The 56,674-nt window shown below is 69.0% G+C and carries 51 protein-coding genes and 1 other RNA gene (1 of these 52 cut by a window edge); 27 read left to right on the top strand and 25 right to left on the bottom strand.

What is annotated here, in order from left to right:
* The 5 genes from pxpB to ASF34_RS17085 form a co-directional block, all read right to left on the bottom strand.
* Positions 1–46: the 5' end (the start) of a 5-oxoprolinase subunit PxpB gene (pxpB, locus tag ASF34_RS17105; protein WP_056162766.1), read on the bottom strand. 683 nt of this gene lie to the left of the window's left edge; the window shows 46 of its 729 coding nt (coding positions 1–46); it begins with the start codon at positions 44–46; the stop codon falls past the left edge of the window.
* Positions 47–369: 323 nt separating this feature from the next.
* The gene (locus ASF34_RS17100; RefSeq protein WP_056162763.1) at positions 370–1,080 is read right to left on the bottom strand and encodes a hypothetical protein; all 711 of its coding nucleotides are present in this window, start codon (positions 1,078–1,080) and stop codon (positions 370–372) included.
* A gap of 80 nt (positions 1,081–1,160) precedes the next feature.
* On the bottom strand, positions 1,161–1,550 hold the full coding sequence (locus ASF34_RS17095; RefSeq protein ID WP_056149916.1) for a DUF3618 domain-containing protein: 390 nt from the start codon (positions 1,548–1,550) through the stop codon (positions 1,161–1,163).
* On the bottom strand, positions 1,547–1,942 hold the full coding sequence (locus tag ASF34_RS17090; protein ID WP_018042238.1) for a phage holin family protein: 396 nt from the start codon (positions 1,940–1,942) through the stop codon (positions 1,547–1,549). Before ASF34_RS17090 ends, ASF34_RS17095 begins: the two co-directional genes overlap by 4 nt.
* Positions 1,943–1,952: 10 nt before the next feature.
* Positions 1,953–2,462 carry a hypothetical protein gene (locus ASF34_RS17085; RefSeq protein ID WP_056162762.1) on the bottom strand — a complete coding sequence of 170 codons (510 nt, stop codon included), beginning with the start codon at positions 2,460–2,462 and terminating at the stop codon, positions 1,953–1,955.
* 407 nt (positions 2,463–2,869) lie between these two features.
* Here ASF34_RS17085 and ASF34_RS17080 point away from each other — a divergent pair, with 407 nt between their 5' ends.
* Together ASF34_RS17080 and glgX are read left to right on the top strand one after the other, a co-directional pair.
* Entirely contained in the window at positions 2,870–4,291 is a 1,422-nt protein-coding gene (locus tag ASF34_RS17080; protein WP_026175661.1) for an alpha,alpha-trehalose-phosphate synthase (UDP-forming), read from the top strand.
* A 160-nt stretch (positions 4,292–4,451) separates the two neighbouring features.
* Positions 4,452–6,551 carry a glycogen debranching protein GlgX gene (gene glgX / locus ASF34_RS17075; protein WP_056162759.1) on the top strand — a complete coding sequence of 700 codons (2,100 nt, stop codon included), beginning with the start codon at positions 4,452–4,454 and terminating at the stop codon, positions 6,549–6,551.
* Between the two features lie 40 nt (positions 6,552–6,591).
* Here glgX and ASF34_RS17070 read toward each other — a convergent pair whose 3' ends face one another.
* Complete coding sequence (locus tag ASF34_RS17070; RefSeq protein WP_018042242.1) at positions 6,592–6,873, bottom strand: hypothetical protein; 282 nt, start codon at positions 6,871–6,873, stop codon at positions 6,592–6,594.
* 372 nt (positions 6,874–7,245) lie between these two features.
* Between ASF34_RS17070 and ASF34_RS17065 the strand changes: the two genes are divergently transcribed.
* Both ASF34_RS17065 and ASF34_RS17060 read left to right on the top strand, forming a co-directional pair.
* Entirely contained in the window at positions 7,246–9,159 is a 1,914-nt protein-coding gene (locus ASF34_RS17065) for a sensor histidine kinase (protein ID WP_056162755.1), read from the top strand.
* A 161-nt stretch (positions 9,160–9,320) separates the two neighbouring features.
* Positions 9,321–10,055 (top strand): peptidoglycan-binding domain-containing protein, encoded by a 735-nt coding sequence (locus tag ASF34_RS17060; RefSeq protein ID WP_056162751.1) that lies wholly within the window; start codon positions 9,321–9,323, stop codon positions 10,053–10,055.
* A 267-nt stretch (positions 10,056–10,322) separates the two neighbouring features.
* Here ASF34_RS17060 and ASF34_RS17055 read toward each other — a convergent pair whose 3' ends face one another.
* Entirely contained in the window at positions 10,323–12,269 is a 1,947-nt protein-coding gene (locus ASF34_RS17055; RefSeq protein WP_443136547.1) for a YgiQ family radical SAM protein, read from the bottom strand.
* Between the two features lie 271 nt (positions 12,270–12,540).
* Between ASF34_RS17055 and ASF34_RS17050 the strand changes: the two genes are divergently transcribed.
* A complete protein-coding gene (locus ASF34_RS17050; protein ID WP_018042246.1) occupies positions 12,541–12,882 on the top strand; it encodes a DUF1491 family protein in 342 nt (113 codons plus the stop codon).
* A 24-nt stretch (positions 12,883–12,906) separates the two neighbouring features.
* Here ASF34_RS17050 and ASF34_RS17045 read toward each other — a convergent pair whose 3' ends face one another.
* From ASF34_RS17045 to ASF34_RS17030, 4 genes are all read right to left on the bottom strand, one after another.
* Complete coding sequence (locus ASF34_RS17045) at positions 12,907–14,040, bottom strand: DUF2336 domain-containing protein (protein ID WP_018042247.1); 1,134 nt, start codon at positions 14,038–14,040, stop codon at positions 12,907–12,909.
* Between the two features lie 107 nt (positions 14,041–14,147).
* Positions 14,148–15,728: a heme biosynthesis protein HemY gene (locus ASF34_RS17040; protein ID WP_056162745.1), complete on the bottom strand. Its 1,581-nt coding sequence runs from the start codon at positions 15,726–15,728 to the stop codon at positions 14,148–14,150.
* Between the two features lie 138 nt (positions 15,729–15,866).
* Positions 15,867–18,083, bottom strand: coding sequence for a hypothetical protein (locus tag ASF34_RS23665; RefSeq protein ID WP_056162743.1), 2,217 nt, complete (start codon positions 18,081–18,083; stop codon positions 15,867–15,869).
* A gap of 102 nt (positions 18,084–18,185) precedes the next feature.
* Positions 18,186–18,929, bottom strand: a complete 744-nt coding sequence (locus ASF34_RS17030) for a uroporphyrinogen-III synthase (RefSeq protein WP_056162996.1) — start codon at positions 18,927–18,929, stop codon at positions 18,186–18,188.
* 149 nt (positions 18,930–19,078) lie between these two features.
* Here ASF34_RS17030 and tsaD point away from each other — a divergent pair, with 149 nt between their 5' ends.
* The 5 genes from tsaD to ASF34_RS17005 are packed head-to-tail and all read left to right on the top strand — an operon-like array spanning position 19,079 to position 22,961.
* Positions 19,079–20,122, top strand: coding sequence for a tRNA (adenosine(37)-N6)-threonylcarbamoyltransferase complex transferase subunit TsaD (gene tsaD / locus ASF34_RS17025; RefSeq protein WP_056162740.1), 1,044 nt, complete (start codon positions 19,079–19,081; stop codon positions 20,120–20,122).
* 7 nt (positions 20,123–20,129) lie between these two features.
* Complete coding sequence (locus tag ASF34_RS17020) at positions 20,130–21,047, top strand: GNAT family N-acetyltransferase (protein ID WP_244479031.1); 918 nt, start codon at positions 20,130–20,132, stop codon at positions 21,045–21,047.
* The gene (locus ASF34_RS17015) at positions 21,044–22,033 is read left to right on the top strand and encodes an NAD(P)H-dependent glycerol-3-phosphate dehydrogenase (RefSeq protein WP_056162735.1); all 990 of its coding nucleotides are present in this window, start codon (positions 21,044–21,046) and stop codon (positions 22,031–22,033) included. Before ASF34_RS17020 ends, ASF34_RS17015 begins: the two co-directional genes overlap by 4 nt.
* Entirely contained in the window at positions 22,030–22,494 is a 465-nt protein-coding gene (locus ASF34_RS17010) for an Opioid growth factor receptor (OGFr) conserved region (protein WP_056162732.1), read from the top strand. The genes ASF34_RS17015 and ASF34_RS17010 overlap by 4 nt, the downstream gene beginning before the upstream one ends.
* Before the next feature lie 50 nt (positions 22,495–22,544).
* Positions 22,545–22,961: an EVE domain-containing protein gene (locus ASF34_RS17005; protein WP_056162729.1), complete on the top strand. Its 417-nt coding sequence runs from the start codon at positions 22,545–22,547 to the stop codon at positions 22,959–22,961.
* 37 nt (positions 22,962–22,998) lie between these two features.
* On the opposite strand, the gene ASF34_RS17000 is transcribed toward ASF34_RS17005, so the two are convergent.
* Together ASF34_RS17000 and ASF34_RS16995 are read right to left on the bottom strand one after the other, a co-directional pair.
* Complete coding sequence (locus ASF34_RS17000; RefSeq protein ID WP_018042257.1) at positions 22,999–23,661, bottom strand: response regulator; 663 nt, start codon at positions 23,659–23,661, stop codon at positions 22,999–23,001.
* Positions 23,658–25,133 (bottom strand): ATP-binding protein, encoded by a 1,476-nt coding sequence (locus ASF34_RS16995; RefSeq protein ID WP_082494213.1) that lies wholly within the window; start codon positions 25,131–25,133, stop codon positions 23,658–23,660. The genes ASF34_RS17000 and ASF34_RS16995 overlap by 4 nt, the downstream gene beginning before the upstream one ends.
* A 334-nt stretch (positions 25,134–25,467) precedes the next feature.
* On the opposite strand from ASF34_RS16995, the gene ASF34_RS16990 reads away from it, so the two are divergent.
* Positions 25,468–26,535, top strand: a complete 1,068-nt coding sequence (locus ASF34_RS16990) for a hypothetical protein (RefSeq protein ID WP_056162723.1) — start codon at positions 25,468–25,470, stop codon at positions 26,533–26,535.
* Positions 26,536–26,557: 22 nt separating this feature from the next.
* A complete protein-coding gene (locus ASF34_RS16985; RefSeq protein WP_056162721.1) occupies positions 26,558–27,241 on the top strand; it encodes a hypothetical protein in 684 nt (227 codons plus the stop codon).
* Positions 27,242–27,502: 261 nt separating this feature from the next.
* Here ASF34_RS16985 and ASF34_RS16980 read toward each other — a convergent pair whose 3' ends face one another.
* Positions 27,503–29,218 (bottom strand): DEAD/DEAH box helicase, encoded by a 1,716-nt coding sequence (locus ASF34_RS16980; protein WP_056149859.1) that lies wholly within the window; start codon positions 29,216–29,218, stop codon positions 27,503–27,505.
* Positions 29,219–29,515: 297 nt separating this feature from the next.
* Between ASF34_RS16980 and ASF34_RS16975 the strand changes: the two genes are divergently transcribed.
* Positions 29,516–30,610, top strand: a complete 1,095-nt coding sequence (locus ASF34_RS16975; RefSeq protein ID WP_056162718.1) for an NAD(P)/FAD-dependent oxidoreductase — start codon at positions 29,516–29,518, stop codon at positions 30,608–30,610.
* A 326-nt stretch (positions 30,611–30,936) separates the two neighbouring features.
* Here ASF34_RS16975 and ASF34_RS16970 read toward each other — a convergent pair whose 3' ends face one another.
* The 5 genes from ASF34_RS16970 to ASF34_RS16950 form a co-directional block, all read right to left on the bottom strand.
* Positions 30,937–31,659, bottom strand: a complete 723-nt coding sequence (locus tag ASF34_RS16970) for an FAD-binding oxidoreductase (protein ID WP_056162715.1) — start codon at positions 31,657–31,659, stop codon at positions 30,937–30,939.
* The gene (locus tag ASF34_RS16965) at positions 31,652–32,257 is read right to left on the bottom strand and encodes a sulfite oxidase-like oxidoreductase (RefSeq protein ID WP_056149852.1); all 606 of its coding nucleotides are present in this window, start codon (positions 32,255–32,257) and stop codon (positions 31,652–31,654) included. The genes ASF34_RS16970 and ASF34_RS16965 overlap by 8 nt, the downstream gene beginning before the upstream one ends.
* A 132-nt stretch (positions 32,258–32,389) precedes the next feature.
* Positions 32,390–33,859 (bottom strand): HWE histidine kinase domain-containing protein, encoded by a 1,470-nt coding sequence (locus tag ASF34_RS16960; RefSeq protein WP_056162994.1) that lies wholly within the window; start codon positions 33,857–33,859, stop codon positions 32,390–32,392.
* A gap of 337 nt (positions 33,860–34,196) precedes the next feature.
* On the bottom strand, positions 34,197–34,496 hold the full coding sequence (locus ASF34_RS16955; RefSeq protein ID WP_018042267.1) for a hypothetical protein: 300 nt from the start codon (positions 34,494–34,496) through the stop codon (positions 34,197–34,199).
* Positions 34,497–34,708: 212 nt separating this feature from the next.
* Positions 34,709–35,620: a LysR substrate-binding domain-containing protein gene (locus ASF34_RS16950; protein ID WP_056162711.1), complete on the bottom strand. Its 912-nt coding sequence runs from the start codon at positions 35,618–35,620 to the stop codon at positions 34,709–34,711.
* 114 nt (positions 35,621–35,734) lie between these two features.
* Here ASF34_RS16950 and ASF34_RS16945 point away from each other — a divergent pair, with 114 nt between their 5' ends.
* The 4 genes from ASF34_RS16945 (at position 35,735) to ASF34_RS16930 (ending at position 39,625) form a co-directional block, all read left to right on the top strand.
* On the top strand, positions 35,735–36,121 hold the full coding sequence (locus ASF34_RS16945) for a tautomerase family protein (RefSeq protein ID WP_056162991.1): 387 nt from the start codon (positions 35,735–35,737) through the stop codon (positions 36,119–36,121).
* A 210-nt stretch (positions 36,122–36,331) separates the two neighbouring features.
* Positions 36,332–37,441: a glycosyltransferase family 4 protein gene (locus ASF34_RS16940; RefSeq protein ID WP_018042271.1), complete on the top strand. Its 1,110-nt coding sequence runs from the start codon at positions 36,332–36,334 to the stop codon at positions 37,439–37,441.
* Positions 37,434–38,549, top strand: coding sequence for a glycosyltransferase (locus ASF34_RS16935; RefSeq protein ID WP_056162708.1), 1,116 nt, complete (start codon positions 37,434–37,436; stop codon positions 38,547–38,549). The genes ASF34_RS16940 and ASF34_RS16935 overlap by 8 nt, the downstream gene beginning before the upstream one ends.
* Complete coding sequence (locus ASF34_RS16930) at positions 38,546–39,625, top strand: glycosyl transferase (protein ID WP_056162704.1); 1,080 nt, start codon at positions 38,546–38,548, stop codon at positions 39,623–39,625. The genes ASF34_RS16935 and ASF34_RS16930 overlap by 4 nt, the downstream gene beginning before the upstream one ends.
* Before the next feature lie 391 nt (positions 39,626–40,016).
* On the opposite strand, the gene ASF34_RS16925 is transcribed toward ASF34_RS16930, so the two are convergent.
* The 3 genes from ASF34_RS16925 to ASF34_RS16915 form a co-directional block, all read right to left on the bottom strand.
* Entirely contained in the window at positions 40,017–40,865 is an 849-nt protein-coding gene (locus tag ASF34_RS16925; protein WP_056162702.1) for a glycosyltransferase family 2 protein, read from the bottom strand.
* Positions 40,862–41,608, bottom strand: coding sequence for a PIG-L deacetylase family protein (locus tag ASF34_RS16920; RefSeq protein WP_056162699.1), 747 nt, complete (start codon positions 41,606–41,608; stop codon positions 40,862–40,864). The genes ASF34_RS16925 and ASF34_RS16920 overlap by 4 nt, the downstream gene beginning before the upstream one ends.
* Before the next feature lie 243 nt (positions 41,609–41,851).
* Positions 41,852–42,754, bottom strand: a complete 903-nt coding sequence (locus tag ASF34_RS16915) for a LysR family transcriptional regulator (protein WP_056162696.1) — start codon at positions 42,752–42,754, stop codon at positions 41,852–41,854.
* Between the two features lie 253 nt (positions 42,755–43,007).
* Between ASF34_RS16915 and ASF34_RS16910 the strand changes: the two genes are divergently transcribed.
* Genes ASF34_RS16910 through ASF34_RS16895 form a run of 4 tightly spaced genes read left to right on the top strand, consistent with a single transcriptional unit; the run spans position 43,008 to position 46,414 of the window.
* Positions 43,008–43,955, top strand: a complete 948-nt coding sequence (locus ASF34_RS16910) for an ABC transporter substrate-binding protein (protein WP_056162988.1) — start codon at positions 43,008–43,010, stop codon at positions 43,953–43,955.
* Positions 43,952–44,797 carry an ABC transporter permease gene (locus ASF34_RS16905; protein ID WP_056162695.1) on the top strand — a complete coding sequence of 282 codons (846 nt, stop codon included), beginning with the start codon at positions 43,952–43,954 and terminating at the stop codon, positions 44,795–44,797. The genes ASF34_RS16910 and ASF34_RS16905 overlap by 4 nt, the downstream gene beginning before the upstream one ends.
* A complete protein-coding gene (locus ASF34_RS16900; protein WP_056162692.1) occupies positions 44,790–45,569 on the top strand; it encodes an ABC transporter ATP-binding protein in 780 nt (259 codons plus the stop codon). The genes ASF34_RS16905 and ASF34_RS16900 overlap by 8 nt, the downstream gene beginning before the upstream one ends.
* Positions 45,566–46,414 carry an alpha/beta hydrolase gene (locus ASF34_RS16895; RefSeq protein ID WP_056162689.1) on the top strand — a complete coding sequence of 283 codons (849 nt, stop codon included), beginning with the start codon at positions 45,566–45,568 and terminating at the stop codon, positions 46,412–46,414. Before ASF34_RS16900 ends, ASF34_RS16895 begins: the two co-directional genes overlap by 4 nt.
* Here the strand turns inward: ASF34_RS16895 and ASF34_RS16890 are convergent.
* Entirely contained in the window at positions 46,411–47,307 is an 897-nt protein-coding gene (locus tag ASF34_RS16890) for a DUF6925 family protein (protein WP_056162686.1), read from the bottom strand. The two genes, ASF34_RS16895 and ASF34_RS16890, sit on opposite strands and share 4 nt — an antisense overlap.
* A gap of 170 nt (positions 47,308–47,477) precedes the next feature.
* Here ASF34_RS16890 and ASF34_RS16885 point away from each other — a divergent pair, with 170 nt between their 5' ends.
* Positions 47,478–48,305 carry an FAD binding domain-containing protein gene (locus tag ASF34_RS16885; RefSeq protein ID WP_056162684.1) on the top strand — a complete coding sequence of 276 codons (828 nt, stop codon included), beginning with the start codon at positions 47,478–47,480 and terminating at the stop codon, positions 48,303–48,305.
* A complete protein-coding gene (locus ASF34_RS16880; protein WP_056162680.1) occupies positions 48,302–51,061 on the top strand; it encodes a molybdopterin-dependent oxidoreductase in 2,760 nt (919 codons plus the stop codon). The genes ASF34_RS16885 and ASF34_RS16880 overlap by 4 nt, the downstream gene beginning before the upstream one ends.
* A gap of 33 nt (positions 51,062–51,094) precedes the next feature.
* Here ASF34_RS16880 and ASF34_RS16875 read toward each other — a convergent pair whose 3' ends face one another.
* Positions 51,095–51,664: a ClpP family protease gene (locus ASF34_RS16875; RefSeq protein ID WP_056162986.1), complete on the bottom strand. Its 570-nt coding sequence runs from the start codon at positions 51,662–51,664 to the stop codon at positions 51,095–51,097.
* Between the two features lie 145 nt (positions 51,665–51,809).
* Here ASF34_RS16875 and ssrA point away from each other — a divergent pair.
* From ssrA to paoC, 4 genes are all read left to right on the top strand, one after another.
* Positions 51,810–52,137: a transfer-messenger RNA gene (gene ssrA / locus ASF34_RS22405) on the top strand.
* A gap of 366 nt (positions 52,138–52,503) precedes the next feature.
* Positions 52,504–53,139 carry an aldehyde dehydrogenase iron-sulfur subunit PaoA gene (gene paoA, locus ASF34_RS16870; RefSeq protein ID WP_056162677.1) on the top strand — a complete coding sequence of 212 codons (636 nt, stop codon included), beginning with the start codon at positions 52,504–52,506 and terminating at the stop codon, positions 53,137–53,139.
* Entirely contained in the window at positions 53,136–54,086 is a 951-nt protein-coding gene (locus ASF34_RS16865; protein ID WP_056162676.1) for an FAD binding domain-containing protein, read from the top strand. Before paoA ends, ASF34_RS16865 begins: the two co-directional genes overlap by 4 nt.
* 3 nt (positions 54,087–54,089) lie before the next feature.
* Positions 54,090–56,297, top strand: coding sequence for an aldehyde oxidoreductase molybdenum-binding subunit PaoC (gene paoC, locus ASF34_RS16860; RefSeq protein WP_056162672.1), 2,208 nt, complete (start codon positions 54,090–54,092; stop codon positions 56,295–56,297).
* Positions 56,298–56,401: 104 nt separating this feature from the next.
* On the opposite strand, the gene ASF34_RS23250 is transcribed toward paoC, so the two are convergent.
* On the bottom strand, positions 56,402–56,674 hold a 273-nt coding region (locus tag ASF34_RS23250), incomplete at its 5' end, for a hypothetical protein (protein WP_210166715.1).

Genomic DNA, 56,674 nt, shown 5'->3' with positions numbered 1-56,674 from the left:
TCGCGGTGTCGCCGCACCAGAGCAGGCGGGGCTGAGGGGCTGCCACGGGTCGCAAGGCCTCGCTCGTCGGATCGTCTTCCCAGTCCCAACACGAAGGGGCGGCGCTGTCGAGCGCCGCCCCCTCTTTCATCCTGAAGCTCGCACAGGAAGCCCACCCTCAAATCCAATGTGATTGGATTTAACAGCGGATGCCCATGCCGAAGTAGATCATCCCAGCAGACCTCCTCATCCTGAGGCGCCCTTTGCATGAGCAAAGGGCCTCGAAGGAGCCCTCCAGATGCCGACGCGATACCTGGAAGCCTCCTTCGAGGCCGCTATGCGGCACCTCAGGATGAGGTGCCGCATTGGATAAACGCATCTATTGCGCTCTCAGTGCGACCGCCCCGGCGATACGTCGGGCTTCCGGAACGGCTCGGAACCGCCCTGGGTCGCCGCGTTCAGGTTCTCGGGGTCGAGGGCGCTTTCCACGAACTCGCGGCCACGGTCGGCGAAGTCGCGGGCGTAGCGGATGCCCTGGTCCTTCACCTCGTCGGCCCACGGACCCACCGTTTCGTCCTCGCGGCGCGTTCGGGGAAGGAGGGCGCCGAGGAGCAGACCCGCCGCGAGGCCGACAACGCCCACGAGAAGCGGGTTCTCGGTGACGAACTGCTCCACATTGGTCTTGCCCCGGTCGAGGCGCTGGCCGCCGCGCTCGGCGAACTCGCCGATGCTGCGGCGGGTGGACCGGTGAGTGTCCGACGCCCAGTCGCGCGCGTCGTCATAGGTCTCCGACGCGCGGTCGATCATCGACTCCGCCTTGTCCTTGACCGTGTCCCGCGCATCGCGTGCGGCCGCCTTGGCGCGGTCGGCATAGCCCTCGGCCTTGGCCTGGGCATCGTCGGCGAGGTCGCCGGCCTGGTGGCGAAGGTCGCCGGCCGTCGTCCGTGTTTCGCTGCGGGCACGGTCGGAGATGTCATGGAGCGAGCGAGCGGTCTCATCGCCGTGGGGAAGGCTGGCGGCGCCATGGGGAAGGCCGGCCGCGAGGGCGATGTCGTCGGGAAGCGAGCTCTTGGGCTCGCCCGGGATGCTGCTGTGGCTCATGGAGGCGACTCCTGTCGGATGGGAGATGGAGCGGCGATGCCGCTGCCGGGTCGGTCAGGTTTCGATCGGCCTTGGCAGGCCTAAATCTGTGTTTCCTCCGCCAGTTCCTTCACGGGCTGGCGTGTCGGCTGGTCGGGGTCGTAGGCTTTGGCGGCGGCGCCCGGCGTCACCGGCAGCGCGCCGTCGGGATCGATGAGGGAACGCTTGGTCAGCGTCTGCCGATCCTTGCCGGTGCGATGCAGCAGCCAGCCGATGCCGGCCGCGATGAGCAGGACGGGAACGGGATTGCGGCGGATCGCGTCGAGGGCGCCGTCATAGGCTCCGCTCAACGGTGTCCGGCGGACATTGCCCAGCATGTCGTCGACGATGCTGGGGACGGAGAGCCTGTCCTGGATTCGGTCGATGGTCTGGTCGAGGCGGGCACGGCTCGCCTCGATGTCCTTTTCGAGATCGTTCAACGATTCACTCATCCCGATACCCTTTCCGACAATGCGCGCGCATCCTGGCGCATCTGCCGTGTCGTGCGGGTCGGCGCCAGGGTGGAGAGGGACATGGCGTTCCGTCCGATCAGGGCGAAGACGATGGCGACCACCAGAAGCACGCCGCCGACGATGAGGGCGGACAGCGCTTCCGAATGCACCACCGTGGCGAGCCACTTCACCAGCGCGTCCACGAGGACGAACAGGGCGACGACTCCGAACACGCCGGCGCCGACCATCAGCGCGAGGCCGATGAACAGCGTGCGGACGTTGCTCGTCATCTCGGTGCGAAAGAGCGCCATCTCCTTGCGCGCGAGTTCGCTGGTCTCGCGCAGGGCATCGCCGACGAGGCTTTGAATGCTGGATTGCGGGCCGTTCGACATGACGTCCGGCCTAGCTGCGGAACGCGTCGCGGGCATCGCGGTGGGGCGCGATGCTCGACGACTTGATGAAGCGCGAGACGACGAAGCCGGTCACGAAGGTCGCGACGGCAACGGCGACGGGAGCGCGGCGGGCGAAGGCTTCCGCTTCGTCGTAGAACTCGGCGAAGCTGCGGTTCTCGATGGAGGTGCCGAGCTGCTCGAGACCCTCGGCGGCGCTGTCGAAGAACGCCTTGATGTTCGGCTGCTCCTCGAAGGACTTGCTCGAATCCCGCAAGCCCTGGGCGATATCGTTCACCGACTGGGCGGCGTCGCCCTTGCGGCGGTCGGCATAGTCGGTGGCCTGGGCCCGCGCGGCGGCGACGAAGCCCCGGCCGCGCTCGACGGCCACGTCGGCGATGCCCTCGACATCGCCCTTCAGCGCACGCCAATCACCGGGCGGAGCAGCCGCCTCGCCGGAGCCGATCCCGGGGGCGTTCGCCGCGGATGCCGGGCCAGTGGGTTGATTTGCGTTCACGCGCATACTCCTCGATCACTTGTGGGCTGTGTCACTTGTGGCTCTTCAACAACATGGAAACAGACGCGGTTCCGCCAAGGAATGCTCATCGTCGAACGGTGGGCGAGGGACCGGCCGCGACATCCCCGCCGATGCGCGCCGGGCCGCGTTCCCATAAGACCGTTCGGCGTCGCAAAACCGATGACGGACCGGCATCGTCGGGCGGGGGACGGGTCGGGTGATCCACTGCGGAACCGACATTCGTCCTTGCCTGCCCTGGCCGTGGGCGATGCGGTCGGTTAGGCTGACTGACGGAATATGAACAGACGTGGCTGTATCGGACGGATCACGGTCGCGTTACGCGCGTTGAACATCGGAATGTCTTGTCCGGCGCGCCCCTGGTGCGCTGCACGCTGAGGACCGGAGCCCGCTGAGTGGCACGCCTTGTCATCGTATCGAACCGTGTGGCCATCCCCGAGGACAGCGGGAAATCCGTTGCCGCCGGCGGCTTGGCGGTCGCCGTCAAGGAGGCCTTCACCTCCTATGAGGGTCTGTGGTTCGGGTGGAGCGGCAAAGTCGTCGAGGACCCGTCCGAGGAGCCCGAACTGATCGATCGAGGGCGCGTCCAATACGCCGTGGTCGATCTCTCGCCTCAGGACCATCGGGAATATTACAGCGGGTTCGCCAACCGCGCCCTCTGGCCGATCATGCATTACCGGCTCGGCCTGGGTGCGTTCTCCCGTTCGGATTATGCCGGCTACCAGCGCGTCAACCGCATCTTCGCGCGGGCGCTCGCCAAGCTGATCGAGCCCGACGACATCATCTGGGTCCACGACTATCATTTGCTGCCGCTCGCCTCGGAGCTGCGCGGCCTCGGCATCGCCAACCCCATCGGCTATTTCCACCACATCCCCTGGCCGGCCGCGGACGTGTTCAACACGCTTCCCGCCAGCAACGATCTTCTGCGCGGCATCGCCGATTACGACCTGATCGGCCTGCAGACCGACCCGGACGTCCACAACCTCTCGCGCAACCTCATCGACGAGTTGCGGGCGATCCCCCTCGGCGGCGGCTCGCTGATGGTCGACGGGCGCCGCACCCGCATCCGCAGCTTCCCCATCGGCATCGATGTCGCCGGGTTCAAGGAGGCGGCGGAGAATGCCGGCGCCAACAAGACCGTGCGCGAGACCATGGCGGGCCTGCGCACCCGCAAGCTCCTCATCGGCGTCGACCGGCTCGATTATTCCAAGGGCGTGCCCGAGCGGATGGAGGCGGTGGACCGCTTCTTCGCCTCGAATCCCGACCAGCGCGGCAACGTCGTCTATCTGCAGATCACGCCGAAATCCCGCACCGAGGTGCCGGAATACGAGGAACTCAGCCGCGAGGTGAACGAGACCGTCGGCGAGATCAACGGCGCCCTCGGTGAGCCGAACTGGACCCCGATCCAGTACGTGACGAAGGCCTATCCGCGCCCCGTCCTGGCGGGTCTCTATCGCGCCGCCCGCGTCGGCCTCGTGACGCCCATGCGCGACGGCATGAACCTGGTCGCCAAGGAATACATCGTCGCCCAGACGGCGGACGATCCGGGCGTCCTCGTCCTGTCGAAATTCGCCGGTGCGTCCCGGCAATTGCCCGAGGCCCTGCTGGTCAATCCCTACGACCGGTTCGAGGTGGCGGAGGCGATCCGCACGGCGCTCTACATGCCGCGCGGCGAGCGGATCGAGCGCTGGAAACCCATGGTCGACCGCATGACCCGCGAAGACGTGGATTGGTGGGCGCGCAATTTCCTCACCGACCTCGAGAATTTCCGGACCATCGAACGCGAGCCACCCCGCGCGGCCGCCGCCGCCGAGTAGCGGTTTCCTCCCCGTCGGTACGACAGGGAGGGCCTGATTGTCTCCCTCGGCAGCGTGACGGGATAGGCAGCGGGCGGGAGACCGGGGTATCGTTCTTGCGTAGCCCCGTTCCGATTTCCGGCTCGCGTTCGGCGAGCCGATGCACCTGCGAAAGACATCTATGATCGGCATCGACGATGGCGTGCCCGGGCCTCTCGGGGCGCATTTCGACGGCCGGGGTGTCAATTTCGCGCTGTTCTCGGAGAACGCCACCGGCGTCGATCTGTGCCTGTTCGAGCCGGGCGAGCGCCATGAGAGCCGTGTCGTCCCGCTGCCCTGCCGCACCGACGATGTCTGGCACGGCTACCTGCGCGGCGTGTTCCCCGGCCAACTCTACGGCTACCGGGTGCATGGGCCGTGGGAGCCCGCCAACGGCCATCGCTTCAATCCGGCCAAGCTCGTCCTCGACCCCTATGCGCGCGAGATCCAGGGTCGCATACGCTGGCACGATTCCCTCTACGGGCACCGTCGCGGCCTCCAGCGGGAGGACCAGATCGACCGGCGCGACAGCGCGACCTTCATGCCGCGCGGGGTGGTGACGGCGCCCGACCTGCCGGATCTCGCGCTCAATCCCATCCGCCGGCCCATGGGCCAGACGGTGATCTACGAGGCCCACGTGAAGGCGCTGACCCAGCGTCACCCGGCGATTCCCGAGGCGGAGCGCGGCACCTACGCCGCCCTGGCCCATCCGGCGATCGTCGAGCACCTGTTGAAGCTGGGCGTGACGGCGATCGAGCTCCTCCCGATCCAGGCTTTCGCCGACGACCGGTTCCTGGTGGAGAAGGGGCTCGTCAATTTCTGGGGCTACTCGCCGCTCGGCTATTTCGCGCCGGAGCCGCGCTATCTCGGGGCGGCCGGGACCGGGGGCCTCAAGGCGGCGATCCGCGAACTCGCCGCCGCCGGGATCGAGGTCATCCTCGACGTCGTCTACAACCATACCTGCGAGGCCGATCATACCGGACCGACCCTGTCGTTCCGGGGCATCGACAATGCCAGCTATTACAAGCTCAACCCGGAGAACCGGCGGCAGGAGATCGATTGCACCGGGTGCGGCAACACCCTCGACCTCGACCACCCGAGGGTGATGCAGCTCGTCCTCGATTCCCTGCGGCACTGGGTGACCGCCTACGGCGTCGCGGGGTTCCGTTTTGATCTCGCCACCAGCCTCGGACGCACGCCGCACGATTTCACCGCCAAAGCCGCCTTCTTCCAGGCCATCGCCCAGGATCCGATCCTCTCCCGCGCCAAGATGATCGCGGAGCCGTGGGATATCGGCATGGGCGGCTACCAGCTCGGCGCCTATCCGCGCGGCTGGGCCGAGTGGAACGACCAGTTCCGGGACAGTGTGCGCGGCTTCTGGCGCGGCGATCACGGTATTCTGCCGAAGCTCACGCAGGTTCTGTCCGGCTCGCGAGAAATCTTCGCCGGCTCCGGCCGGTCGCCGCTCGCCAGCATCAACTACGTGGCGAGCCATGACGGCTACACCCTGGCCGACGTCGTGGCCTACGAAGAGAAGCACAACCACGCCAACGGCGAGGAAAACCGCGACGGCCACGGCCACAACCTCTCGCGCAATTACGGTGTCGAGGGTCCGACGGAGGATCCGGCGATCCTGGCCGTGCGGGCGCGGCAGAAGCGCAATCTCCTGGCGACGACCTTCCTGGCCCAGGGCGTGCCGATGCTTCTGGCCGGGGACGAGCGGTCGCGCAGCCAGAACGGCAACAACAATGCCTATGCGCAGGACAACGCGGTCAATTGGCTCGATTGGGAGACCGATCCCGACCCCGGCCTCACGGCGTTCGTCGCCAACCTCACGGCCCTGCGCCGCGACCAGCCGGCCCTGCGCCGCCTGACCTTCCTCACCGGCGCCGTCATCGGGGACGGGCCGCTGCGCGACGTCCACTGGCTCTCGCCCTGCGGCGCGGAGATGGACGACGAGGCCTGGGGCGATGGTCACCGGCAGGCTTTCGGCATGCAGATCGGCAACGACCTGCCGAGCGCGGACCGCCTGCTGATCCTCATCAACGCCGCCGACGAGCCGGTCGATTTCACCCTGGCCCCGGTCATCGGCGGGCCGTGGATGGTCGTCTTCGACACCACCCGGCCGACGGGCGTGGTCCAGGCCGGACAGGCGCTGTTTCCCCCCAACGCGCGCCTGCGCCTCGATCCCCGTTCGCTCTACGTCCTGCGCGCGCGACAGGCGGCGTCCTACGAGATCTGACGGACGGGGCGGCAGGCCGCTTCGGACGCCCGCGTCCCGATCAGCGCTCGTCCACGCCGCGCCAGGCCGGGCGGCGATCGGCCTCCGCCAGCGTGTCGCGCGACGCGCTCGCGACGGACCCCGCCACCTTCTGGACCAGGGCGTCGGCACCCTGGCGCAGTGCCTTCTCGCGGACATCGCTCGGCAGGGCGTCCCAGGCGAGAGAGGCGGTGTTCTCCACGGACGGCGCCGTCGGGCGCGCCGCGAGCCCCGGATCGTCGCGATGGGCGGCGAGGTAGGAGAGGATGCCGATCGCCAGGCAGGCGCGAATGAGGAACGACATGGAAGTCCCGGGTTGGTTCGGTGCCGGCCGTGAGCGGCCCGTTGTGACCGAGCCTCGGCGCAGAACGTAAAGCGCCTCTCACGCACGCCCTGAAATCGAGAACCATGGTGAACACGGCTTTGCCGCCATGCCCCTGCGAACCGGCATGTCGTGCCCGGCCCTGTGGATAGCGGGCGATGTGCCCCGAAAGGGGCCGTCCACCGAATAGGCGTGGTTACGGACCGGAAAGCATCCGCGAACAATCGGTCGGGTCTGCGCAACACTCGCTTAAGTCCGGTCTGCGAGGTTTGGCCTCAGTCGAGTTCAAGTCGAACCCGAGTCAAAGTCCAGCAAGGGGCGACGAAGCGGCCGTCGAGGCACTTCGCGCTGTGCGTGTGCGTATTGCGTATCTACAGCGGCCTGGCTTCCATGATCGATCTCCGGCTCGCCGGGCTCGTCCACGAGTCGGTGGTCGAAGACGATGCCGTGCGGTTCCGGCACGAGCGGTTCCTGGTATCGCGCCTCGCGACCGGGATCGTGATGATGGCTGCCCTGCCGCCTTACCTGCTCTGGCGGGGCGTCCCCACCGGCCTCGAAGTCCTCGCCATCGCCAGCCTGATGCTGCCGGTCTTCGCCGCCGTGTTCCTGTCGCGGACGGGGATCCTGTGGGTCGCCCATGCGATCTCGTCGGCCGGTCTCACCGGCCTCGTGGTCTGCCTCGCCCTGATGTCGGGCGGCGTGAACTCCGCCGCCGCGATCTGGCTGGTGGCGATCCCGCTGGAAGCGGTCGTGTCCGGTTCGCGCCGGGCGACGCTGGCCGCCGCCATCGTGGCGATGATCGGCGCCCTCGTGGTGGCGTTCCTGCCGCACGGCGCCATCTCGCTGCCTCTCCTCGACCTGTCCCGGTCCGTGGCGATGCCGGTCTTCGCCATCACCGCCATCGGTCACGTGGCCGCCCAGGCCATGGAGCATCTGCGCCACGAGGGCCGCTGGCTCGCGCGGATGCGCGACAACGAGATGCGCGACCGCATGCTGCTCTCGGCCATCGACGACCTCGTCACCTGGCACGACCGGAACGGTCGCGTCATCGAAGCCAGCGCCTCGTCGTCGCGCTTCGTCGGCATCGAGTCCGTTCGCCTGCGCGGACACGGGCTCCTCGACCGGGTCCATGTGGGGGACCGTCCGGCCCTTCTGCAGACGATCAGCGACGTGGCCGCCAGTGGCATGCCGGCCACCGTCCAGTTCCGCCTTCATCTCGACCCGGCGGCCCTGCGCGCCGAAGGCGAGCCGCGCGTGATCTTCGCCGAGATGCGGGCCCACCGCATCGCCGGCACCCTCTCGGGGGTCGAGGGCTCGAGTGTGGTCGCCGTGACCCGTGACGTCAGCGAGCATCGTCGCCACGCGGAGGAGCTGGAGCACGCTCGCGCCGAGGCCGAGCGCGCCGACGACCTGAAGAGCCGCTTCCTCGCCACCGTGAGCCACGAGCTGCGCACGCCGCTCAACGCCATCATCGGCTTCTCGGAAGTCCTCGCCGGCCAGAGCTCCATGACCCTCGGCCCCGAGCGCAGCCGCGAATATGCCGAGATCATCGGAAGCTCCGGGCGCCATCTCCTCGACGTGGTCAACGCGCTCCTCGACATGTCGCGCATCCAGAGCGGCAATTTCGATTACGTTCCCGAGACGATGAATGTCGGATCCCTGGTGCGGACCTGCTGCGACCTGATGCAGCTGCGGGCCGATCAGGGCGGGATCACCCTGGTGCGCGGCACCGACGCTGCGGGCATCGAGATCACGGCGGATGCGCGCGCCTGCCGGCAGGTGCTCATCAACCTCCTGTCCAACGCGGTGAAATTCACCGCGCCGGGCGGGCGGGTCGAGGTCTCCGTGCGGCGAAGCGCGTCGCATCTCGACATCGTGGTGGCGGATACGGGGATCGGCATCGGCGCCGACGACCTGCCCCGCATCGGCGCCCCGTTCTTCCAGGCGGGCGGCGGATACGACCGGACCCATGAGGGAACCGGGCTCGGTCTCTCGGTGGTGCAGGGGCTCGTCGGCCTCCATGGCGGCAGCATCTCCATCGAGAGCGCCGAGCGCCAGGGCACCAGCGTGACCGTGACGCTGCCCATCGATTGCCGGCGCGGCTCCAGCACCGCTCCCCCGGCCCCGATCCGGACCGGCGTTCGTCGCCCGGCGCCCCTGCCGGTCGCGGAGGGGATTGTGGTCCCGGTGCGCCGCCCGATCGGTCTGTTCGACCCCGCGCCCGAAGCGGTGAGCGAGCGCTACATTCCCATGCAGCGCGCCGGATGAGCCCCTTGTCCGATCACCGCAACCCGACGCGTACCTCGTCCCGGAGCCGGCATCCGGGACGAGGTACGCAGCTCACCGTCGGATCCTGCGTCCCGGCGATGCCACCGACCCGTTTTCGGCTCGACCTGTCGGGCCGTTTTCTGCGTTTGAGAGGATAGACCATGCGCGAACCGCTGCCGAAGCGCGACCAGCGCGAGATCGTCGTTCCCACCAGGGCCGCGCAGACCGCCGTTCCGCGCCGGAAACCCGCCTCGACCCGCGCCCGCCGGCCCGCCTTCGGCTGGCTGCGCGGCGTGGCCTCGGCCATCGGCAGTTTCGGCCGGCTCTGCCTGCGCCGGCCCGGCGAAGTGCTCGGCTCGGTGGTGGCCATCGGCGCGGTGGCGGCCGTGGCCATGAATGCGCTGGGCTACCAGGGGGGACGCCACCCCGCGCCGCTCTTCCCGACCCTCGGCAAAGGCACTGCCGCCGCCAAGTCCACGGCCGGCCCGTCGCCCGAGCCGGTCAAGCTCGCGGAGGCCCCGCCGCGCCGGATCGAGGCGCCGAAGTTGGAGACGGTTCCCGAACCGAAGGCTGTGCCGGCGACCGAGGCGGCGAAACCCGTGCCTAAGCCGGCGGCTGCCGCGCCCTCCACCAAGCGCGACGTCATCGCCGACATCATCAAGGCCGGGGAGACCACGGCCTCGGTGACGCCGAAACCCGATCAGGCCGTGGCGCAGGCGCAGCGGGCGCTGGTGAAGCTCGGATACGGACCGCTCGTTGCCGACGGTGTCCTCGGCCCCGGTACACGGGCGGCCATCGAGAAGTTCGAGCGCGACCGCAAGCTGCCGGTCAAGGGCGTCGCCGCCGGTCGCACCTTGCGCGAACTCGCCTCGCGCGCCGGTTCGACCAAGGGGTAGGGCAAGGAATCCGGCATTCGGAGGCGGCTCGCGGCCTCCGTGAGGCTACCGGACACACACATCTGCTCGATGCTGGTTCCCCCTATCCAAGTGGGTTCGACGTGAAGCGCGACGGGCTCCCTCTCCTTCTATGAGAGGGGACCCGCGCATCCCATGAGATGTACGAATGCCGTAGCCCCGCGAAGGGTGGTCTTCCCGTTCGTCCGCCTCAGCGCGCAGAACCCCGAAAGCCTTTCAACGCATCCGGCTATCGCACGGGCGAGACCGTCATTTCCGCAGCGGCACGCCCTTCGTGGTGAAGCGCGGCGCGCCCGGATGGCGCAGGGGGCGTGGCTGGCCTCCCGGCTTACCCGAGCCCGTTCCCGGCGGCTGCGAGGACGGAATGAGCTGGTCCGGCCTCGGCCCGATGAGGTCCGCCCGGCCCATGGCCCGGAGCGCCTCGCGCAACAGGGGCCAGTTCTCGGGATCGTGGTAGCGCAGGAACGCCTTGTGCAGCCGGCGCTGCCGCATCCCCTTGATCGCGTCCACCGGCTCGCTGCCGCCGCGCCGCACGCCCTGCAACGGGTTGATCTCGGTGTGATACATGGTCGTGGCCGTCGCCATGGGCGAGGGCAGGAACGTCTGGACCTGATCGGCGCGATAGTCGTTCTTCTTGAGCCAGACGGCGAGGTTCATCATGTCCTCGTCGGTCGTGCCCGGATGCGCCGCGATGAAATACGGGATCAGGTAGTATTTCTTGCCGGCTTTCTTGGCGGCGGCGTCGAACATCTCCTTGAAGCGGTCGTAGGTGCCGATTCCCGGCTTCATCATCAGGTCGAGGGGGCCGCGCTCGGTGTGCTCGGGGGCGATCTTCAGCCGGCCGCCGACATGGTGGGTCACGAGCTCCTCGACGTATTCGGGGCTTCGCACCGCCAGATCGTAGCGCACGCCGGAGGCGACCATCACCTTCTTGACGCCCTCCACCTCGCGGACCTTGCGATAGAGCCGGATCAGGTCGTCGTGCGAGGTGTTCAGGTTCGGGCAGATGTCCGGGAAGACGCAGGACGGCAGGCGGCACGCCGCCTCGATCTTCGGGTCCTTGCACGCCATCCGGTACATGTTGGCCGTGGGGCCACCAACGTCGGAGATCACCCCCGTGAAACCCGGCGTCTTGTCGCGGATCAGTTCGATCTCGCGCAGGATCGAGCCCTCCGAGCGGTTCTGGATGACGCGGCCTTCGTGCTCGGTGATGGAGCAGAACGTGCAGCCGCCAAAGCAGCCGCGCATGATCGTCACCGAGAACTTGATCATGTCCCAGGCGGGGATCTTCGCGTCGCCGTAGGAGGGATGGGGCGCGCGGGCGTAGGGCAGGTCGTAGACCGCATCCATCTCGTCGCTGGAAAGCGGGATCGGCGGCGGGTTCAGCCACAGGTCGCGGTCGCCGTGGCGCTGGACGAGGGGGCGGGCGTTGCCGGGATTGGCCTCCCGGTGCAACACCCGCGAGGCGCGGGCATAGGCCTCCTTGTCGTCCTTGACCTCGTCGTAGGCGGGGAGCCGGATCACGGTCTCGCCGGGGCGGCGGGAGGCGGCCTCGTCGGCCGAATCGAGATCGTCGGCGGGCAGCTCGGTGTAATGCTCGGGCACGCGGCGGAACAGGGCGACGCCCCGGACCGAGTCGAGCTCGTGCGGCGCCGCGCCGGCGGCGAGGCGGTTCGCCACCTCGACCACGGCGCGCTCGGCATTGCCGTAGAGCAGCAGGTCGGCCTTCGCGTCCGCCAGGATCGAGCGGCGCACCTTGTCGGACCAGTAATCGTAATGGGCGATGCGGCGCAGGGACGCCTCGATGCCGCCGAGGACGATCGGCACGTCCTTGTAGGCCTCGCGGCAGCGCTGCGTATAGACGATGGTGCAGCGGTCCGGGCGGGCGCCGCCTTGTCCGCCCGCCGTGTAGGCGTCGTCGCTTCGCAGGCGACGATCCGCCGTGTAGCGGTTTACCATCGAATCGAGATTGCCGCCGGTGACGCCGAAGAACACCCTCGGCCGGCCGAGCGCCTTGAACGGCTCCGCCGATTGCCAATCGGGCTGGGCGATGATGCCGACCCGGAACCCTTGCGATTCGAGCAGCCGGCCGATGATCGCCATCCCGAAGCTCGGATGATCGACATAGGCGTCACCCGTCACCAGGATGATGTCGCAGGCATCCCACCCGAGCGCGTCCATCTCGGCGCGGCTCATGGGCAGGAACGGCGCCGCCTTCCCGTAAAGTGGCAGCTTGCAGGCGATGGGAGCCGGTGAGCGACTCGCGGAAACTTGGAGGTCCATGGGGTCTGCATAGACCGCGAAAGCTCAGAGCTCAACGAAGGGCGAGGGAGCCGGGCGCCGCGATCCCATCACGGTGACTGAGATTGAAGAAATACCGGACGGTACCGAAGGCCGGATCGGGTAAACCTTTCGGCTCTCTTTGAGGCCGGTCCCCGCGCCACGCCTTCGGTGCTATAGGCGGGCCATGCCTCGCCTGCGCTCCGATTTCTGGGTCTCCGCCCATCTCCGCCGTCTTGCCGTCGAGGGGATCGACGCGGTGCAGCGTCGGCGCGGCGCGCCCGAGGCGGGGGCGATCTTCGTGAAGGTCGATCGCCTGGATGGCCGGGCCGATCTCTATGGTCCGGCCCCGCAATCCCTCGTCGATACCGGGGACGGGGCCGATCGCAGCTTCGTCCGGCTAATGAGCGAAGCCTCGCCGCCCGATGTCGAGCTCCGCCTCGGCAAGGAACTGCGCTTCGACGACGATCTCTGGATCGTCGAGATCGACGACCGCCAGGGCCGCCACCACCTCGATCTCGCCGAATAGGACGAGGCGAGGCCCCGGCGAGGGTCAGTTCGACGCCGATTGCCTCACGCGGCCGGGGAGGGCAGGGCGAAGCGGCGCACGCTCTGCGGCGGCCGGCGCCATGCGCGGGCGGACCGCATCGGGGGCGGTGTAGGGCTGGTGGGCGGTGCCGCCGTTGAGCCGCTCGGGCAGTGGCTTGTCGAGGACCGCGCTGAGAAGGTCGCGGGCCGCGCCGCTGGGGATGGTGCGGAACAGTTTCACCAGGTCGTAGACCCGGTCCACGGAACGCGCCACGGTCTCGTTGAGGGTGAGGAAGACATACACCGCCTCCTCTTCATGCAATCCCGCCGCGCGAAGCGCGAGGGTGAGGAGTTCGTAGCGCTGGCTCGGGTCCGGTGTCGCGCCGAGGAAGTTGCGCTGCAGGCCGAGCATCTCGGCGAGGGCCGCGACGAAGCCGGCCACATCGTTCCTGCCCGAGAAGCCGGTGAGGACGGCGCCCGCCTCGCGCGGCATGGGGGGCGACGGCCGAAGAGCCGCGCGCGAACCTACCGCCCGGCCGATCGCCTCGCGCAATTCTTCGTCGGCGAAGAGGAACAGCGGTGCCAGATCCCCCGGGGCGAGGTCCGGTCTGGCGAGAAGCGCCTGGGCCAGATCGGGCTTCGTCCGCGCGCGGCCGACGAGGAGGGCGATGGTGGTGCCCTGAAGAGCGAGCTGCCAGTTTTCGGCGAGAGCGAGATCGATGGCGGCCACGTCGCGCGAGGCCATCTCCTCGATGAGGCTGCGGCTCAGATCGGCCCTGCGGGCGATGGCGGCGGCGATGTCGGAGCCGTCGGCGAGGGCGGCTTCGATCACGCGGGCCGAGAGGTCCGGCGCCTGCGCGATGATGAGATCCCGGATCTCGCCGCCGCGCGCGGCGAGCGCCGCGAGTACGGATTGCGGGGTCGCGGGGAAGGGCGCCAGCTTGCGCGCCACGATCTCCGCCGTCTCGTCGTCGACGGTGGGGATCAGACCGCCGGCGAGGGATTCGAACGCCTCCACCGTCTTCCGGTCCCGCACCGAGGCGGTGAGGAACAGATCGGTCTGCACCCGGAGGATGACTGGTTTCAGATCGAGGTCACCGAGACGCGACAGTTCGATCAGGCCGGAGAAGTCCGGCGCATCGTCGAGAGATGGGGACATGGCACTTCGTTTACGCAGAACTCGCTGGACACAGCTTTAGCGAGCTTGCGTGAACCGACCTTTAAAGGGCGCCGCCGCGGCGGCGCCCTTCTTGCCCCATTGCGGGATCAGCCGACCAGCCGGGCCTTGGTCTCGGCCGTGGAATCGGACCCCTTCGGCGGCGGGAACACCACCGGTGTCGCGGCGCCCGGCGCCATCGGTCCGGTTGACGGCGCGGAGGGGGCCGAGACCATCTTGGCCCCGTTCACGGCCGTCGGTTCGGCGGGCTTCGTCGGCGCGGCCACGGGTGCACTCACCGGGGCCGGCATCTCCGTGCCCGGAATCGAGGTCGCGAGCGCCGGCTGGCTGCGGTCGTCCCCGTCGTCGAGGTCGCCGGTCACGTCGTTGCCCGACGGGCCTTCGAGCAGCTCGGTGGGTGCCTTCCAGACGAAGGCGTCGAGATGGCCGGTGACGGGCGAGACCGGCGCCCAGCGCTCGGAAGCGACGCCGTCGGCGATCCACATGGGATCGCGCGGGGCATGGGCGGCGCGGGCCAGCCATTCGCGCGCCCGGCCGGAGCCGGCACCGTGCTCGGCTTCCTCGACCTTCGCCATGGTCAGGCAGGCGCGCACCGTGGGGCGGTCCGCCATGAGAGGCGACAGGGCCTCGCGGGCCTTGCCGAATTCCTGCGCTTCCAGGGCCGCCTGCGCCAGAGCGAGGCGGGCTTCGGGATGCCAGGTGGAGATCCGCGCCAGGTTTTCCGCCCGGGCGAGCCGGTCACGCACGGAATCGCCGACACGCAGGCCGAGATAGACCTTGGCGAGATCCGGGTGGGGATTGGCGCGCCAGGCCGCCTCGACGATCTTGGCGGCTTTCTTCAGGTCGCCGCGCCGCGCCAGAAGGCGTCCGGCGACGCAAGCGGCGGGGACGAGGTCCGGCGCCAGCTTCACCGCGTCGAGGGCGCGCTGCGTCGCCGCCTCGGGTTCACCCGCCTCGCGGGTCTGGGCGGCGGCGGTGAGGAGCACGGCGCGCTGGCGGCGGGCGAGCCCCTTCTCGATGAGGCCCGAGGAGGCGCGGCGCTCCACCGTCTGCACGGCACCGCTCCAATCGCCATCGGCGCATTGCGCCTCGAGCATGGCCTCGTTGGCCCAGGTGACGCTGGGGGCGAGGCGTGCGGCCTCCGCGGCATAGGCGCGGGCAGCGACGTCGTCCTCGCGGCGGCGGGCTTCGACGAAGAGACCGCGCAGGCCCAGCACCCGCGTTTCGGGGTCGTTGGCCATGCGCTGGAACGCGTGCTCCGCCGCTTCGCGGTCGCCGGAGATCTGCGCCGCCTGCGCCTTCAGCAGGAGCGCCAGGGGCTCTGCGCCGAGCAGGCGCTCGGCATCGCTGGCATGGCGCCGTGCCGCGAGCGGGTCACCCGAGCCGACCGCGACCATGCCGCGCGAGAGGGCCGAGAAGCCCTTGGCCCGGCGCCGCTCTTTCGAGCCGCGGACCAGCGTCTCGGGCAGGGTGATGATGCCCCGCACGATGGCCCAGATGAAGCCGATGACGATGGCCGCGATGAACACGCCGATCAGGGCGATGGCGAGGCTGGTGGCGAGCTCGTAGCCGTTCCAGACGATGGTGACCGTGCCGGGGCGGTCGGCGATCCACGTCGCCCCGAAGGCGGCGAGGGCGAGAAGGGCTAGGAAGGCGAGGGCGCGCCACATGGGATCACGAACTCCGGAAGGTGGCGTCGGCCGGGGAGGGGACGCGCGTATCGGGAAGGGCGGGCGCGCCGCGCCCACAGATGATGATCGAGGTTCCGCCGTCCGGCATGCCGGACGGCGGAACCGGAGGGGCGATCCTCACCGGGCGGCGCCGGTGGAGGGCAGCGCCTTGAACGCATCCGCCAGCAGTGCCTGCGCGGCATCACCCGCCGCGGCGCGCGAGGCGAGCTTGGTGCCGAACTCGCCGAACTGCGCGCGCACATCCTCAGGCAGGCCGGCGAAAGCCTTGGCCGCCTCGGCGATGGCGCCGCGATCCAGGGCATCCTGCACCTTCGGCACGGCGTCCTCGGCCGCGGCCTCGCCGGGGGCGGCGGGAGCGTCGACCTTGCGGACCTGGACGATGGATTCGGCCATGCTCATCAGGCGCTGCTTGATGTCGCCGGTCTCGGCCACCGACTTCGCCTGGGCCGCCTTGCGGATCGCGGCGATCCGCTCGGCGATGGGACGGAACTCGGCCGCAAGGCTCCGCGCCGTCGGGGCGCCCTTGTCGGCGAAGGCCGCGACGGCGGTAAGCCGCGCCGGATCACCCGGCTCGGAACTGCGCAGGGCCGCCAGCGCATCGGCATAGGGCGAGCCGGTGTTCAGCGCGCCGACGATGCGATCCGCCGCCACGACCCGCATGGCGGCCTGGACGGTGGAGGCCTCAGCACGGGTGGCCACGGCCTTGTCGAGGCCGGCGATCTTCTCGGATTGGGCCTGGAGGAGCCGCTCGACGCCCTTGGCCGCTTCCGCCGCCTGCGTCTTGTTGGCGTCGACCGCCTGCTGGCTCGCCTGCGTCGCCGCCTGGACCGCTTCCGTGGCCGCCTTCACCCGCGCTTCCAGGGTTTGCTGGAGGCTGGCGAGTTTCTGGGTCAGGGCCTCGTCCGCCTCCGAACTCGCCTTGGTCCTCTTCTCGAGGTCACCCTTCAGCGCGGTGACCTGGCTGGCCAGGGCATCGTCGGCAGTGGGCTTGGCCGCATTCTCCACCTTGCCCTCGACGGCCTTCAGCCTCTCGTCGAGGCCGGACAGCGCCTGGGGCGAGATCGCGGTGAGGGCGGCGTTGCCGGACTGGTCGCGGCCGGGCTCTTCCTGCAGGGCGGCGACGCGCTGGTCGAGCCCGTCGAGGCGGGCGACGAGATCCTGCGGCAAGGCCGCCGCGGGGGCAGACCCATCGGCCGGCGGGCTCGCCGAGGCGGAACCCGCCTTCTGTAACGCGTCCTTGGCGGCCGCATCGGCGGAGCGGATCGCCTCCGGCAACGGCTTCAGGGTGGCCTCGTTGGCCCCGATGCGTCTGTCGAGGGCGGCAAGGGCGTCCTTCGGCGCGAGCGTCGCGATCTTCTGGTCGAGGGCGGCGATGCGCCCGTCGTCAGCGACCCCAAGGGCACCGGAACGCTCGACGGCAAAGAGCAGGCCCGCGCCGATCACGCCGCCGAGGAGCCCCGCCGCCGCCACCGAGCCGAAGCCGGCCCCGCCGCGCTTGGGTTCGGTCGCGACAACGGCCGGGCCGATCTTGGGCGTCGTCGAGCCGGCGGGCTTGGTATCGGAGCCAGTGGGCTTGGCATCCGACGGGGAGGAGGCCTTGTCCGCGCTCGTGGTGAAGGTGCCCGAGCCGGAGGGCTTCGTCGCGCTCGACGCGGAACCGGTCTTCGCGGCCTCGGCCGGATCGGGAACCCGCTTGGCCTTCAGGTCGATGATCGGCCCATCGGTGAGATCCGCCTTCGACGGCATGGACTGAGCGCCGCTGCCGGATGCGCCGGTCTTCGGCGGGTCGGTCCTCATGGAAGACGGATTCGCGCCCGCAGCGCCCGGACCGGCGGCCTTGGGCGGCTCGGACTTGAACGGCTCAGCCTTGGGAGGCTCGGATTTGGCGGGCTCGGATTTGAGACCACCGGCCTTGCCGGCGTCGAAGGGCGATGCCGCCGGCTTGGGCGGATCGGATTTGACGGGCTCGTTCTGGAGAGCAGCCGCCTTCGCGGCATCGGGCTTCGTATCGCCCGGCTTTGCTTCCGGGGGCTTGGCTTCGAGAGGCTTGCCTTCGGGAGGCTTGGGAGCCGTCGAGACCGGCGGCACGGCGGGCTTGAGTGCATCGGTCCGGACCGGCTGAGACGGCGATCCCGCAGGCTGCGTCGACGGCTTGACCGCACCGGGATTGGTCGCGCCGGGGGGCGTGGCACCGAGCGTCGTGGAGCCGGGAGTCGTCGTGACGGGCTTGGCCGTCTCAGGCTTGGCCGTCTCGGGCTTGCCTGCTTCTGGCTTGGGGCCGTTCGGCCCCGTCGGAGTTCCCGGACCTTTTCCGTCGCTGTTGGATGGATTCACGGGCGTCTTGCTCCCTTCCCGACTTGCGTCTGCCGCATGAAGCACCCCCGGCGCGTGTCGCGCTCGGTCTGCCGCCCTGCGGTCACAGCGTATGCGTTCGTCCTAACACCGAGGCCGCGGCCTCGGCGAGACCGCTTGTCGGAAACCTGATGTCAGACCCGCGAGAAGTGATTCCTCGTTGGCCTGTTCCGCGACGAAATGGGGGGCGATCCCGGCCTGGGCCAGGGGAACCGCCACGTCCGCCGACAAGCAGTAATGCCTGAGCGCCGCGAAAGCTCCGCCATATCCCGCTTGCCAAGCGAGTTCGCAAGCCGTGGCCGCGCTTCTTCGTGAGTAGTGCAGCACGCCTGTCAGGGTGGAAGGCGGGCCGAGCGCCGTCGCCACGACGGCGGGCAGCGAGACCACCGGTCGCGCGCCATAGGCGATGTGGGTCGTCACCCGGAATCCCGCTCGGGTCAGGGATGCCGCCGGCTCGGCCTTGCGGTCCTCGCCCGCCAGATGCAGGAGCGAGGCTCCCGGCGCGGCCTCCCGCACCACGAGGTCGACGAGATCGGCGGCGTTGCCATCCGCCGTTTTCACGGAGACGAACCCGCATTCACGCGCCAGCGCCGCCGTGCGCACGCCTACCGCGAAGACGGGGAGGTGGTGTATCGGCCGCCACTGCGAGGCTTGCCGAAGCGCGTTCGCGCTGGTGACGAGAATGCCGTCGAAGACGCCCGGAGGCAGGGGCGCACCGGTCGCCTCCACCACGAGGACCGGCGCCACCAAGGGCTCGTAGCCCAAAGCGGCGAGCCGCCCGGCCGTGCGCGTGGCCCCCGGCTCGGGCCGCGCGATCCATATCCGCATCGCCACCATCACCCCGGATTCGCCCGTCGCCGCGGCGTTGGCAAGCCGCTTCGATGACACGTCCACTCGGCGGGTGCCCATCGTTGCCCTCGGGCGCCATGCCCGGCTAGGGTGGAGACCTCCGTTTCCGTAAAGTCCAAAGCATCGCCATGAACGTCCTCGGCATCGAAACGACCTGCGACGAGACGGCCGCCTCGATCGTCATGCCGGGCGAGGATGGGCGCGGCCGCATCCTCTCCAACGAGGTTCTGAGCCAGATCGCCGAACACGCGGCCTATGGCGGCGTCGTGCCCGAGATCGCGGCCCGCGCCCATGTGGAGGTCCTCGACCGCCTCGTGGCCCGCGCCCTCGACACGGCCGGGATGACGCTGTCGCAGGTGGACGGTATCGCCGTCGCGGCGGGGCCGGGCCTGATCGGCGGTGTGCTGATCGGCCTCGTCACCGCCAAGACCCTGTCGCTGGTGGCGCGAAAGCCCCTCATCGCGGTGAACCATCTGGAGGCGCATGCGCTGACGGCCCGGCTCACCGACGGCATCGGCTTTCCCTACCTGCTGCTGCTCGCCTCCGGCGGGCACACCCAGCTCGTGGCGGTGAAGGGGGTCGGCGATTACGTCCGCCTCGGCACCACCGTGGACGATGCCATCGGCGAAGCGTTCGACAAGGTGGCCAAGCTCCTGGGCCTCGGCTATCCGGGCGGCCCCGAGGTCGAGCGCATGGCCGAGACCGGCAATCCCGAGCGGTTCGCCCTGCCGCGCCCCATGCTCGGCCGCCGCGAGCCGAACTTCTCCCTCTCCGGCCTCAAGACCGCCCTGCGGATCGAGGCCGAGCGTCTGGCCCCGCTCTCCAGCGCCGACGTGGCCGATCTCTGCGCCAGTTTCCAGGCGGCGGTGGTGGACGTGGTGGTGGACCGGGTCCGTGTCGCCCTGCGCGAATTCGGCTCCATCGCGGGCCATCCGACCGCTCTCGTCGCCGCCGGCGGGGTCGCGGCCAACGGCGCGATCCGGCGTGCGCTGACGACACAGGCCAACGAGGCCGGGCTCACTTTCGTGGCCCCACCCCTCTCCCTCTGCGGCGACAACGGCGCGATGATCGCCTGGGCGGGGATCGAGCGCTTGCGCCTCGGCCTCGTGGACGATCTCACCGCGCCCGCCCGCGCCCGCTGGCCCTTCGCCGAGGCGGCGGCGGTTGCCTGAGGGTGTTTTGACAGGGACCGTGCCGCCCGTCGCCCTGCAGAGGCTCTGGCGCGACCTCGTCGACCGGCGGCTTCCCCAGGCCGCCCGTGCCCGGCCGGAATGGCCGGTGCGCGTCGATCATTGCTTCGCGCGCATCCTTCTCGACAATGCCTGCGGCGGCCCCTGGCGCGAGAGCGTCGCCCCGCCGGCCTGGGCCAACATGCCGCCCGACCGACTGGCCTTCGCCATCGATCTCGGCGAGGCGGTGCTGGCGGCGAAGGCCGATCTCGGGCTCCTGAACCGGCGCTCCCTCGCCTGGCGCGGCAAGATCGGGCGCGCGGTCCCCACCTCGACCCCCGCCTCGCTCACAGGGCAGGGTTTCGTCCTCCGGCGCTGGATCAGGGCCGACGACGCGCCCTTCGCCGCGCTCAATGCCGATGCGGAGGTGATGCGGCATTTCCCCTCCACCAAGAACCGGAGCGAGAGCCTGATCGAGGCGCGCGCCATCGACCGGCGCTTCGAGTCCGACGGGTTCGGACCCTGGGCGGTGGAGCTGCCGGGGGAGGGCTTCGTCGGCTTCGTCGGCGCCATGCGGTTGATCCGGCCGATGCCGTTCGCGGGCGGGGACGTCGCCGGCTCCGTGGTGGAGATCGGCTGGCGCCTCGCCCGGTCCGCCTGGGGGCGTGGTCTCGCCACGCGAGCCGCGAGGCTCGCCCTCGCCGACCTGTTCGGGCGCTGCGGCGTGCCGGCGGTGGTCGCCTTCACGGCCACCGGCAACACACCCTCCCGGCGGGTCATGGAGCGGCTCGGCATGGCTTTCTCGGAGGACTTCCTCCATCCCGCCCTGCCGGCGGACCACCCCCTCCAGCCGCACGTGCTCTATCGCCTCTCGGCGGAGGGGGCGTTCGCAGAGGGGGACCAGGCGCCAGAGGATCATCGATCATGAGCGACCGGATTGCGGTGGTGGGCGGCGGCGCCTGGGGAACGGCGCTGGCCAACGCGGCGGCGGCCACGGGGCGGCCCGTGACCCTGTGGCTGCGCGACGGGGAGGCCGCCGCACGGCTTCAGGCCAGCCGCGAGAACGCCCGCTACCTGCCCGGCGTGACGCTGCACGACGGCATCCGCGCCACCGGCGAAGCGCGCGATCTCGCCGGGGCGGGCATCGTCCTGCTGGTGACGCCGGCCCAGACCCTTCGGGGCGTTCTGGAAAATCTCCGCTCGTCCATCGATCCGCAGGCGGCCATCGTGCTCTGCGCCAAGGGGATCGAGCGCGGCAGTGACGCCTTCATGAGCGCGGTGGCCGCCGAGGCGATGCCCGGCGCGTCGGTGGCGGTCCTGTCCGGCCCGAGCTTCGCGGTGGATGTCGCCCGCAACCTGCCCACCGCCGTGACCCTGGCCGCCGGGGACGGCGATCTGGCCGGCCGCCTCGCCGCCGCTTTGTCCGGTCCGGCTCTGCGCGTCTACCACACCGACGACGTGCGCGGCGTCGAGATCGGCGGGGCGGGCAAGAACGTCCTCGCCATCGCCTCCGGCATCGTCGCGGGACGCGGCCTCGGCGAGAGCGCCCGCGCCGCCCTGATCGCACGGGCCTTCGCCGAGTTGATGCGCTTCGCCCGCGCCTATGGCGGGCGGCCCGAGACGCTCATGGGCTTGTCCGGCCTCGGCGACCTCGTATTGACCGCCTCCTCCCCACAATCGCGCAACTTCGCCTTCGGCCAGCGCCTCGGCGCCGGGGCCACCCCGGAGGAAGCCTCCGGCGGCAAGCTCGCGGAAGGCGCCTTCACCGCCGCCGCCCTCATCGCCCTGGCGCGCCGCAACGCGGTGGAGATGCCGGTGGCCGAGGCCGTGGCCGCCATCGTCTCCGGGGAAGCGAGCGTCGACGCCGTGGTGGCGGGCCTCCTCGCCCGCCCGCTCAAGCGGGAAGCCGAATGAGCACGGGGCCGATCCACGCTTACCTTGCCGGTCACGGGCGCGACGGCGCGCGTCGCAGCCTCGCCGACATCCTCGCCTTCGACGATGCGCGGATCGAGGGCGTCCACGACTACATCCAATGGTGCTTTCCCCTGGCCGAGGCCAGCCGCGCGGTGCCGGGCGCCCCGGTGCTCGGGCTCGACGAGGCCGCGGCGATCCGCGCCGACGAGGCCGCGCGGGCGGGCTTGCGCTCTGCGCTGGCGCGGATGCGGCTCTTCTATACCCGCACCGACGGCTGGCTCCGCCCCTACGACCACAACCACCTGCGCATCACCCGGATCCTCACCGCGATCCGCCTCCTCCTCGGTCCCGCCGAAGCGGAGGCGTTCCACGCCTTCGTGACCGCACGCAACGCGCAAGCCGGCTCGCCCATCAACCAGGACAGCCTGCGCTATTGGGGATCGGCCCTCCGCGACGCCTGACGGCCACGCTTTCCCGCGCTAAGGAAGCGCGACGATCGAAAAGGCGACCGATGGCGTACTGGCTCTACAAATCCGAACCCAAGACCTGGTCCTGGGACCAGCAGGTCGAGGCGGGGGAGCACGGCACGCCTTGGAACGGGGTGCGCAACCACGTGGCCAAGCTCAACCTCATGGCGATGCAGGTGGGCGAGCGCGGCTTCTTCTACCATTCCAACGAGGGCAAGGCGGTGGTGGGGATCGTCGAGGTGATCCGGCCCTACTATCCCGACGACACCGACCCGACCGGCCGGTTCGGCATGGTCGACCTGCGGGCCGTCGAGCCGCTGGCGCGTCCGGTGACCCTGGAGGCGATCAAGGCCGAGCCCCGCCTGAAGGCGATGGTGCTCGCCAACAATTCCCGCTTGTCGGTGCAGCCGGTGACGGAGGAGGAATGGAGGATCGTGCGGGAGATGGGTGGGCTGGGCTGACCATCCGGCACCCGCGCCGTCACGACGGCGACGCGGCTCAACCCTGCCGCTGCGCCTGGGTCACGGCCACGTGGATGAGTTCGGCCAGCGTCCGCACGCCGAGCTTCTGGCGCATCTGCGAGCAGGCGTTGGTGACGGTCTTGTAGCTCACCGACAGGTCGCTCGCGATGGCGCCGTAGGACTTGCCCTGGGCCAGGCGGGTGAGGATCTGCTGCTCGCGCGGGGTCAACTGGCTTTCGGGCGTGCGGCGCGGGTCGGTGCGCAGCATGGCGACCTCGGTGGCCAGACGCCGGTCGAGATAGACCTGGCCGGAACGGACCTTCTCGAACGCCTCGAACAATTCCACCGAGGCGTGGTCCTTCAGCACATAGCCCAGCGCCCCGGCCTCCAGCGCCCGCGAGACGATCACCGGGTCGTTGTGCATGCTGAAGACGAGGATGCGGATGCCGGGCGAGGCGCTTCGCATCCGGCGGATGAGATCGAGGCCCGCGAGCCCGCTGCCCTGGAAGGTCAGGTCGCAGATCACCATCGACGGGCGCAGGCGGAAGAACAGGCGATAGCCGGCCACCGTGCTGGTGGCCTCGGCGATCCGCTCGATTCCGGCGTCTTCGAGGACGCGGCGGCAGCCCTGGAGGACGATCGGATGATCGTCGATCACGAGGACGGGCGCCTGGGTCGATGTCGGTGTGAACGCGTTCATGCGGAAACGATCGGGCTCGTGTCCTCGGCCCGCTCGGGATCGAGCGGTATCGCTATCCGGACAACCGTCCCCGGCGCCGCATTGTCAAGCCGAAATGTGCCGCTGAGCGCTTCCACGCGCTCCCGCATCCCCGATAAACCCATTCCGCCGCGAAACCCGCCATCGAGGCTGGCGGATGGGGTGCCGTGGTCGGCGGGCAGGCCGGTGCCGTCGTCGCGGATGACGAGGCGGAGCTCGTCGGCGGCCGCGCGCTCGTTCGCTTCCACCGTCACGGTGCGGGCCGCGCCATGGCGCACGGCGTTGGTCATGCTCTCCTGGATGCAGCGGAACACCGTGAGATCGATGAGGTCGCCGTAGCCGCGGGCGAGATCGGTGAACGTCCCCGAGAACGTCGTCCCCGGATGGCGGCTGCGGAAGTTGCGCAGGAGCAGCTGCAGGCACTCGGCGAGCGGCACCTGCCCGAGGGCGTGCGGGCGCAGGCGGTTGAGGAGGTCGCGGTTGAGGCCCTGGACCTGACCGACGATGGCGCTGATCTCCTCGGCGCGGGCGGCGAGCTTGCTGCGGTCGGGCTCGGTCGCGCCCTGCGCCATCCGCGTCACCGAGGCGGCGTTCGCCTCCAGGGCGAACAGGCAGGGGCCGAACTCGTCGTGGAGCTCCAGGGCCGTGCGGCGCCGCTCGTCGTCCTGGGCGGTGAGAAGCTGCCGGTTGAGGCGGCCGTTCGCGGCGCGCGCCTCGGCGAGCGCCCCGGCCACGCTGTTGAAGCGCTCGGCGATGACGGCGAGTTCCCGCGAGGCCGGCGGGTCGAGCCGCGCGGTGTAATCGTGCCGCTCCAGTTGGGTCAGCCCGTCGGCGAGCTGGGTCAGGGGGGCGAGGACCCGGCCGAAGGCGATGTAGAGGGCGCCGAGCAGGCCGAGATTGAGGCACAGGCTCGCCAGCGAGAGGGAGACGGTATAGCCCCAGACCTCGTCGATCTCGTCGAGGGGCTCCGTGGTGATGAGGGCGGTGCCGATCCGCTGCTCCTGCGCCACGATGGGCAGGTCGTCCCGCTGCGGCGTCGGGGCGATCAGCTCGGCGAACCAGCGCGGCGCCAGATGGGTCTCGCGGCGGGGGCGGGGATTGGCGACGGCCACCTTGCGGCCCTCCGCATCGAAGACCGCGACCCGGACGTGGCGAAGCCCCTGGACGCGCAGTTCCAGGGTCTGGAGCAGGCGCGCGGGCGAATCGGACTGGGCGAGACCGATCGTATCGGAGACGATCAGCTCGATATTGGCCAAAGCCGCCTTCATCTCCACCTCCACCGCCGAGCGGGCGTTCACCACGATCAGGCTGAAGGAGACGAGGGCGGCCAGGAGGTCGATGGCGAGGACGAGGACGACGAGGCGTGCCCGCGTCGGCAGGGCGGCCCAGGTCGGGCGTCGCGAGGCGCCACTCGCGGTTTCCACGGGGGGAGGGCCTGGGGGAGACAGGGTCATCGTCGATCGTACCGGGATGGATCGGGGGCGGCGTCGCGCTTGTAGCGATATCCCATCCGCTTGGAATGCGCGCATCCGGAACGGCGCGCACCGCGCTCCTTTCTCCCCGCCGCAAGGCCATCTGGAAATGGTCGTCGGCCTCAAGTCCTCGCCGGATACCGAGCGTTAAGCGACAATGCTTTATCGAGATTCATGTGAGCGACGACACGGGCGTGACTGGCGAGGTGTCCGAGGACATCTTTGTGCCCGAATGTCGGCCTCACGTCGGCACTACGCCGTCGCGATTCCGTGACGGTCAAACGTTTTTTTCGAGCATTGCTAGAGATCTCGCCCGATGATGCAGGTTGCCATCGACCCGAGCGAAAGGCGCGACACCGGCTCCCGCGGGCCGGCTCCTGCCAAGCCGGCTCCTGCCAAGCCGGCTCCTGCCAAGCCCGCTCCGGCCAAGCCGGCACTGGCGCAGTCGGTGAAGCCCGTGGCGAAGCCCGCCGCACACGGTCGCATGATCGCCCTCGGGACGCTCGGCTGCGTGGCCGTGGCCGGCCTGTCCTACGCGGCCTATTCGGCGATGGGCAGCCTCGCCGGCCCGCAGGTGGTGCGGCCGAACCTCTACCAGATGCAGAAGGCGCAAGGCCCCCAAGCCAAAGCCGCCGATTGGCCCGACCTGCGCGACGGCGTGCCGGCCCTGGCCTCGGCCACCGGATCGTCCGTGCCGCCCCGTGATCCCGGTATCCAACTCGTGGAAAGGCGTGCCCTCGTCGAGGAGCCGGCGACGGCCGAGACGTCTGCGAAGGTCCAGAGCCCCGCATCGGTCCAGGCCGCTGCCAAGGTCGAGGCCATTTCCAAGATCGAAGCGCCTGCCAAGGTCGAAGCGCCCGCGACGGTCGAAGCTCCGGTAACGCTGGCGGCGGCGACGCCCGGTCCCCCCGTCGTCAAGGCCGAAGTGCCGCGCTCGAAGGCATTGCCGCCGATCGAGCCGGTGAGTCTCGCCCTGCCGCCCAACGCGCTCTCGCCCATCGTGCCGAACCGCGTCGCCGCCGTGATCGCCCCGAACGCGGCCCAGACGATCAAGGCTCGCTCGGCCGAGATCAGTTTCGCGTCGCTTCCCGCCGAGCCCGCCCGGACCAAGGCCGAGCCGGTCAAGCCCGCCGCCAGCGTCGTGGCGAAACCCGCCGCCGCCAAGCCCAGCGTGGCGGCGGCAAAGCCCAAGCCGGTCAAGGCGGCCAAGCCCGTGCAGGAGGCCAGCGCCGAACCCGCAGCGGCCCCCGCCGCCGCGCCGGAACCCGAACAGAGCGAGATCTTCGGCCTGAAGGTGCCGTCCCTCGCCCCGGCCGGCCGCAAGATCGCCGAGAGCGTGGAAGCCCTCGGCAACGCCGTGAAAAACCTGCCGAACCAGTTCTGACGGGAGAGCCATGCGACGGTGCATGGCAGTCCTGGCCTGTCTCCTCGCGGCAGCCTCGGCCCTCGCCGATCCGCTTGGTCGCCAGGGGACCGTCATGAATCCCGACTGGCTGGTGGCGCCTCGGATCGGGATCGGTCGCCTCGTCTTCGGCCTCACGCCGGAGAAGGTCGCGGCGGTGGCGGACCCGGTCTACGGTGCGCCCTCGCCGCTCATCCGAGGTGCGCAGGCCGCCGCCGATGTGGACGCCATGATCGCCGAGCTGGGTCCATCCCTGTCGGCGGCCGACATCTCGGCCATGAGGCAAGCCGCCACCGATCTGGTGAGCCTGGACCGGCAGAACCTCGAGAAGGACCGCACGCCGATCCTTCTGGAATACCGCGACGGCCGATTGGACGGCGTGACGGTCGAGGCGCGGCATGCCGAGACGCATGTCTGGAAGGAGCGCGTCTTCTCGCTGACGGCGAGGGAGGTGCTGCGGCTGTTCGAGCGGGCGAACGGTGCCCCCGGCCGGTTCCGGTCCACCGAAGCCGCCTTCGACAACCTCGCGGTCTCGCTCTTCGCGTTCAGCCGGGTCTCACCGGACGGCAAGGTCCAGGCGGTGCGGGAGGACGACCCGGATTTCACGGGACGCTCCGTGACCCTACGTCGTGCGCCCTACCGGCCCGCGAACGAGATGGACCGGTTCGTCACGGCGTCGTTCGAGTGACGGAGCGGGCTTGCCGGTACTGCTCTTTCCCCTTGAGCGGCTGGCTTCATACCTCTGCTTTGACAAGCAGACGGCGTCCCTCTCCCCCTTGTGGGGAGAGGTTAGGAGTGGGGGTGGCGCCGCCAGCCTCTGCCCCCTGAGGGTCACCCAATTACCCCCACCTCCAACTCCTCCCCACAAGGGAGAGGAGGGGAGGACAGCGCATCCCGCGACATGCGGGAATGCCGTAGCCGCACACGGGACGAGGGAGAGAAGAAGCGTTCAGCGCGGACGGCGCTGCGGCGGCTTCTTGCCGGCTTCGCGCTCGTGGCGGGCGGCGCGGGGGCTCTTGAAGCCCTTCGGGCCCTCGGCCTCGCGGTCGGGCTCGCCGCCGAGAAGCGCCTCGACCTGGATTTCCGGCGAGCCGTTCTTGGCGAAGGTGGCGGCGAAGCGCGAGGCGGCGCCGCCTCGGATCTCGAACTTGGTCTCCCGGTCGAAGATGCGGATGGCGCCGATCTCCTGGCGGCCGATATTGCCGCGACGGGTCAGCATCGGCAGGAGGCGGCGCGGATCGGCGTTGTCGCGCCGGCCGAGATTGAGCCGGAACCAGACCGAGGGGCCTTCCGCATCGATCCGCGCCGAATCGGCCGGGTCGTAGACCTTGCGCTCCTTGCGCTCGGGGCCGGCACCCGGATCGGTGACGTCCTCGGGCTCGGGCAGGCGGGCGCGGTAGATCTTGGCGAGGGCGGCGGCGAGTTCCTGCGGCGTGCGCTGGGCGAGCAGCGCCTCGCCCATGGCGAGGTCTTCCTCGGCCGGCGTCTCGGTGAAGAGCGGGTCCTGCCACATGCGCTCGCCGTCGAGGCGGCGGATCTCGTCGGCCGTGGGCGGGGCGGCCCATTCGGCATTGACCTTGGCGATGGCGAACATCTGCTCGGCGCGGCGGCGCTTCGAGGCCGGGATCAGCAGGACGCTGGTGCCCTTGCGGCCCGCGCGCCCGGTCCGGCCGGAGCGGTGCTGCAACACCTCGGCGTCGTGCGGCAGGTCGGCATGGATGACGAGGCTCACCGTCGGCAGGTCGATGCCGCGGGCGGCGACGTCGGTGGCGACGCAGACCTTGGCGCGGCCGTCGCGCAGGGCCTGGAGCGCGGCGTTGCGCTCGCCCTGGCCGAGTTCGCCCGACAGGGCCACCGCCGAGAAGCCGCGCTCGGTGAGCACCGCCTGGAGGTGTCGCACGGCGTTGCGGGTGTTGCAGAAGACGATGGCGGTGGGCGCATCGGTGTAGCGCAGGGTGTTGACTACCACGTGCTCGATCTCGCGCGGCACCACGCGCACGGCGCGGTAGGTGATGTCGGTATGGCCGCGCTCCTGGCCCTTCACGGCGATGCGCAGGGCGTCGTTCTGGTAGCGCTCGGCCAGACTCGCGATCGCTTTCGGCAGGGTCGCGGAGAAGAGCAGCGTGCGCCGCTCCTTCGGGGTCACCGAGAGGATGAATTCGAGGTCGTCCCGGAAGCCGAGATCGAGCATCTCGTCGGCCTCGTCGAGGACGGCGACGCGCAGGTTCTGGGTGGCGAGGTTGCGCCGCTCCAAGTGGTCGCGCAGGCGGCCCGGCGTGCCGACGACGATATGGGCGCCCTCGGCGAGAGCTCGGCTCTCGCGGCGCGGGTCCATGCCGCCGACGCAGGCGATGACGCGGGCGCCGGTCTCGGCATAGAGCCATTCGAGCTCGCGCTGGACCTGAAGCGCGAGTTCGCGCGTCGGGGCGATGACGAGGGCCAGGGGCGGGCCGGCCGGCTCCAGCCGTTCGGCATCGCCCAGAAGCGTCTCGGCGAAGGCGAGGCCATAGGCCACGGTCTTGCCGGAGCCGGTCTGGGCCGAGACGAGAAGGTCGCGGCCCTGGGCCGCCGCCTCGATCACGGCACTCTGGACGGGGGTCGGGTCTTCGTAGTTGCGGGCCTCGAGCGCTCGGACGAGCGGGGCCGGCAGGGTAGGAAAGGGCACGGGGCAGAGGCCTTGCAGGCAGACAAGGCAAACCCTGCGGATTCGAGTCACCCTGAGTGGCGACGTCGCTTCATCCGGTCGTGGGTCCGGCCTCGTTCGGTTACGGAGAGGTCGCTTCTAGCGGCAATACCGCCCCGACGCCACGCCCCATGCTGCAATGCTTCCAAGCGTGGTTTGCGTATATCCCAAAGTGGGCGCCCGCCGGTCCTCCCGTCGTCTGGCCGATCTCCGTCCTGTTCGGCTATCCTCTCCCGGTCGTCGGCCCTCAGGCAGGAACCGTGGATGCGGGAACCGTAGATGGACGTGCTCGTCATCGGCGCTGGAATCGTCGGCCTCGCGGTGGCGCGGGTCCTCGGCCGGCGCGGGCATTCGGTCGTCGTCGCCGAATCCGAGGGCGCGATCGGGACCGGCGTGTCCTCGCGCAGTTCGGAGGTGATCCATGGCGGGATGTACTACCCCGCCGGCTCCTCGCGCGCGCGGCACTGCACGCGGGGACGGCGGATGCTCTACGAGTTCTGCCGGAGCCACGGCGTGCCCCATGCGCGGCCGGGCAAGCTCATCGTCGCCACCTCCGAGAACGAGCGGGCCGCTCTGGAGGGGATCGCCGAGCGCGGCCGGGCCAACGGCGTCGAGGGCCTCGTTCTTCTGGAGGGCCGGGAGGCCCGTGCGCTGGAGCCGAACCTCGCCTGCATCGCGGCCTTGCATTCGCCCGAGACCGGCATCGTCGACAGCCATGCCGTGATGCTGGCCCTACAGGGCGACATCGAGGCTGCGGGCGGGGCCATCGCCTTCCATGCACCGGTCGGCGCGATCCGGCGCGACGGCGGGGGCTGGCGGGTCGAGGTCTGCGGTGATGAACTGTCCTTCGATGCCGTCGTCAACGCCGCCGGCCTCGGCGCGCAGGCGGTGGCGCGGGCGGTCGAGCCCTATCCGGGCGAGCGGATCCCCCGGCAGGTCCTTGCCAAGGGAAGCTATTTCGGCTGCCTCGGCCGCCCGGCCTTCTCGCGGCTGATCTATCCCGCCCCGATGGAAGGGGGCCTCGGCATCCATCTCACCCTCGATCTTGCCGGCCGGATGCGCTTCGGGCCGGACGTGGAATGGGTGGAGGTGCCGGATTACGTCGTCGATCCAGGCCGCGCCGAGGCCTTCACCCACGCCATCCGGCGCTACTGGCCGGGGCTGCCCGATCATGCGCTGACGCCGGATTACGCCGGCATCCGCCCCAAACTCACCGGACGGGGCGAGCCGGCGGCGGATTTCGTCGTCGACGGACCGGCCGAGCACGGCCTGCCGCACCTCGTCCACCTGTTCGGCATCGAGAGCCCGGGGCTGACCTCGAGCCTGTCTTTGGCCGAGGAGGTGGCGGACCGGCTGGTCGGGGCCGAGGCCTGAGGGCCACGGGATTCATCAATCCGCTCGGCGGCTGTTCCCTCGATCCGAGAGGGTTTGGCATAAGTCGCAACGCGCTCCCTCTCCTTTCAGGAGAGGGGACCTGCGCATCCCGCGCGATGTGTGACAATCGTAGGCTTGAGGGCGGGGCGTCGGCCCGTTGACACTCCTGCTGGGCGTCGCGATCTTTCGGACATTCAGTGTCGGGCCTGACGCCATGACCGAGTTCCAATTCGTCGCCTTTGTGGTGACCCCGCTCCTGGCCCTCGCCGTCGGCGGGGGCGTGGCATTGTGGGCCCGCCATTGGGCGTAGGGCGCGCCCCCTCCAATCAGCCGCCGAAACGTTCGGTCCTGATACGGCCCGGTTCGAGCCCGGCATCGACCAGCAGGTCCGCCGCGTTGCCGACGAAGGCGTTGCCGCCGCAGATATAGACGTGCTGCGGAGCGCCGAGCCGGTCCAGCGCGTCGCCGATCGTCGCCCCGTCGACGCGGCGGCCACCGGCCCGCGTCAGGTTCAGCATCAGGTCGAAATGCGGCTCGTCGCGTGCGCGAAGGGCCAGTTCCTCCGCGGCGATCGTCTCGGCCGCATCGCGCACCGAGTACAGCAGCAGGGCGGGTACCTCGGGTGTGGCCGCCGCGCGATGGCGCAGCATCGCCAGCAGCGGCACCACGCCGGAGCCGCCGCCCACGAGGAGGAGGGGGCCGCCATCCTCCGGGCGCCAGACGAACGAGCCGCCGATGGGGCCGCGCAGCTCGATCGTGTCGCCGATCTCGGCCACGGAATCGAAGAAGCCCGAGACCTCGCCTTCGGGCAGGCCCTCGATCATCAGTTCGATCGTGCCGTCCGCGCACGGCGCCGAGGCGATGGAGTAGCTGCGCTGGGCCTGGTAGCCGTCGGGAGCCGTCAGGCGCACGTCCACATGCTGCCCGGCCAGCATCGGCCGGTCGAAATCGATCCGGAACCGGTAGCTCTTCACCCGCCGCGTCACCGGTTCGATGGCCAGGAGGGTGGCTTTTTGCCAGGGGAGGGGCCGTGCCGCCGGATCAATCACCGGTGAAGCGCTGCTCGCGCCAGGGATCGCCGTACATGTGGTAGCCGCGCAATTCCCAGAATCCGCCCTCGTCCTTCCTGGTGAAGCGCAAGCCCTTTACCCATTTGGCGCTCTTCCAGAAATACAGATGCGGCACGAGGAGTCGGGCCGGGCCGCCGTGATCGGGCTCGATCGGCTTGCCCTCGTAATGGGTCGCCACCATCGCCTTGGGGCCGGCGAGATCGGCCACCGGCACGTTGGTGGTGTAGTCGTCATAGCCTTCCGCGAGCAGGAACTCGGTGGGGGCCGAGATCCCGGCGGCGGCGAGGATGTCGTCGATGCTGACGCCTTCCCAGCCCGTGTCGAACTTGGACCATTTCGTCACGCAATGGATGTCGCCGCGCCAGGAGGTCCGGGGGAGGGCGGAGAATTCCGCCCAGTTCCAGCTCTTCAGGGGCCGCGAGCCCTCACGCAGGGTGAAACTCCAGCTCTCCATGTCGATGCGCGGATTCGGACCGATCTGCAGGACCGGAAAGTCCTGTTCGAGATACTGGCCCGGAGGAAGCCGCTCGCCCGTCGCTTCCGGCGGCCGTCGTCCCGTGAAACCGCGTGTCGCCATGCCCGTCTCCGTCCGCGCGCTTGCGTCCCCGTCCGTCTTCGAGCTTCGGCCCGAGCGGGTCAAGCCGCGCCCGGATGCTCGCCCCGAGCAGGTTTAGCGGAACCGGCCGCCGGTTCCGCGATAGGAACCTGCTCAGTCCTGCAGACGTCCCGGCAGGATACCTTCGGCGACGAACAGGATTCCTTCCGGCCGGTACGTGATGGTCGCGGTGCCGTCGATTTCCTGGGCGAAGGCGCGCTCGATCAGCCGCGAGCCGAACCCCGTCCGCGTCGGCACCGCCACCGGTGGTCCACCCGATTCCTGCCATGTCACGCGGAAATCGTGCGGCGCGGTGCCGTCGAGGAGGCTCCAGGACAGCCGGACCCGCCCGGTATCGTTCGACAGGGCGCCGTATTTCACCGCGTTGGTGGCGAGTTCGTGCAGCGCCATCGCCAAGGCCAGGGCGCCGCGCGGCGGCAGCCTGATCTCGCCGCCGTCGAGGTCGACGCGCTCCCGCCCCTCGCTCTGGAACGGGGTGAGCGCGCGGTCCGCGATATCGGCGATGGAGGCGCTGTCCCAGGCCTCCTCGGTGAGGACGTCGTTCGCCGCCGCCAGGGACACCACCCGCGCTTCGAGGGTTTGGCCGGCCTCTTCGAGGGAGGGCGCGGTGCGCAGGGTCTGCCGGATGATCGACTGGATGAGCGTCAGGGTGTTCTTGACCCGATGGGTCAACTCGCCCGCGAGCAGGGTGCGATACTCCTCGGCCTGCTTGCGCTCGGTGATGTCGAGGGAGATGCCGGCCATGCTGAGGGGCGTTCCATCGGCGCGGTAGAAGGTCTGGCCGCGGATATGAACCCAGCGCAGGTCTCCGGACGGCGCGATCACCCGGTACTCGATGTCGTAATCGACGTTCTGCTCGATGCAGCGGCGGACCTCTGCCAGCATCCGTTCGCGGTCGCCGGAATGGATCGTGGCGAGCAACTCGTCGTAGCTGAGCGGCTCGTCGGCATCCCGCCCGAAATTCATCCGGAAATGATCCGACGTCTCCAGCGTCATGTCGACGAGATCGAGGGTCCAGGAACCGAGCCGGCCGGCACTGAGCGCGAAACGCAGGTTGGTCTCGCTGCGGCGAAGCTCCTGTCTCCGGCGCTCGACCTCGGTCTCCAGGGCATCGCGGTCCTCCTGCAGCCGGACGAGGCGGTCCCGCTCCAGCGTCACGTCGAGCTGTGAGGCGAAGAAATAGGCGACCCTTCGGTTCGAATCGAAGACCGGCGCGATGAGAAGCCGGTTCCAGAAGACTTCGCCGTTCTTGCGATGGTTGAGAAGGTCGATCTCGATCGGGACGCCTTTGGCGATGGCTTCGCGAATGCGGGCGACATCCGCCGGGTCCGTCAGAGGGCCTTGCAGGAACCGGCAGTTGCGGCCGAGGACCTCTTCGCGCGAGAAACCCGTGGCCCGCTCGAACGCGGTATTCACGAACACCACCGGCATGTCGGGCTGGTTGGGGTCGGCGATGACCATCGGCATCCGCGTCGCGCGCAAGGCCGCGGCAAAGGGATCGGGCCCGTCGACGGTACGGGCGATTTCCGAGGCGATCCGATCCTGTTCGGAAACTCGGATCACCGCGCGACGTCCAGGATGATCGAATGCCTCACGCGTCGCCTCGACATACAACCGGACCCGTTCGCCAGAAAGCGATTCGGACAGAATTCGTTGTACGCCCGGGCAAAGAACAGGCAAGGCTTCATCTCGACTTATCGGTCGGAGCGAGCGAGATGACTTCGCGAAACATTGTTTTCGCCACGCCTAATGTATGTTTGCATACATTCGTCGAGGTCTTCGTCGTGGTGTGTCGAACCGCGTCGGGATCGCCACGGTCGACGATTCTCCGACCCTTCAAACGCGGAACGCCCGCCACGGTCGAACCGGGCGGGCGTCCTTGACGATCGGAAAGTAGGGTTCAGCAACCCTTGGCGGCGTCCGCGGCGGTAGGCTTGCCGTCCTGCTGCTTGGCGACGTCGGACGCCGAGGTCGCCGTGTTGGCGCCGACATTGTTCATGGCGCCGACGGTGCCGGGCGACTCGGCCTTCGCGCCGGGGCTCACGTTGCCGGTGGCGCCAGGATCAACCTTCGAGCTCTTGTCGTTCATGGCCGCTTTCCCGTCCGCCGTGGAGCCGGTCGCACAGGGGGCGGCGATGGCCATTGCCGAGCTGAGCATCACGATGGCGCCGGCGCCGACGAGCTTGGAAATCTGTCGCATCTATTCCTCCAGGAAGTAGTTCTGCCCTCACAACGGGAGCGGGGCTTCATTCGTTCCCCTGTTTTTCTGAATCGTCCCGGTCATGGAAAGACAAATTTCCATAGGCGGGAAAGGACAAGCTTATCGGTCATGTGGTGCGGTGCGCCGTTGTTTGCGCTCTTCGTTTTGCGCTGCACAAGATCGTTGGCGCGGAAGATCTATTGCCGGGATTGTCAATGCGGTGCGACATTGGTCGCATGATCCATTTCGCCGATGGCGACGGTGAGAACATCCGTGAGGAGCGCGGTGAGACGCTCCACGGCCGGGTCGGACCTCGTCCGAGCCTCGAGCATGCGAAGGGAGAGAGACGGCAGCCGGGGCAGGCCGGACTCCTCCGGGTCGAGCGCCGCGAGCGCGGCGGGCAGGCCGTGGGGTGTGCGGACGGTCAGGCCGAGACCCGCCGAGACGGCGGCCCACAGGCCCGCGAGACCCGGACTGCTGAACGAGATCCGCCAGGGGATCGCCGCCGCGTCGAGGGCGTTCAGGGCGGCGTGCCTGAAAATGCAGGGCGATCCGAACAGGACCAGGGGGATTGGGCGGTCGGTGCCCGGCGTGACGCCGCGACGCGGTCCGATCCAGGCCATCGGCAGGGTTCCGATGACGGCGCCGTCCCGCTCGCCCCCGTCCTCGTCCCAGAGGAGCGCGAGGTCGAGCTGGCCCTCGTCCAGGCGCGAACGCAGGGTCGCGTTCCGGTCCACATGCGCGTCGATTCTCACGCCGGGATGCAGGCGGGCGAAGCGCCCGAGGGTCTCCGGAAGCCAGGTCTCGGCGAAATCCTGCGGCAGGCCGATCCGGACCCGGCCCGTGAGGGCTGGCGAGCCGAGGGCGCTCACGGCGGCATCGTTCAGGTCGAGCAGCCTGCGGGCATAGCCCAGCAGCATCTCACCCGCTTCGGTGAGGACGAGCCCGCGCCCGTGCTTCTGCACGAGTTGCTGGCCGACCTGGTCCTCCAGCTTGCGCAATTGCAGGCTGATCGCCGAGGGCGAGCGGCCGAGCCGTGACGCCGCTTTGGCGAAGCTGCCGAGCTCAATCCCGGTCACGAAGGACCGCAACACGTCCATGTCGAGGTTGACCGGCAGAGACATTGAGTTTTGCCAAACGATCGGTTCGGAATTACGAGATTTTCCGAACGATCCTGTCGCGGCATGCTCGTCTCGTCAATCGCGGATCCTTCGCGATGGAGCGAGGAGAAGAGCGTCATGCCGTTCGTGAATGTGACAATCGCAGGGTCGGGCATCGGGGCGGATCGGGTCGGCCGCCTGCAGAGCGGAGTGACGGCGCTCATGGCCGACATTCTGGGAAAGAACCCGGATCTCACGGCCGTGCTCGTCGAGGAGGTGCCCGCGTCCGGCTGGCAGGTGGGAGGGCGGCCGGTCGAAGTCGCGGCGCATGTCCAGGCGGCCATCACCGCCGGCACCAATGACGCCGAGGAGAAGGCCCGCTTCATCGCCGAGGCCAACGCCCTGCTGCATCGGGTGCTGGGTGATGGGTTGCCGCTCGCCACCTATGTGGTGGTCCAGGAGATCGCGGCCGATGCCTGGGGCTACGACGGCCTGACGCAGGAGCACCGGCGGCTCACGCGCTAAAAGCGCGCCTGCCGGAACGGTACGGGTTCGGACAATCGCGATATCGACGAGGTCGTTCTGTCGGCGTTCACCTGCGGCGCCCTAAATGGACACGGTAGAGGTCTACGTCGGCCTCACTGTCGCGTCGAACGAGACCGTGGTGGCACTCCAGTGTCCGTCGGCCGCGTCACTCGCGGCGTAGGACACTCGAGAAGTGATGTCTGCAGCCCCGTGAAGATCGCCCTCCTCGCTCACCTCAAATACCCCATCGCCCAGCCCTTTTCCGGAGGGCTCGAGATGCACACGCATCTGCTCGCGAGCACCCTGCGTGCCCGCGGCCACAGCGTGACGCTCTACGCGTCCGAAGGGTCGGACGCGCGTGGCTGCCTCAAGGCGGTCTGCCCGCCCACGGGCAGTGCCGTCGACGACGAGTCCGGACTGCGGATCGACCGCGCCGAACTCGCCGCCTACGAGGCGATGGTGGCGGATGTGGCGCGCGGCGACTTCGACATCATCCACAACAACAGCCTGCATTACTTGCCGTTGCTGCGCGCCCGCGATCTCGGCGCGCCGATGGTGACGGCGTTGCACACGCCGCCCTTCGAGCCCTTCGTGCGCGGCGTGAAGGCGCGGGCGGACGACATGACCTTCGCCGCCGTCTCGGAATCCCTGGCGCGCGAGTGGCTGCCCTTCCTCGACGAGCCGCTGGTGATCGGCAACGGCATCGATCTCGACGCCTTCGCCTATTCGCCCGTCCCCAAGGGCGAGCCCCATGCGATCTGGATGGGACGCCTCGTGCCCGAGAAGGGGCCGCATCTGGCCATCGATGCCGCCCGCGTCGCCGGCATCCCCCTGAAATTCGCCGGTCCGCAGAGCAACCGCGCCTATTGGGACGCGGAGATCGCGCCCCGCCTCGGCCCGGACATCACCTATCTCGGCCATCTCGGCCATGCCGAACTCGCCCGCCGCGTCGGCGAGGCCCATGTGGCCCTGTGCACGCCGCGCTGGGAGGAGCCGTTCGGCCTGGTGCTGGCCGAGTTCCTGGCCTGCGGCACGCCGGTGGCGGCCTTCGCCCGTGGCGCCATCCCCGACATCCTGGACGAGACGTCGGGCGTTCTGGCCCAGGCCGACGATCCGGTGGATCTCGGGCGGGCGTTGTCCCGCGCCATCCGCCTCGACCGGCACGATTGCCGCCGCCGGGCCGAGCACCTCTTCGACGCCGACACCATGACCGACCGCTACGAGGCGATGTACCATGCCGAAATCCGCCGCTGGTCGACCCCCGTCTCCGTCCGTCCGGTCCCGGCCGGCGCTCGCGCACCCCTGCTCGACAATGCGTAACAGCCCGCTTTCCCTCGGCCGGGCCGTCGTCTGCGTGCCCGCCCGCAACGAGGCCGAGGTGATGCCGCGCCTCGTGCGCTCCCTCGACCGGCAGATCGGTTCGGGAGACGGCGCGCTGCTGCGCGTCGTGATCCTGGCCAACAATTGCACCGACGAAACCGTGTCGCTGATCCGCGAGATGGAGCGCAACGGCGAGACGCGCCATCTCGACCTCCGGGTGATCGAGGCCGTGGTGCCGCGCGAGGTGGCCCATGTGGGCACGGCCCGCCGGATGGCGCTCGATGCCGGGGCCGACTGGCTGGATTCCGATGGCGTCGAGGATGCCGTCCTCCTCAGCACCGATGCGGATGCCGTCGCCGCGCCCGGCTGGGCGCGCGCCAATCTGGCGGCCCTGGAGCATGCCGAACTCGTGGGCGGCCGCCTCGTCATCGAGACGGAGGAGAGCGAGAACCGGGACCCGGAGATCCACGCGCTGCATCGCCGGATCGAGCGCTACTGGGTCGCGGTGCGGGCGCTGGAAGAGGCCATCGATCCCCCCGCCCACGATCCGGCGCCCCGCCACGGCGACCACGTGGCGGCGAGCCTCGCGCTTCGTGCCGCGCTCTACCGCGAGGTCGGGGGGCTGCCCGCGATTCCCTGCGGCGAGGACAACGCGCTTGTCGCCAAGGTCCGCCTCGCGGGCGGCCGCGTGCGCCATTGCCCCCGTGTCTCGATCTCCGTCTCCGATCGCGGCACCGGCCGCGTCACCGGCGGGATGGCCACCGAGATGGCCCGCCGCGCCCGCGTCGTCGCGGGCGAGGAGGATTACCTCCTGCCGCCGGCGAGCCACTGGCTCGCCGTGATCGAGCGTCAGCGCGCGTTCCGCCTCGCCTGGACCGCCAAGGGCGGGCCGGAAGCCGGCTTGCGCGCGCTCGGCGTATCGGCCGAGGACATCGCCGCGATCGCACCGGCAACCTGCGTCAACGCCATCGCCTTCGCCGAGCGCGTGGGAGAGCGGGTCGGCGAGATCGGGCCGGAGCCGGCCCATGTCCCCCTTGACGAGGCCATCGCGGGGCTCGACGCCTTGCTCGCCCGGTTGATCGACAGGCCCAGGGCGCGCGTCGCGTGAGCGAGGCCGCGACGAGCCGGCGTCCCGTCGGCTACTACGTCCATCATCAGGGTGCCGGTCACTGGCAGCGCGCGAATCTCATCGCCGCCCGCCTGGACCGGCCCGTGACCCTCATCGGCACCCTGGCCGACATCGACACCTCGACCGCCAACGGCGCGATCCTCGACCTGCCCGACGACCGGCTCACCGGATTCGACGGCCAGGACGGCGAGGCGATCCGGCCGGACTGCTTCCATTATGTCCCCGTCGGGATCGACCGCATCCGTGCCCGGATGGGGAGGCTCGCCGCCTGGATGGCGAAGACCGATCCGGCCCTGCTCATCGTCGACGTGTCGGTGGAGGTGACGCTCCTCGCGCGGCTCCTGTCGGTGCCGACCCTGGTGGTGCGCCTGGCCGGGAACCGCACCGATATTCCGCATCTCGAAGGTTTCCGCTCGGCCGAGCGCCTCCTCGCCTTCAACCCGCCCGAGATCGAAACGGCCGGAACGCCGGACTGGGTGCGGGCGAAGACCCTCTATGCCGGCTTCCTGGCCGATGCTCCCAAGGCGGCCGCGCCCGATGACGGTTCCATCGCGGTGATCTACGGGCGGGGCGGGACCGGCGGCTCGGCCTCCGACCTCGCGGCGGCGGCCCGCGCCGTCCCCGACCGGCAGTGGCACGTTCTCGGTCCGGTGGAGCCTCTCGCGACCGACGCCCCGCCGAACCTGCATCTCCACGGCTGGGTCGCCGAGACCGGCCCCTATCTCGACCGCGCCGCCCTCGTGGTCGGCGGCGGCGGCGACGGCGTCGTCGCGGCGGTGGCGACACGGGCCAAGCGCTTCCTCTGCCTGCCGGAACCCCGCGCCTTCGACGAGCAGACGGCGAAGGCGGAATCCCTGGCGGCTCTCGGCGCGGCCATCGTCCGCACCGCATGGCCGGACGCCTCGGAATGGCCGGCATTGATCCAGGCGGGCCTCGCCCTCGATCCGTCCGTGATCGGCGGGTTGGTTCAAGCCGACGCCATCGGCCGTACGGTCGCGATCATCGAAGAGGTCATCGCGGGCATCGAGCGCCGACGCGCGCCTCTGATTGAGTGACTGTTCGAGGTGTCGCTCCAAGACATGACCTCATCCTGAGGTGCCGCGTAGCGGCCTCGAAGGAGGCTTCCAGGGATCCCGGTGGGTTCTGGAGGGCTCCTTCGAGGCCTCCGCTGCGCTCCGGCACCTCAGGATGAGGTGGAGTGGGTGGGATGCGCTTGGCTTCTACGTCCACGACCCTGTTTGATCTGTTACTCCAAGCTCTTACCTCATCCTGAGGTGCCGCGGAGCGGCCTCGAAGGAGGCCTCCAGGGATCGTGATGGGTTCTGGAGGGCTCCTTCGAGGCCCTTTGCCGAGGCAAAGGGCACCTCAGGATGAGGTGGATTGGTTGGGATGCCCTTGGTTTCAACGTCCAAGAGCAAAGCCTCCACGGGGTCTCCGCGCAAACACCTAAAAAGGCCGGTCCAGCGGCACCCGCGCGGCGTCCATCTCGTCCGCTGTCGGCATGCGCAGGATCGTCGGCGCCTCGCGCCATGTCGGCGGCAGCAACCCCAGGCGCGCGAAGGCATCGAGCCAGCCGTCCATGGGCCAGAGCCCGTGGCGGGCGTGGAACCGGGTGGCGTTGGCGATGATGTCGGAAAAATGCTGGAGCGGCGGGTCGAAGGCCCCGTGATACTGGTGGAAGGCGTGGCCGCCCGCGCTGAACAGGATCGGGATGCCGGCGGCATCGGCCCGGAAGGCGAGGTCGGTATCCTCGGCGCCGTAGCCGTCGAAGGCCTCGTCGAACCCGTCGATCCGGTCGAAGGTCGTGGCCCGGACGCCGAAGGCCAGGGACCAGAACAGGCCGGGATTGTCGGTGCGGGCGAGGCCCGCAGCCGGGAAGCTGCGCACCGGATGGGTATGCCCCACGGCGCGCAACCCCGCCTCGGTCCAGCCGTCGTCGACGGCCCGCGCCGGCAGGTAGCTCACCTCGCAGCAGATCAGCCCGTCGGCTCGCCCAAGATCCCCGTCGAGGCTCGAGACGAGATCGCCCGAGGGAATGCAGTCCACATCGAGGAAGATCAGGTGATCGCCGCAGGCCGCGCGGCGCCCGGCATTGCGGGCACGGGCTAGGGGCAGGCCCGTGCTCGGCAACTCGATGCGGCGGATGGGAAAGCCGTGATTGGGGAGGGGGGCGGGGGTCGCCCCCATCTCCACCACGATGCATTCCGCCGGAGGCGTGCCCCGGCCGAGCCCTTCGAGCAGGCGCGCCAGATGCGCGTCGCGGCCCTTGTTCAGGGTGATGACGGTGGCGCTCACGCGGCGTCCGCCGGCATCGCGACGAAGATCTCGTAGGGGCCGAGGAAGCGCGCGATCATCTCCGGCGCGAGGCGAAAACCCGTCGGGTCGTCGGAGATGAGGTCGGTGGTCTGCGAGCGATGCGCCGCCACCGCCCGCGCTTTGGCCGCCACATGCGCGCTGACATCGAGGCGGTAGCCCGACGGAGGAACGCCGACTTCTGTGCCCTGCGGCAGGGTCCAGCCCCAGACCGGATAGGCGAAGGCCTTCGTCGCCCCGAGCTTCGGCTGGGCGAGCCTCACGATGGCGGCCGCCGCCTGATGATCGCAATGGGGATCGTGCGCCCAGGTCACGCAGACGGCGCCGGCCCCGCTCTCCCGGGCCACGGACGCCACCACATCCGCCGCTGCCTGGGCTTCGGGCCCGCTGCTCGGCACCCCCGCATCGGGCAGGCGCAGGAACGTGACCTTGGCGGGCGCGAGGCCGAGCGCCGCCACCGCTTCCAGCGTCTCTTCCTCACGCAAAGCCCGGAGGCGGAGCGGCGGATAGAGGGCGGAATGGGTGTGCGACCCGCAGCCGTCGCTGACGATGACGAGCCGCACCTCGCGCCCGCGCGCGCAGGCCTCGGCGATCAGGCCCCCGCATCCGAGGCTCTCGTCATCCGGGTGCGGGGCGACGACGACGAGCCCGCCACCATCGGTGAGGGCATCGAGATCCGCCACGGGGAGGGTCTCGGCGGCGGTGAGAAAGGCGTCGGCATGCATGAGTGGGAATCAACCCTTCGAAAAACCCGCGACTGGACACGGTCGCCCCATCCGCGATCCTCATCCTGAGGTGCCGCGAAGCGGCCTCGAAGGAGACCTCCAGCTCGCGCGGCGATCCCTGGATGTCTCCTTCGAGGCCTCCGCTTCGCTACGGCACCTCAGGATGAGGACCATGCTGGGTCAAACCCGCGCCGGTGACTGCGCAACTCCTAACCTGTCGAACCGGAATGCCGCCTGAACAAGTCAGGCCGCGCCGTAGCGGTCGTTGAGGCTCGCGGCGAGGCCGTCGGCGAATTTCGCGGCCGCGACGGGTAGCATCCGCCCGCGCAGCTGGCCGAGAATCAGGGTCATCGGTGAGAGGTCGCGCTCGTCGATGGGCCGGTTGACGAGGCGCTGGTCGTTGGGGATGCCGCTCGGCACCTGCAGGCTCACCACATCCTCGCGCAGGGCGAGGTTGCGCAGGAATTCGAGCGAGCTCGATTCGACGGCCGGGCGAAACGGCGTACCCCGCCGCGCCAGCGCATCGTCGAGATGATGGCGGATCGCCAGCGACCGGTCGGGCAAAGCGAGGGGGTGGGTGAGGCATTCGCGGAGCCGGACGGGCCCGTCCTCTCGGGCTAGGGGGTGCGAGGCGCGCATCACCACGCAGAGCGTCTGCCGGCAGGTGAACAGGGCGTGGAGATCGACCGAGGGCGGCGGCTGCAGCACCAGGGCGAGATCGGCCTCGAAGGAGATGAGGGCCGCCACCGCCTGGGCGTGGTCGCGCACCTGGACCGTGAACGAGACGAGGGGAAAGCGAGCCCGGTAGGCCCGTACCTCATCCGGCACGATCTGGTTCACGAAGGCCTGGCTGCAGGCCAGCGCCACATGGCCGCGCCGCACGCCGGACAGGTCGGCGATCTGCGAGCGGACGCGCTCCATGTCCGCGACCTGATCCCGGATATGGCGCACCAGCAACTCGCCGGCCGCGTTGAGGCGCATTCCCTGCGCCAGACGCTCGAAGATCGGTGTCCCGAGTTCGTATTCGAGGTCTTGGATCTGCCGCGTGAGCGCCGAGGGGGCGATGTTCAGGGCCTCCGCCGCCCGGCGGATCGAGCCGCGCCGGGCCACCTCGGAAACGTAGGTGAGGGTCCGCAAATGCTTCATGGGGCCTGTTCGATCGGATGTCACAGCGGATGCTCACGCCGAAATCGATCATCCAAGCCGACCACCTCAGGATGAGGTTCAGGCCTTGGATAAACTACTCAAACATGCTCGCGGCGGACGATCACTAAGACGCGGTCACCAACTACGCCGTGTGTTGCGAAGTCCGCAACACCATAGTCGATAACCAGCACTCGTTTGCAACAGCCTCCCGACATACCCTGTCCGGGTTCACATCATGTCGGAGCCGGCTCAGATGATTCGTCGTCGCACCTTCCTCGCCGGCCTCGGCGCCGGCCTCGTCGCCGCACCGTCGGTGCTACGGGCCGAGACGCCCATCGTGATCCGGATGGGATCGCTGAAGCTGATCCATTCCATCGCCCCGTATTTCTATGCCCAGTTCGCGCCGCCCGGCGTCACCGTGGAGGTGATCCCGTTCGAGAGCCCCACCGAGTGCAAGAATGCGGTGGTGACGAAATCGGTGGATTTCGGAACGTTCGGCATCGCCGCCGGCACCCTGGGCGCCGCGGCCGGCGAGCCCATTGTGGTCATCGCTTCAACCTGCAACCGCGGAATGGCCATCATCGCCAAGACCGGGTCAGGCATCGAGAAGGTCGCCGACCTCAAGGGCAAGCGCGTGGCGATCTGGCCCGGCTCGACCCAAGAGGTCTTTGCCCTGGAACGCATGCGCATGGAGGGCGTGAGCGTGAAGGACATCACGCCGGTCCGCATCTCCTTCAGCGAGATGCACATCGCCCTCGCGCGCGGCGACGTCGACGCCTATGTCGGCGCCGAACCGGCGCCCGGCGTCAGCCTCTCCACCGGCATCGGCACCCTGGTCGAGTATCCCTACGGGACCGAGATGGGCTCCCTCAACATGGTGTTCGGCGCCCATCGCGACACGCTGGCCGAGCGGCCGGAGGTGGTGAAGACCATGCTGGAGATCCACCGCAAGGGGTCGGATTTCGCGCAAAGTAACCGCGACGCCACCGTGGCGATGGCGGTGCAGAAGCTCGGCCAGAAGCGAGAGGCCATCGAGCTCTCCGTGCCCAATGTCGAGTTCAAGTGGAAGCTCGGCGAGACCGAAGTCAAACAGGCCAAGGCCTATTCCGAACACATGCTGGCGGCCCGGCAGATCAAGCGCCTTCCCGATTTTTCGACCTTCATCGATACCCGTTTCGTCGATGCGATGAGGGATTCGTGAGCGCCCCGGCGGTTTCCGCCCCGGTGGTGCCGGAGGTAGCGACGCGCCGCGCGCTTCCGAGCTTCGCGAGCCTCAAGCAGGCGCTGATCGCGCTCGCCCTGCCGTTGGCGATGGGCATCGCCTGGCATCTTCTCACGGTCGGCAAGCCCTACAGCCTGATTCCGCCGCCCTCTGAGGTCTGGGCGGCAATGGTGGATCTCGCCATCGGCGGACCGGAGGGCGACGCCTTCAGCGGCACGTTGCTCTCGCATCTCGGCGCCTCGCTCGCCCGCGTCTTCGGCGGGTTCAGCCTCGCGGCCCTGGCGGCCGTGCCCCTCGGCCTGCTCATCGGCCGGGTTCCGCTCATGCGCCAGATCCTCGATCCGACGCTGCAGATCCTGCGCCCGGTGCCGGTGACCGCCTGGCTGCCCCTCGCGATGATCCTGTTCGGCCTCGGCCCACGCTCGGCCTATTTCCTCGTCTTCCTCGGCGCGTTCTATCCGATTCTCGTCAACACCATCTTTGGGGTCCGCTCGGTGGAGCCGCGCCTGTTCGAGGCCGCCGCCATGCTCGGCTGCCGGGGGTCGGCGCAGTTCGCCCGTGTCCTCCTGCCGGCGGCCCTGCCGTCCATCTTCACCGGTCTGCGCCTCGGCCTCGGCTTCGCCTGGGTGGTGATCGTCGTCGGCGAGATGACCGGCGTTCCCACCGGCCTCGGCGCGATCATCATGGAGGCGCGGCAACTCTCGCGCACCGAGATCGTGATCTGCGGCATGATCGTCATCGGCGTCGCCGGCTTCGTCTGCGACCGGGCCGTGATGCTGGTCGGCCAGCGCCTTCTTGCCTGGAGCCCCTCCCATGGCTGAGCCCACCGTGCCGATCCTCGACATTCGCGGCGTGTCGAAATCCTTCGCCGTCCAGGGCCGCACGGTCCAGGCGCTCAGCGGCGCCAACCTCACCGTGGCCAAGGGCGAGTTCATCTGCCTGCTCGGCGCCTCGGGCTGCGGCAAGTCCACCTTGCTCCGCATCGTCGCCGGTTTCGAAACCGCCACCGCCGGCGAGGCTCTGATGTGGGGCAAGCCCATCGAAGGCCCCGGCCCGAGCCGGGGCATGGTGTTCCAGGATTACGGCCTGTTCCCCTGGCTCACCGTGAGGGACAATATCGGCTTCGGCCCGAAATCGCGCGGTCGGCCGGCGGCGGAAATCCGCGACACGGTGGAGCGCTACATCGCCCTCGTCGGGCTGCAGCGCTTCGCCGACGCCCATCCGCACCAGCTCTCCGGGGGCATGAAACAGCGGGTCGCCATCGCGCGGGTGCTGGCGAACGATGCCGAAATCGTCCTCATGGACGAGCCGTTCGGGGCGCTCGACGCCATGACCCGCGAGCGGCTGCAGGACGAGCTCCTCGACCTGTGGAGCCGCACCGGGTTGACGGTGCTGTTCGTGACCCATGCCATCGAGGAGGCGATCTTCCTCGCCGACCGGGTCGTGGTCATGTCCCCGAGCCCCGGCCGGATCGACGCGATCCACGGCATCGACCTCGCCCGCCGCCGCGACGTGTCGAGCCCGGCCTTCAACGACGTGCGCCGGATGTTGTCGGCCCAGCTCCACAGCCACCACGCCCCCGTGGCCGCATGATCGGCACGGAGTCGCGATCCGGCGACTGGCGCCGGATGGACCGCGAGACCCTGACCCGCGCCTACGACAATACCGGCGCCGTCGCCGACAGCGCCGCCCGACTGTCCGGCTGGCGGACCCGGAGCACCGCGTTTCGCGCGCTCCACCCCCGCGAGCTCGACCTCCCCTATGGGCCGGCCGAGCGAAACCGGATCGACCTGTTCCGGAGCGGGGCGGAGGATGCGCCGCTCCTCGTCTTCATCCATGGCGGCTATTGGATCAGGAATACGCGCCAGGATTTCGCCTGCATGGCCGAAGGACCGTCGCGTCACGGTCTCGATGTGGGATTGGTGGGATATACCCTGGCGCCGGAGGCCAGCCTCACCGAGATCGCCGCCGAGATCCGGGCGGCGCTGGTGTTCCTGCGCGGTCTGCAGGAGGGGAGGGGGCGCCGTCGCCTCGTCGTCTCGGGCTGGTCGGCCGGCGGGCATCTCGCGGCCCTCGCCATGGCGTGGCCCGAGGTCGATGCGGGCCTGGCCATCAGCGGCGTGTTCGATCTGGAGCCGATCCGGCACACCGAGCTCGACGACCGTCTGCACCTGACCGATGCGGAAATCGAAGCCCTCTCGCCGATCCGGCAGGTGACGCATTCGGATAAGCCCCTCGCCATCGTGTGCGGATCGAACGAATTGCCCGAATTGCGGCGGCATTCCGCTGATTACGACGACGCGTGGCGGTGCGCCGGCAATGCCTCGACCGTCGCCGAACTGCCCGGCCACGACCATTTCTCGATCCTCGACGAGTTGATCCGCCCGGACGGGGCACTGACCGCCCTCGCCGTGAAGCTCGCCGGGACGAGCCCCTAGACCTCGCCGCGCAGGCACGCTTCCTGTGCCTCGGCCGCCCGCCGTGCGCTCCTGGCGAACCGTCCGACCACGGCCTCCCCACGGATCGCTGCGTGCTTCGCCGCGACCAGGTCCGGGTCGCCCCAGCGCGCGAGCAGCGCCTGGAAAGCCTCGTAACGCGCGCGCTGAAAGGAAATTCTTCTACCCGCACCATCCCTGCACGGGTGTGGTGGATGAATCGCACCGCAGGGCACCCAGCCGGAGGGGATCGGCGCCGTGGCGGGGTGGGTCCGTCCCAGACGCAGGATGTGCGGCAGGATGTGCGTCCGCGGACCGACAGAGCCGGAGTTGGGATCGGCCCGGATCGGAGTGAACACCTCGATCCGCCCGATCCGGGTGACGAAGACGCGATGAGGGCCGGCCGCGACGAGCTGCGCCGCGATCTTATTGTCGGGATTGAAGATTTCCCGCCCGGCTCGGCTGCGGAGGAGATCGATGAGGGCGGGGTCGCCGGTCCGGATACAGGCATCCACGGCCAGCAGGTTCAGGCCCAGATCGAACAGGATATGGTCGCGATGCCCGATCCCGGCGGCCTCGCGATCCGGCCCGAGTTCGGTGACGACGGACCTTCGTCCCATGGCGCAGGCGTCGCGCGGCAGGCACAGGGCCAGGGCATGGTTCCAGCCGAAGGCGAAGCCGGTCTCGTAGGCCACGGGACGAAGCAGGGTGGCGGGGGCGAGGGCGATGGCCCCCCGCGCCGTGACGAACCCCATCCGGGCATCGGCCAAGGGCATCGCCACCTCCTCCGGCTCGCAAAGCAAGCTCGCGACGGCGCCGAAACTGCCGAGGCTCCATGTCGTGAACGGATCGTCGAGGGCGCTCGCCAGAAGACTCGCGACGGCTTCATGCTCCATCGCCGCAGCTTAGCGGGGCGGACCGAAGCGCGCGAGATGCGATTCCGGGCGGCATTGATTTTGCTCCTCTGACTTTGCCCCAAGCACGGGTGCCCTCGCTTCGCCCGCGAGCTTCCCATCACCCTCCCGACCGGGCAATCTCGCCGCGTGCTCGACCCTGGATTCCAACGATGGACCTGAACTCGATCGGCTCCGTCGCCGTGCCGCGGAACCGCTCCGACCTCTCCGGGTGGCGGGACGGCGATGCCTGGCTGGCCGGAGGGACGTGGCTGTTCTCCGAGCCTCAGCCGCGCCTGCGCCGCCTCGTCGATCTCTCGAGCCTCGGCTGGCAGGCTCATGAGGTGAGCGAACGGGGCCTTTCGCTCGCCGCGACCTGTACCATCGCCGAGCTGTTCCGGCTCGATCTGCCCGCATCGTGGAGCGCTGCTCCCCTCTTCGCGCAATGCTGCCGGGCGCTGCTCGGATCGTTCAAGATCTGGAACATGGCCACCGTGGGAGGCAACGTCTGCCTCGCCCTGCCGGCCGCGCCGATGATCGCGCTCGCCACCGCCCTGGAGGGAACCTGCCTGGTCTGGACACCGGAGGGAGACGAGCGCGAGGTCGCCATCACCGATCTCGTCCTCGGATCGCAATGTACGTCGCTGGCACCCGGCGAAATCCTGCGGCGCATCGATCTTCCCCTGGCCGCGCTGAAGCGCCGGACCGCCTTCCGCCAGGTTTCCCTGAGCCCCAACGGACGCTCCGGCGCCCTGCTGATCGGCACCCTGGATTCCAACGGCGCCTTCGCGCTCACGATCACGGCCTCCACGCGCCGCCCGCTGCGCCTGATGTTCCCGACGCTCCCCGATGCGGCGGTCCTGGCCGCCTCGATCACCGAGGCGGTTCCGGTGGCCCTGTATCACGACGACGTTCACGGCACGCCGGATTGGCGCAGGCACATGACCTTCACCCTCGCCGAAGAGATCCGGCGCGCGTTCGAGAACGAGGGCCGCGCATGATCCTGCACGTCAACGGACACGAGCAGGATGCGTCCCCACGTCCGGGCCAATGCCTGCGCACGATGCTGCGCGAACTCGGCTGGTTCGGGGTGAAGAAGGGCTGCGATGCGGGGGATTGCGGCGCCTGCACGGTGCATCTCGACGGGGAGCCGGTGCATAGCTGCCTGCTGCCCGCCTTCCGTGCCGAGGGGCGCAGCGTCACCACCATCGAAGGCCTCGGCGGCCCCTGTCGGCCGGGGGAGGGGGGCACGCAGCCACTTCATCCCATGCAGGCGGCCTTTCTCGGCGCCCAGGGTTACCAGTGCGGGTTCTGCACCCCCGGCATGATCATGACCGCAGCGGCTCTGGACCAGGGGCAGATCGGCGATCTCGCCACCGCCCTGAAGGGTAATCTGTGTCGCTGTACCGGCTACGGCGCCATCGCCGACGCCGTGGCGGGCGTAGCGCGCGTGGAACGGCCGGAGGATAGGCGCGACGACCCGTGCGGGCGCAGCATCCCGGCCCCTGCCGGGCCTCGGATCGTCTCGGGCAGCGCAGCCTTCACCTTCGATCTGGCCGTACCGGACCTGCTTCATCTCAAGGTCTTGCGCTCGCCTCATGCCCATGCCCGCATCCTGCGGGTCGACCGGGCGGGAGCTCTGGCCGTGCCGGGTGTGGTGGCGGTCTTCACCCACGACGATGCTCCCGCCGGACGGTTCTCCACCGGGCGGCACGAGAATCCCCTCGACGACGCCCCGGATACGCGGGTGCTCGATCCGATCCTCCGCTTCGTCGGTCAGCGGGTGGCGGCGGTGGTGGCGACGAGCGAAGCCGCGGCCGAGGCCGGTTGCGCGGCGCTGACCGTGGATTACGAGATCCGCGACGCGGTGTTCGATCCGGACGAGGCCCTGCGGCCGGACGCGCCTTTGGTTCATGACGGCGCCGATCAGCCCGGCGAAGATGCGCCGCCGCGCCTCTCCCATCCCAACCTCGCCGCCGAGGTGCATGGCGAGGTCGGCGACGTGGCGGCGGGGTTTGCCGAGGCGGACTTCGTCCACGAGGCGGCCTACGATTCCCAGCGGGTCCAGCACGCCCATCTCGAGACTCACGGGGCCGTCGGCTGGCGCGACGAGGACGGACGCCTCGTCATCCGCTCGAGCACACAGACGCCGTTCCTCACCCGCGACGCGCTGGCGAACCTGTTCGGCCTGGAGCGGGATGCCGTACGCGTGTTCTGCGGCCGGGTCGGCGGCGGCTTCGGCGGCAAGCAGGAGATGCTCACCGAGGATCTGGTGGCCCTGGCGGTGCTCGCCACCGGTCGCCCGGTGAAGTGGGAAATGACCCGGCAGGAGCAGTTCACCGCCACGACCACCCGCCATCCGATGCGGGTGACGATCAAGATCGGCGCCCGCCAGGACGGCACCCTGACGGCCATCGCGCTGCATGTGGTCTCCAACACCGGCGCCTATGGCAACCATGCCGGCGGCGTGATTCATCACGGCTGCAACGAGGTGATCGGCGTCTATCGCTGTCCCAACAAACGCGTCGACGGCTACGCGGTCTACACGCACACCCTGCCGAGCGGTGCCTTCCGGGGTTACGGCCTCAGCCAAACCATCTTCGCGGTGGAATCGGCGATGGACGAAGTGGCGCGCGGCCTCGGGCTGGATCCGTTCGAGATGCGCCGCCGCAACGTCGTGCGCCCGGGCGACCCGATGGTATCGAACAGCCTCGAACCCCATGACGTGCAGTACGGAAGCTACGGGCTCGACCAGTGCCTCGATCTCGTCTCATCCGCCATGGACGAACTCGGACCCGCCGAGACCCCATCCGGTGACTGGCTCGTCGGCAAGGGCATGGCGATGGCGATGATCGACACGATCCCGCCGCGCGGGCATTTCGCCGATGCGCGGATCGCGCTTCAAATCGATGGACACTACCACCTCGATGTCGGCACCGCCGAGTTCGGCAACGGAACGACCACCGTCCTCGCCCAGATTGCTGCCTCGGCGCTCGGTACGAGCCCTGAGCGCATCACCCTGCGCCACGGCGATACCGACCGCGTCGGCCACGATACCGGGGCCTATGGATCCACCGGCATCGTGGTGGCCGGACAGGCGACGTTGAAGGCCGCCCTCGCCTTAGGCCAGGCCCTTCGCGAGGTTGCCGCCGAGAGGGGAGGGGGGGCGCCCTCCGAATGCCGCATGCACCGAGACGGTGTCTCGACCCCATCCGGCGAGATCGGCTTCGCGGAAATACTAACGGGTGGAACCATCGAGCGCGCGGCGAGGGCCGATGGCTCGCCGCGTTCCGTCGCCTTCAACGTTCAGGGGTTCCGGGTCGCGGTCCATCGGTCGAGCGGGGAGGTGCGCATCCTCGACAGCGTGCATGCCGCCGATGCCGGCCGCGTTCTCAACCCCATGCAGTGCCGCGGCCAGGTCGAGGGCGGTGTCGCGCAGGCGATCGGCGCGGCCCTGTACGAGGCAATGCGGATCGACGGAGAGGGCCGCGTCGTTACGCAGACCTTCCGCAATTATCATATCCCCGCCTTCGCGGACGTGCCGCGCACCCGCGTCCTGTTCGCGGACACCTATGACGGCATCGGTCCGCTCGGCGCGAAATCGATGAGTGAGAGCCCGTTCAACCCCGTCGCGCCCGCGCTCGCCAACGCCATCCGCGATGCCACGGGCGCGAGGCTCACCGCGACTCCCTTCGCACCGGACCGCATCTACCTCGCGGTAATGGAGGCGGCACGGCATCGGGACTGGTCGGTGTGATCCAGGCCTGCCTCCGAGATTGCGCGTCAGTGACTAAAGGACCGCCTCGATCAACCCGAGACTCCTGGCTTCCTCGGCCTCGATATACCAATTGTACGGGGCTTTCTCGATGACCTTCTCCAAGGAGACCTGCGAGCCGGTGACGAGGTTGGCGAAGCCCTCGTTCTGAATCTCGATGGAGGTCTCGATCTCGTGCAACGTCGCCTTGAGGGTGGCGATGCAGGTGGTGAGGGGACCATGGATCTCCAAGGTCCTGGCCATCTTGCGCTCGTGGATCATCAGGCGCGTACCGCGCGTGAGATAGCGGTTCGGACGCGCGAAGAAACTCATGAGCGTCGTGCCAGCCGAGTAGATCGCCGCCTTGCCAAGGAAGACGAAACGGCGATGCGGCGTCACCTCGCTGGCAAAGCGAATGTCTTCGCCCATCATCCGGGCCACTTCCGGGTCGCCGCCGAGGGTGGTGAGTTCGACCACCACGAGGTCCAGCCCGGAGGCGGCGTCGAGTTGGCGCCGGAAAGCCTTGTACATGTCGTGATCGACCGGTCCCGACAGCAGAATGGCGGGGCCCTTGAAGTCCGGGGCGGAAAGCAGTGTGTTGTCCATCATCGATCCTCTGCCGAAAGGCACATCGGGACGCATCCCCGCATGCCTCGTGCCGGATCGAGAAGCCTCACCCGCGCATGTGGTTGCCGGGTGTGGGAAAAAATCCGCTTAGCGGCATCCGGCATCCGACAGACAAAGGGCCGCCGATCTGGACTTTTCGGCCCACCGCCTCTATATCGATCCTGCGTTTGATGACCGGTTCGTAATAACGTTTCAGGACCCGGAGGGCAGTACTCCGGCGCCTCCACCAAAAGCGCATCGTGATGCGTTTCTGATGGGGGCGAAATAGGATCGACTGGGCGGTAAAGGGATCGCGAGAGCGTCGGTAAGGACTCGACCGGTTTGGCGCAGGCAACCCCTGTTCCAAGTATTTGGCCAAAACTCTAAATGCCAACGATAACGTTGTCATGGATGCCCGCCTCGCGGCGTAAGCATCTTGCGGTAGGGTAACCGTCGAAACAGAACCCGGGGCTTCGGCTCCGGGACCCACCCTTCTCATTATCGATGATGTTGTTTTGTCAGCCACGGCACTGCCGTTTTCGGCTGCTTTTTTGCCTTTATACTCAATAGCCTGAGATGCGGGTTCTTCGCGCCCGCTTTGGCGGTATTTCACCCCTCCCTTCCGCCACTCAATGACGACCGCGCTGTGCGTGTGCGCACATATACCATTTGGAATTCTTCCAAGGTGTGGCTGCACGGTCCGCCTGCGCTACTTCGTGGCACCACGGAAAGTTCTGCACCGTCGAGCGTTTGTCGGGGGCTGGTCGAAGCCTCGCGCAAACGTCCGCGACACGACCTAACGGAATTACACGTCTCATGGATCAGGTTGGGAGAACGCCATGTATGGCTCTGAAGACCTCGAACTCAACCGGCGCCATCTGATGGCGGGCGCCTCTGCCAGTGCCGTCGTCACAGTCTGTCCCTCCGCTTCCTGGGCGGTCACCGAGAACACGTCCGACCCGGTGACATCCAAAGTGTCGCTCACGGTGAACGGGACGTCACATGAGATCGACATCGATACGCGCACCACACTCCTCGACGCCGTGCGGGAGCACCTTCATCTGACCGGTGCCAAAAAGGGCTGCGACCACGGCCAGTGTGGGGCCTGCACGATGATCGTCGATGGAAGACGCATCAATTCCTGCTTGACCCTTGCGGTCATGCACCAGGGCGATGCCATCACCACCATTGAAGGCTTGGGCAAGCCAGGCAACCTGCATCCGATGCAGGCCGCTTTCGTCAAGCATGACGGCTATCAATGCGGATTTTGTACGCCGGGCCAGATCTGCTCCGGTGTCGCGGTTCTCGAAGAGATCAAGGCCGGCATCCCAAGCCACGTCACGGCCGATCTCAACGCGACCTCCGCGATTACCGCGGACGAGATCCGCGAGCGCATGAGCGGCAACATCTGCCGCTGCGGCGCTTATTCCAACATCGTGGACGCCATGACTGAAGTCGCTGGGAGGCAGGCATGAAGTCCTTCACTTACGAACGCGCTTCCTCGCCGGCGGAGGCCGCTGCGTCCGTCTTGCGCGTACCCGGCGCGAAGTTCATTGCCGGCGGCACCAATCTTCTCGATCTGATGAAGCTGCAGGTGGAGACGCCGACCCATCTCGTCGATGTCAACGGCCTTGATCTCGATACGATCGAGCCGACGGAGGAGGGCGGTCTGCGGATCGGCGCCCTGGTGCGCAACACCGATCTTGCGGCCGATCTGCGGGTTCGGCGCGGCTACGGAGTCCTGAGCCGGGCCCTTCTGTCCGGGGCATCCGGCCAGTTACGCAACAAGGCGACGACGGCGGGCAATCTCCTCCAGCGCACGCGCTGCCCCTATTTTTACGATACCGCTCAACCCTGCAATAAGCGTCAGCCTGGAAGCGGCTGCTCGGCCATCGGCGGCATCAGTCGCCAACTCGCGGTGGTGGGGGCCAGCGAAGCCTGCATCGCCACGCATCCGGGCGACATGGCCGTGGCCATGCGGGTTCTCGACGCGAACGTGGAGACCGTGAACGACAAGGGTGACACGCGGACCATCCCCATCGCGGAGTTTCATCGCCTGCCTGGAGACACGCCCGAGATCGAGACGAACTTGCGGCCGGGCGAACTGATCACGGCGGTGACTCTGCCGAAGCCGGTCTCGGGCACGCATGTATACCGCAAGGTCCGGGACAGAGCCTCGTATGCCTTCGCGTTGATCTCCATCGCGGGGATCGTCCAGCGCGATGGGACCGGACGCATCGCCGTCGGTGGCGTCGCCCCGAAGCCGTGGCGCGACGAGGCCGCTGAGGCCGAGCTGCCGAAAGGCGCCAAGGCCGCGACGGAGCGTTTGTTCGCGGGAGCGAAGCCGACCCACGACAACGCCTACAAGCTCAAGCTCACCGAGCGCGCGCTCGGTGCCGTCCTGTCCGAAGCGAGGGCCTGAACCATGAAGTTCGACACTCCCGCTGGCCGCAACCCCATCGATCAGCTGAAAGTGGTGGGCAAGGCCACGGACCGGATCGACGGTCCCTTCAAGACCACCGGCACTGCGAACTACGCTTATGACTGGCACGATCCGCAATCGAAGGCGGTCTACGGCTTCGTCGTAGGCGCGACCATCGCCAAGGGGCGGATCGAGGCGATGGTTCTCGACGAGGCCAGGGCCGCACGCGGCGTGCTCGCCATCGTCACTGCAGAGAATGCCGGCCCCCTCGACAAGGGTAAGCTCAACGCCGCCAAGCTTCTCGGCGGCCCCGAGATCGAGCATTATCACCAAGCGGTCGCCTTGGTCGTGGCGGAGACGTTTGAGCAGGCCCGTTCAGCGGCGGCCCTCATCCGTATCGATTATGCCGAATCCAAAGGCGCGTTCGATCTCGCGGCGGTGAAGGATACGGGCAAGCCTGAGAAACTCGCCGGTGCCCCGTCCGACACCGCCATCGGTGATTTCGCCGGGGCCTTCGCCTCTGCCCCGGTTCAGCTCGACGCCACCTACAGCACGCCCGATCAAGCTCATGCGATGATGGAGCCGCATGCGTCCATCGCGTCCTGGGACGGCGACGCAGTGACGGTCTGGACCTCGAACCAGATGATCGCCTGGGGTACGCGGGATCTGGCCCTGACCCTCGGCATCCCGAAGGAGAAGGTCCGCCTCGTCTCGCCCTTCGTCGGCGGCGGGTTTGGCGGCAAGCTGTTCCTGCGGGCGGAAGCGGTATTGGCCGCCCTCGGCGCCCGCGCCGCAAAGCGGCCGGTGAAGGTGGCGCTGACCCGTCCGCTCAGCTTCAACAACACCGTGCATCGGCCCGCCACGATCCAGCGCGTCCGCCTCGGCGCGACGCCGGACGGCACGATCACGGCGATCGGCCATGAGAGCTGGTCCGGCAACCTGCCCGGCGGCAAGCCGGAGGCGGCGGTGCAACAGACGCGCCTGCTCTATGCCGGCGCCAACCGCATGACCCAAACCCGGCTCGCCATGCTCGACCTGCCCGAGGGCAACTCCATGCGCGCGCCCGGCGAAGCGCCCGGCTTGATGGTCCTCGAGATCGCCATGGACGAGATGGCGGAGAAACTCGGTCTCGATCCGGTCGAGTTCCGCATCCGCAACGACACCCAGGTCGATCCCGAGAAGCCAGAGCGCCGGTTCTCCCAACGCAGCCTGATCGAATGCCTCCGCCGGGGCGCGGCGCGCTTCGAATGGGACAAGCGGGTCGTCAAGCCCGGTCAGGTCCGTGACGGGCGCTGGCTCGTCGGAATGGGTGTCGCCGCGGCGTTCCGCAATAACATGAACGTCAAATCGGGGGCGCGCGTCCGTCTAGATAGCCAGGGCGTGGTGACGGTCGAGACCGACATGACCGATATTGGTACTGGCAGCTACACGATTATCGGCCAGACGGCTGCCGAGATGATGGGCTTGAGCCTCGACAGGGTCGTGGTGCGGCTCGGCGATTCCGCCTTCCCCGTCTCGTCGGGCTCCGGTGGCCAGTTCGGCGCAAACTCCTCGACGTCGGGGGTCTACGCGGCCTGCGTCAAGCTCCGTGAGGCGGTGGCGCGGTCGCTCGGGTTCAATTCGGACGATGCCGTGTTCGAGGATGGGCGTGTCCGCTCGGGCAACCGCTCCGTTCCGCTCGCCGAGGCCGCAAATGCGGGCGACATCGTCGCCGAGGACACGATCGAGTTCGGCGGCGATCTCTCGAAGACGTACCAGCAATCGACCTTCGGGGCGCATTTCGTCGAGGTCGGCGTCGATGTGAGCACGGCGGAGATCAGGGTGAGGCGGATGCTGGCGGTCTGTGCGGCCGGACGCATCCTCAATCCAAAGTCTGCCCGCAGCCAGGTCATCGGAGGCATGACCATGGGGGTGGGTGCCGCGCTGATGGAGGAGTTGGCTGTCGACACAAGGCGCGGTTTCTTCGTAAATCACGACCTCGCCGGATATGAAGTCCCGGTCCATGCCGACATCCCGCATCAGGAAGTAATTTTCCTCGACGAGACCGATCCGATCTCCTCACCGATGAAGGCCAAGGGCGTGGGCGAACTCGGTATCTGCGGCGTCAGCGCGGCGGTGGCCAACGCGGTCTACAACGCCACCGGCATACGGGTGCGCGATTACCCGCTCACACTCGACAAGCTTATTGACGGGATGCCAGACGCCGCATGAGACCAGCGGAGTCGATAGAAGGCGTGTCTCGTTCGCGCCTTCGACTTCCGTCGCGTCATCGGGATTGTATTGGCCGAGCCACCCCGGTCTTGTGCCACTCTACGTCAGAGGGGTTCCTGACCTCGGTCAATCTGGAGACCGCGAGCGGGTGCGGGGTTCACGAAGCGGGAATCCTTGTTTGCCGGCAACGAGTTATGTTGTGTCGTCATGCGTTTGTCGCGAAAATCGATCAGCTTTGCGATTTTGGCATTGACGGCTCGGCGTGCGGCCTCTAGAAGCCTGTTCATCGGCGGCGGCCAGCGGGGACTTCGGTTCGGCGGGCTGGCGTTTGTGTCTTCTGGACGATGATCGGATGGATGATCCGGCTGATTGGCTGG

This window comes from Methylobacterium sp. Leaf106, from assembly GCF_001422895.1.
Classification (GTDB): Bacteria; Pseudomonadota; Alphaproteobacteria; order Rhizobiales; family Beijerinckiaceae; genus Methylobacterium; species Methylobacterium bullatum.
The sequence above is the reverse complement of the archived record's forward strand: the minus strand, read 5'-3'. Positions and strand labels throughout refer to the sequence as shown.

Excerpts from the sequence above, each read along its gene's own strand:
- ASF34_RS17100 (WP_056162763.1), bottom strand. The coding sequence starts at position 1,080 with ATGAGCCACAGCAGCATCCCGGGCGAGCCCAAGAGCTCGCTTCCCGAC.
- ASF34_RS17095 (WP_056149916.1), bottom strand. The coding sequence starts at position 1,550 with ATGAGTGAATCGTTGAACGATCTCGAAAAGGACATCGAGGCGAGCCGT.
- ASF34_RS17090 (WP_018042238.1), bottom strand. The coding sequence starts at position 1,942 with ATGTCGAACGGCCCGCAATCCAGCATTCAAAGCCTCGTCGGCGATGCC.
- ASF34_RS17085 (WP_056162762.1), bottom strand. The coding sequence starts at position 2,462 with ATGCGCGTGAACGCAAATCAACCCACTGGCCCGGCATCCGCGGCGAAC.
- glgX (WP_056162759.1), top strand. The coding sequence starts at position 4,452 with ATGATCGGCATCGACGATGGCGTGCCCGGGCCTCTCGGGGCGCATTTC.
- ASF34_RS17070 (WP_018042242.1), bottom strand. The coding sequence starts at position 6,873 with ATGTCGTTCCTCATTCGCGCCTGCCTGGCGATCGGCATCCTCTCCTAC.
- ASF34_RS17060 (WP_056162751.1), top strand. The coding sequence starts at position 9,321 with ATGCGCGAACCGCTGCCGAAGCGCGACCAGCGCGAGATCGTCGTTCCC.
- ASF34_RS17055 (WP_443136547.1), bottom strand. The coding sequence starts at position 12,269 with ATGAGCCGCGCCGAGATGGACGCGCTCGGGTGGGATGCCTGCGACATC.
- ASF34_RS17050 (WP_018042246.1), top strand. The coding sequence starts at position 12,541 with ATGCCTCGCCTGCGCTCCGATTTCTGGGTCTCCGCCCATCTCCGCCGT.
- ASF34_RS17045 (WP_018042247.1), bottom strand. The coding sequence starts at position 14,040 with ATGTCCCCATCTCTCGACGATGCGCCGGACTTCTCCGGCCTGATCGAA.
- ASF34_RS17040 (WP_056162745.1), bottom strand. The coding sequence starts at position 15,728 with ATGTGGCGCGCCCTCGCCTTCCTAGCCCTTCTCGCCCTCGCCGCCTTC.
- ASF34_RS17030 (WP_056162996.1), bottom strand. The coding sequence starts at position 18,929 with ATGCGGATATGGATCGCGCGGCCCGAGCCGGGGGCCACGCGCACGGCC.
- tsaD (WP_056162740.1), top strand. The coding sequence starts at position 19,079 with ATGAACGTCCTCGGCATCGAAACGACCTGCGACGAGACGGCCGCCTCG.
- ASF34_RS17015 (WP_056162735.1), top strand. The coding sequence starts at position 21,044 with ATGAGCGACCGGATTGCGGTGGTGGGCGGCGGCGCCTGGGGAACGGCG.
- ASF34_RS17010 (WP_056162732.1), top strand. The coding sequence starts at position 22,030 with ATGAGCACGGGGCCGATCCACGCTTACCTTGCCGGTCACGGGCGCGAC.
- ASF34_RS17005 (WP_056162729.1), top strand. The coding sequence starts at position 22,545 with ATGGCGTACTGGCTCTACAAATCCGAACCCAAGACCTGGTCCTGGGAC.
- ASF34_RS17000 (WP_018042257.1), bottom strand. The coding sequence starts at position 23,661 with ATGAACGCGTTCACACCGACATCGACCCAGGCGCCCGTCCTCGTGATC.
- ASF34_RS16995 (WP_082494213.1), bottom strand. The coding sequence starts at position 25,133 with ATGACCCTGTCTCCCCCAGGCCCTCCCCCCGTGGAAACCGCGAGTGGC.
- ASF34_RS16990 (WP_056162723.1), top strand. The coding sequence starts at position 25,468 with ATGATGCAGGTTGCCATCGACCCGAGCGAAAGGCGCGACACCGGCTCC.
- ASF34_RS16985 (WP_056162721.1), top strand. The coding sequence starts at position 26,558 with ATGGCAGTCCTGGCCTGTCTCCTCGCGGCAGCCTCGGCCCTCGCCGAT.
- ASF34_RS16975 (WP_056162718.1), top strand. The coding sequence starts at position 29,516 with ATGGACGTGCTCGTCATCGGCGCTGGAATCGTCGGCCTCGCGGTGGCG.
- ASF34_RS16965 (WP_056149852.1), bottom strand. The coding sequence starts at position 32,257 with ATGGCGACACGCGGTTTCACGGGACGACGGCCGCCGGAAGCGACGGGC.
- ASF34_RS16955 (WP_018042267.1), bottom strand. The coding sequence starts at position 34,496 with ATGCGACAGATTTCCAAGCTCGTCGGCGCCGGCGCCATCGTGATGCTC.
- ASF34_RS16950 (WP_056162711.1), bottom strand. The coding sequence starts at position 35,620 with ATGTCTCTGCCGGTCAACCTCGACATGGACGTGTTGCGGTCCTTCGTG.
- ASF34_RS16945 (WP_056162991.1), top strand. The coding sequence starts at position 35,735 with ATGCCGTTCGTGAATGTGACAATCGCAGGGTCGGGCATCGGGGCGGAT.
- ASF34_RS16935 (WP_056162708.1), top strand. The coding sequence starts at position 37,434 with ATGCGTAACAGCCCGCTTTCCCTCGGCCGGGCCGTCGTCTGCGTGCCC.
- ASF34_RS16920 (WP_056162699.1), bottom strand. The coding sequence starts at position 41,608 with ATGCATGCCGACGCCTTTCTCACCGCCGCCGAGACCCTCCCCGTGGCG.
- ASF34_RS16915 (WP_056162696.1), bottom strand. The coding sequence starts at position 42,754 with ATGAAGCATTTGCGGACCCTCACCTACGTTTCCGAGGTGGCCCGGCGC.
- ASF34_RS16910 (WP_056162988.1), top strand. The coding sequence starts at position 43,008 with ATGATTCGTCGTCGCACCTTCCTCGCCGGCCTCGGCGCCGGCCTCGTC.
- ASF34_RS16900 (WP_056162692.1), top strand. The coding sequence starts at position 44,790 with ATGGCTGAGCCCACCGTGCCGATCCTCGACATTCGCGGCGTGTCGAAA.
- ASF34_RS16895 (WP_056162689.1), top strand. The coding sequence starts at position 45,566 with ATGATCGGCACGGAGTCGCGATCCGGCGACTGGCGCCGGATGGACCGC.
- ASF34_RS16890 (WP_056162686.1), bottom strand. The coding sequence starts at position 47,307 with ATGGAGCATGAAGCCGTCGCGAGTCTTCTGGCGAGCGCCCTCGACGAT.
- ASF34_RS16885 (WP_056162684.1), top strand. The coding sequence starts at position 47,478 with ATGGACCTGAACTCGATCGGCTCCGTCGCCGTGCCGCGGAACCGCTCC.
- ASF34_RS16880 (WP_056162680.1), top strand. The coding sequence starts at position 48,302 with ATGATCCTGCACGTCAACGGACACGAGCAGGATGCGTCCCCACGTCCG.
- ASF34_RS16875 (WP_056162986.1), bottom strand. The coding sequence starts at position 51,664 with ATGGACAACACACTGCTTTCCGCCCCGGACTTCAAGGGCCCCGCCATT.
- paoA (WP_056162677.1), top strand. The coding sequence starts at position 52,504 with ATGTATGGCTCTGAAGACCTCGAACTCAACCGGCGCCATCTGATGGCG.
- ASF34_RS16865 (WP_056162676.1), top strand. The coding sequence starts at position 53,136 with ATGAAGTCCTTCACTTACGAACGCGCTTCCTCGCCGGCGGAGGCCGCT.
- paoC (WP_056162672.1), top strand. The coding sequence starts at position 54,090 with ATGAAGTTCGACACTCCCGCTGGCCGCAACCCCATCGATCAGCTGAAA.